We start from the raw sequence: 57,671 nt of genomic DNA, 5'->3' as shown, positions 1-57,671 counted from the left end.
CCGCTTTGCTGGATCGGCGCGCAGCCGGGGGACGTGATGCGCTTTCGCCAGACCCACACCCCCTTGCCGTTGGTGATGTTTGAAGCGCCGTGCCTGATGCGGCAGCGCGCCACGGAGGCGTTGGATCGCGCAGGTATTCCCTGGCGGATTGCCCTGGAGAGCCGCAGCCTGCAAGGCATCTGGGCGGCGGTGTCGGCGGGGCTGGGCGTGACGGTGCGGGCGGATGCCGGATTGCCGGAAAACCTGCACCGGCTGGACGCGGCAACGCTGCCCGCGCTCGGCGATGCCGGGATCACGCTGCATCAGGGCAGCGCCGGGCTGACGGATGCCGCCCTCAGCCTGAAAAAGCAGATCTGCCATGAACTGGCACTGAAGATTAATCCGGCAACGTAAACCGTGCTTAAACAAAAATTTATGCTTTCATATGGTAAAAACGCCGTACTCATCTATAGTGATGAGCACCCCCGTCAATGAGGGATTGTCTGAAAAACAGGCAAGAACAACAGCGTTTGCAAGGATACACGGAATGTTTTACCGGATTGTTACCATCATGATTGCTTGCTCTTTTTCCCTGTGGATTCTTTTTATTTCCCACCCTTCGCAACTCGGTACCTTGTCCCAGCTCGGTATCCGGTTGATCAGCAAGTAGATGTCGGCTGCGTTGCGCAGCCGGACAATTCAGCGTTTCAGCCAGCCTGCCAGTGCCCGCGTCAGCCACGGCATCCAGAAAAACACCACCAGCGCTACCACGGTGGCGTCATTCAACAGGTGGCCGGGCAGGGTACCGGTCAGCGAAGGCACGATCTGATGCCAGAAACGCGGGACCAGTTCGGCTGAGGGGAAAATCACCCCCAGCGTCAGCAGGTACTGTTTCCAACGCGCCGGACGGCGGACGCCCGGTTGCGGCGGGGTAAACCAGAACTGGCTCCCGGCCTGCACCTCAATGCGATCGCCGCCGTCCAGCAGCGACTCGGCATCCGCCAGCAACGATTTCCGTTCGGCGGAGGCTGTCCAACGGGTCAGGTTTTCCAGCGTGTCAAAGCGGATCAACACCGTATAGGTCTGGCCTTCCGCGCCGGGCCGGATGACATTCACCCCGCGATGCCCCTCAAACTGCTCTGCCACCGGCATAATGCGCCGCAACCAGCGTTCATACGCCTCGTGTTGCTGCGGCTGAAGGGTATGGGTAATCACCAGCGTAACCGGTTCTGCATGTGTCATGGCCTGTGTCCCTTATTCTTATCTTACTGGATCGCGATAAGGCGTAATAACGCCGCATGAGAATGACGCACCCAAAAGCCATTGGCGCGGGGCAACCCCTATTTTACGCAGCACGTGTTAAAAAAAATAATGAGTATTATTAACGCTGTTGTTCAAAGGAAAAGAAAAACAGGGCACCGGGTCCGGCAGGTGAGCCAGAAATAAAGGGGGACGTAAACAGAGGAGAGAAAAGGAAAGAACGGGCGGAGGAGAAAAAAGGGTAAAAGAACGGAAACCGCAATGCCGGGTCAGGGCATTGCGGCAGCGCGCCGGTTACGGCATCGGCATTGGCCAGTTTTCCGGGGTGTGGCTCATGATTTCCACAAACAGATCTTTGGCGTGTTGCCCGTACAGCGCCATATCCGCGCTGGTAATGCCTAACAGCCCCATCACAAACCAGCAGGACATGGTAATACCGATGCCGCTGCTCAGAATCGCCAGGCCGTGGCGGCTGGCTTTACGTAACGTAATATTCAGGGTACTGGCAAAAAACATGATAATGGCGCTGAGAATTTCCCAACGCGCCAACACGACGCTGGTGGCAATGGCACTCATGGTTCTGATCCTTAATAACTCGATGCTGACCGCGTGCCGGCGTTATTGGGGTCGCACGTTGCGCGGTGTAAGCACTTAAGACAAATTGCACGAAAGTGTGATAGTGCTCACATTGTATACGGCTTTTTTTCAGCGATCAAAAAATAAACGCTCAGAAAATCAATTACCGGCACAGGCTGCTTAAAAAATGTTTTAAGCAGCCCGCTATTTGTTGAATTCTTGTTTCTAAAGTGTTCACTTTTTATGGCAGGGTTGCCATGATGAAGGGCGATAACGCACAGTGTTCTGATGTTTACCTCACGGGCAGGCCGGATCGTCCGGCCGCCGGCCCCTGAAACGCAAGGAGTCATCATGGCGGATTCTTTAGTGATTTTTTTACACGGCGTCGGCAGCCGCGGCAGCGATCTGTCGGTGCTGGCTTCTTTCTGGCAATCCCGGCTGCCGGGTGCGCGATTTACCGGGCCGGATGCGCCGTTTCCGTTTGATGGGGGCGGGAACGGGTTCCAGTGGTTCAGCCTGAACGGCGTCACGCCGGAAAACCGCCCGGCGCGCATTCAGGCTGCGCGCGAGGCATTCGACAGCACGCTGGCCCGCCTGATTGCGCAGCATAATATGGCCGACCGGCTGGATCGCGTGGCGCTGGTGGGCTTTTCGCAAGGCTCCATCATGGCCCTGGATGCCGTCTTGCGCGGGCGCTGGCCGGTGGCGGCCGTGGTGGCGTTCTCCGGCCGCCTGGCTTCGCCGCCGCCCTACCAACCGGGGCAAAACAGCCGCGTGATGCTGATCCACGGCACGGCCGATGCCGTCATTCCCTATCAGGAGAGCGAAAAGGCGAACCAGGCGCTGCTGGCCGCCGGGGTTGACAGCCAATTGCTGATTGAGCCGGGGCTGGGTCATACCTTGTCTGAAGAGGGCGCAACCCGCGCCGGGGCATTTCTGGTTGAGGCGTTAAAAGGGTAACCCCTTTAATGCATCACCCGCGCCAGCGTAAAACCGTCCCAGCCTTTACTGCCCACGGTTTGCAGGGCAGTGGCGGTCAGGCGCGGTTCATTCGCCATCATGTCGATAAATGTCCGGACGCCCTGCACACGCGGATCGTTACTCTGCGCATCCGTGACTGCACCTTCGCGCACCACGTTGTCACCAATAATCAGGGTGCCCGGCCGTGCCAGCTTCAGGGCCCAGCGCAGGTAATCCGGGTTGTTGGGTTTGTCGGCATCGATAAAGATCAGGTCAAAGGGGGCCTCCCCGGCCAGCATCGGCAACGTGTCCAGCGCCGGGCCGACGTATAGCCGCACCTGCTCCGCCAGCCCGGCCAGCGTGATGTTCTGTTGCGCAATTCCGGCATGGCGCGCATCGGCTTCCAGCGTCACCATTTTTCCACCCGGCGGCAGGGCACGTGCCAGCCACACCGTGCTATAGCCGCCCAGGGTGCCAATTTCCAGAATGCGTGTTGCCTGAGTCATCAGCGCGAATAAGTGCAGCAGTTTGCCCTGGTTAGGGGCCACATCATGTGCCGGCAGCCCGGCCCGGGCATTATTTTCCAGGATCTCCGTCATGACCTCATCGGGTGGGACAAGCTGGCTGACCAGATAATCATCTACCTCTGACCACTTTTGATGCATAACGCCTCCTATAGCGATGCGCCCTGTATGCGCGCTCAACCTGAACGGCACACGCCCCGTGCCAGTTCCCCCTTAAGGGATAGCATAAAATAGCGCCATTGCCGTGCTCACGGTTATCACTGGCCTGCGCTGATGACCTCATTGAGGGAGGCCGGGGCCGGGCCAGGATTCGCTGCTGAAAATCAGAGGTGAGACAGAAAATAAATGATAACGGCGAGGTTGGTTTAAAACGCTGCCATAAATAAAAAATAAGCGCGTCATGGTACGCGGCACTCACTTTATTTCACTTTTTTTAGTGACTTTTTTTATCCTGATATAATAGCCAATATGATGGTTATTCCCGATGCGAAGGCTATAGTTTTTTATAATAATATCAGCGTGGCTAATGGTTATTGCCGTAATCAGGCATTGCCTTATTGAAAATGGATGCCAAAAATAAAGTGCGAATAAGGTGGCAGCAGGAAAGCTGAAGGAAGGTTATCTGAATTGCATGCGCTTTTCCATGTAATCTTAAAGGGGTGACAAACATATGAAATTCAGCAGTAAACAAATCTATTATGAATATATCAACTTTTTGATGCGGGTCGGCTATATCAACGATGAGATCGTACTGGAACTGATGCCGTTGTTAAGCAGTGACAGAATGGCCGATGTGGACAGTTTACTGGAGGATTTGGAGCAGAGTTTTCACAGCCGGCAAAAAGATTACCTGAATAATACCTTCTATAAAGATCTTGAGTCAGGGGAAATTGGCGGGGTATTAGAGGAAAGCAGCCAGAATTACCTCTATGAGTTACTGGTGAAGCACCATAATAAAGAAATAGAGTCCCTGAACCAGACGATTGAAAGCCAGAATGTGCGGCTGGCAAAGAAGCGGATGGATATCCAGCAGCTTACCGATCGCGCCCAATTGCTGGAAAAAGCGGCCCTGCGTTATAAAACCTTGCAGGAGTCGTCAGAAACGTTAGTGATCGAAAATGAGGAGTTGCGCAAAGAGAATAAGGAGCTGAAGGAATTGTCACAGCAAAAAAGAATCGACGGGAAAATTCCCGGCTATGTCAAAGAAGTCAGTGCGAAGCTGGACCTGGATGATAAATCGTTCGCCAGGCTGGCAAATAAATGGTCGGTTGCCGGTTTTACCGCAGCTTCTGCGGCGGTATTTGCCGCCTTTTACACCTTTGCGGAAGGGACCGTATTGCTGGCCAACGCCAAAGTCTATGATGAAATCGCGCTGTTATATGTGTTTTTCCGCGGGGTATTAGGGGTTGGCTTACTCTCCTGGCTGGCGAATGTCTGTTTCAGCACCTCACGCAATTACACCCATGAATCTATCCGGCGTAAGGATCGGCAACATGCGCTGAACTTCGGCCGCCTCTATTTGCAGATTTACGGGGCCAGCGCCCAGAAAGAGGAGATGCTGACGGTGTTCAAGGACTGGAACATGGCGGGCGATTCCTCGTTCTCCAAAGAGGGGGCTGCACCGCCCAGCATGATGGAGATGATCGAAGGGCTGAACAAAATGAGATCCGGGTTAGTGAACAAAGCCAAAGCGGGGGGAAGCGGCAACGGCACCACTGCCCCGCCTCCCACGATACCGCCGGTGCCTTAACGCGCCTCAGGGGGGCTGTTTTGCCGGGAGGGATACTCTCGGCTGAGCGCCTCGCTCAGGTAATCAATAAACACCCGGATTTTCGGCGGCAGGAAACGGGCCGGGTGGTAGAGCAGCCAGGCCCCGCCGGTATAGCGGGTAGTGAACGTCCAGCCCGGCAAAACCTGCACCACGTCACCGTTGGCCAGCGCCTGGCGGGCGGTAAACCACGGCAGGCTGCCGATACCGAGATGGTGGCGTACCGCATCCAGCCGGACTTCGGTGTGGTTGGCGGCATAACGGCCGCGCACCCGCACGCGGCTGGTCTGCGCACCCTGGCGGAACGACCACAGCGCATCGCCTGGGTCTTCCCCTAAACAGAGGCAACTGTGCGCCGCCAAATCACGCGGGTGCTGCGGCACCCCGTGCTCCGCCAGATAGCGGGGCGTGGCACACAGCAGGTGGTCTATGTCCATCAACCGCCGTCCTTTCAGGCCGGGCGGCGGCCGGTCGGTGATACGGATGGCGATGTCTACCTGATCGTCAATCAGATCCATCACGGCATCATTCAGCGCCATCTGGATATCAATCGCCGGGTAGCGCGCCAGAAAGGCAGGCATCAGCGGATGGATGACCACCCGCCCGACCGCTTTCGGCACGCTGATGTGCAATACCCCTTCCGGCTGCGGGTTAAACTGCCCCCCGGCCTCTACCGCCGCCCTGGCGGAGTTCAGCATATCCAGACAGTGGCGATACACCGCCACACCCTCTTCACTCAGGCGCAATTTACGCGTGGTGCGGTGCAGCAGCCGGGTGGCGAGCGCTTTTTCCAGCCGGGTCACGCTGCGGCTGGTGGCAGAGGGCGTCATGCCCAACTGGCGCGCCGCTTCAGAGAAGCTGCCGCAGTCGACCACCCTCACCAGCACGGCCATTTCCGGGAGTAAAGGCAGCAGTTGATCTGTGCGCATCAGGCAAGAATCATTTGTCAGGTGAACGGATTATCACTCTACCATGCAGCACTTATAATAAAAATCCGATGACCAAAGGAGACCACCATGACCATTCGCCTCTATCTGAACAGTGATGCGCTTACCGCTCAAACGCAGGTGCTGCGTTGCGACCCTCTGGAGGAGGGCTATGCGGTGGAGCTGGCGAGCACGCCGTTCCACCCTCAGGGCGGCGGCCAACCGGCAGACAGCGGGACGATAGGCGACGCACAGGTGCTGAACGTGAGTAACGACGGCGAGCGGGTGATTCACCATGTCAGCCGGCCGGTGCCGCTGGGGCCGGTCACGGCAGAGGTGGATGCGGCGCGCCGCGCATTGCATACCCGGCTGCACTCGGCCGGCCATGTGCTGGGGTACCTGGGGGAACAACTGGGCTGGCAGCCGGTAAAAGCCAACCACCGGCCGGGCGAAGCAAAAGTCACCTTTAACGCCGGGCCGGACAGCCGCCAGCCCGAGGCGGAGGCACTGCAACAGGGGTATGCGCAATTGCTGGCTGAACGACTGCCGCGCCGGATTGTGCTGCGTGAGGATGGCCTGCGGGAAGTCAGTTTTGGTGACAAAGTCGCGTATGCCTGCGGCGGCACCCACGTCACCGATACCGGCGAGCTGCCTGCGCTGGCGGCCTTGCAAATCAAGGTGAAGAAAGGGCAGTTACAGATAGGCTACGCGCTAGCTGAAGCGTAATGGCGTCGCTGCCCGGCGGGGGCGGGGAACCTTCAGGCTCCCCGCGCGCCGGGCGGCACAGTCAATTGCCGGAGGATGGCGTGCCTTCAGCCGGTCTGGCGCTGTCAGCCGGTTTGGTACTGTCAGCCGGTATAGTGTTTTCTGCGGGTTTCGTACCCTCCACCGGTTTCGTGCCTTCCGCCTGTTTACGGACCTCCTGCTCGGCATGGCCGGTAAAGCCGGTGTCACCGTGCTGGTGCTCACCACCGCCTTCCACACGCTGAAGCTGGATGACTTTGCCTTTCTCCCACGCATTTGACAGCGGGTCCGGCGGGTTGGTGGGTAAATCGGCACGGTTCTGCTGCCGCTCTTTCGAGTCAATCCCGACCCGCTCGTCGCGGTCTTTCAACAGTTTCTGATCGAGCTGGCCCTCGCCGGTGAAGCCCATCATCAGCGCCGGAATGCCATACGGCAGGTCTTTGTCGCGGTCAGTGTGCCAGGTGTGCCAGGTTTTGCCGTAGGTGTTCACAATCTTGCCCATCAGCACTTTCTCGGCCGCTTCCGGCAGGCCGGGGGCCAGCAGGCTGCCTGATTTCACTTCGTAATGGTGGCTGTGCCACAGCACTTTCTCTTCCGGCGGCAGGGTTTTGTACAGCCGCTCGCTGATGATGTATTCCACCCCCATCAGCTTGGCATCTTTGCCGTTACCGTCATAAATCACCGCCTGCATCACGTCGTCATTTAAAATCGTGACGTAGTGGTGCGCTTCCATCTGGCCGTTTTTGTCACCGTTGTAAAAGTGGAAGCCGTCCAGATAGGCGCTGATGGCATCAATCGGTGCGCGATCCTGCAAGGCCGAGGCCCCGGTTTCCAGCAAGCTGTCTTTGGTGGTTTTTTCCGCGCCCGGCGCTTTTACGTTGCTCGGCGCGGTGGCCTGCGCCAGCGGCGATGCCAGCAGCACCGCGCACAGCGCCGCACTGAACAAGGCGCGGGCAGGGGAGTGGGACGGTTTTTTCAGGGGAATTGACAGGGGAGAGTAATGCATGAATACGCCTTCCTTCGCATAACATCATCACGCGGCACTGCCGCGTACTATGAATAAAAAGCTGACTGGGGTTGAGAAACCCCAGTCAGCTTGCCAGTGAGGTGAGACTGCCGTCAGGGTTCATACGGTGTCATTCAGCCTGATTACGGTGCAGACCACCTTTTCGTCCAGCTTCGGACGCGCGGGCCGGGTCATGTTTGAAATTTCCGCCGCTGCGCTGTCCACCCTTTTTGCCTGCTTCAGATGCTTTTTCTCTGTTTTCCGCAAAATTTCCCGAACCTCCACGATGCTCGGCCATGACACCTCCTATCAACGAGTGAGAATGGGGCTGTGAGCGCCCGGCGGCTGTTATGAAACCAGACGAATGACACCGGATATTGCTCACACCTTGAGCTTAGCCAATCACTTAATATTGACAAGCGAAGCGGCATTAAAAATACCGGCCCCCTTTCGCACCGGGAAAATAACGGCCTTCAGGTCGCAATAAATAAAAGAGGTATAGTGACGGCTCAATATCTTAGGCCGGAGAAACCTGTACCGCGCTTTTTTTCTGTACAGATGGTTGGTTAATAAAGACGCATATTTACGGGATAGGAATCGTCTTAATTACTATTTCAGGCGCTCATTCCAGAGGCGCGGGAAATGTCGCGACGGTTGCGCCGGCCGGGTTTTACGCTATAACTAACAGAGCACTGACGCGTGATGTCCCTCAGGAGATAAAATGTTAAAGCAAATAATTGGGCTATTTTCCAGCCCCGATAATTTTCTGAATATGATTTCAGCCCGTAATCTTGAAGAAGACCTGGACGATAAAGAGCGTATTTTTATCGACGAAGATGGGACGGCATTTGTTAACCCGCGCAGTGAAGAGGTAAAAAAAGATTTTGCGCGCCACGTAGAAGTGATGCGCAATATCTGACCGGCAGCGCATTGCCCGCCGGATGACCTTGCCTGATTAAAAGGCAGTGGTGCCGTCAATCACCGTATGGCAAAGGCCGCCCACCCAGGGTGCGCCGTCAGCATACCGGATCTCCACGCAGCCGTTGCGCTGTTTGCAGGTGCCCTGGCGTACCTGATACCCCTGCCGGAACGCTTCCAGCCCGGCAAAATCCTGCTGCTGCAGCAGCCGCGCCAGGCAGGCATTGGCGCTGCCGGTGACCGGGTCTTCCACCAGCGCGCCCTGTTCCACCAGCAACGCCCGCACTTCCAGGTGCGCCGGGCCGCCTGCCGGGTGCACGCCGTACAGCGCCACGCCGTTGCAGCCGCTCCCGGCCAGCAATGCCGCCAGCGCTGCCACGTCAGCTTTCACCGCCAGCACATCCTCCGCGCTCTCCATTTTCACCACCAGCCAGCGGATGCCCATCGACACCGCCTGCGGCACCGCGCGGTGCGCCACATGGCCGCCCGGCAAGGCCGCAGACACCTGCGCCCGCAGCGGCTCCGGCAGGGGGGCAATCTGCGCCACCGGGGATTTGAACGCCAGCGCCCGCGGGCTTTGCACGGCGACTTCCACCAACCCCACGCCGCACTGTTGCACCAGCTTGCCGTGGCGCGGCGTAACGATCCCCGCTTCCAGCAGCGCATAGGCGGTGCCGAGCGTCGGGTGCCCGGCAAACGGCAATTCGCCGTCCGGGGTAAAAATCCGCACCTGATAATCTGCCGCCGGGTCGGTCGGCGGCAGCGCAAAGGTGGTTTCAGAGAGATTGGTCCAGCGCGCCATGGCGTGCATGTCGGCGGCGCTCAGGCCGTCCGACTCCATGATCACGGCGAGCGGGTTGCCCCGCAGGGGAGTGGAACCGAATACATCGATCTGTTTGAAACGGCGCTGGCGGGTCATCGCAGCTCCTTGGCGTCTGTTGAGGGATCAACAGGTTAGCCGATTTACCGGACGCCAGCCAGCGCCGTGCAGGCTACGGTCAGCGGGTCACGGCCTGCCATTTCCAGTTTTGCACATCCGGCAGATCCTCACCATGCTCCCGCACGTACTGGTAGTGGGCGTCCAGCTTGTCATGCAGCATCTGCACCACGTCACCGGCTCGTTCCGCCAGCCCCGGTACCCGCTCAATGGCGGCCAGCGCCAGGTGGTAGCGATCCATTTCGTTCAGCACCGTCATATCAAACGGCGTGGTAGTGGTGCCTTCCTCCATAAAACCGTGGACGTGGAACTGGCTGTGGTTGGTGCGTTTGTAGATCAGCCGGTGGATCAGGTGCGGATAGCCGTGATAGGCAAAGATCACCGGTTTGCTGCGGGTGAACAGCTGGTCAAAATCGGCGTCACTGCGGCCGTGCGGGTGCTGGTCCGGTGATTGCAGCGCCATCAGATCCACCACATTCACCACGCGGATGCGCAGGGAAGGCAGGTGCTGACGCAGCAACTCCACCGCGGCCAGCGTCTCCATCGTCGGCACATCCCCGGCACAGGCCATCACGATGTCCGGTTCGCTGCCCGCCTCTTCGTTGCCGGCCCACGGCCAGATGCCCAGCCCCGCCTCGCAATGGGCGATGGCCTCATCCATGCTCAGCCACTGCGGCTCCGGCTGTTTACCGGCAATGATCACGTTGATGCGGTCATAGGTTTTCAGGCAGTGATCGCCCACCCATAACAGGGTGTTGGCATCCGGCGGCAGGTAAACGCGCACCACATCCGCTTTCTTGTTGACCACCACATCCACAAAACCGGGGTCCTGATGGCTGTAGCCGTTGTGGTCCTGACGCCAGACGTGGGAAGAGAGCAGGTAGTTAAGGGATGAAACCGGCTTGCGCCACGGCAGGGTACGCGTGACTTTCAGCCACTTCGCGTGCTGGTTGAACATCGAGTCAACGATATGGATGAACGCCTCATAGCAGGAGAACAGCCCGTGGCGGCCGGTCAGCAGGTAGCCTTCCAGCCAGCCCTGGCAAAGGTGCTCACTCAGCACTTCCATTACCCGGCCATCTTTCGCCAGTTGCTCATCGTAAGATTTGATCTCTTCCATCCAGACGCGGTCAGTGGCTTCGAACACGCTGCTTAAGCGGTTGGAGGCGGTTTCATCCGGGCCAAAGATGCGGAAATTCTTCTCCTGCTCGTTCAGCCGGAAAATGTCACGCAGGTATTCGCCAAAAATCGCCGTCGATTGCCCCTGGGTACTGCCGCGCTCACCAATCTCTACGGCATAATCCTGGATCGCCGGCACTTTGAGCGTCTGGCGCAGCAGGCCGCCGTTGGCAAACGGCGTTGCGCCCATGCGTTTTTCACCCTGCGGGGCGAGCTGCCGCAACTCCTCTTTCAGCCGCCCCTGCTCATCAAACAGGTCATCCGGCTGGTAGCTGCGCATCCACTGTTCCAGCAGTTGCCGGTGTTCCTCGTTATCGCGGCAGTTGGCCACCGGCACCTGGTGGGCGCGCCAGAACCCTTCGGTTTTTTTGCCGTCCACCTCTTTCGGGCCGGTCCAGCCTTTCGGGCTGCGGAAAATAACCAGCGGCCAGTGCGGGACTTTCTGCTCCGGGGAACCGTGGCGTGCCTCATGCTGGATATGGCGGATCTGTTCCATCGCCTGGTCCAGCGCGGCGGCGGTTTGCTGGTGCATGTCGGCGGGTTCGTGCCCTTCGACAAAGATCGGCGCGTAGCCATAGCCTTTGAACAGCTGCGCCAGATCCTCATCCGTGCAGCGTGCCAGCAGCGTCGGGTTGGCAATCTTGTAGCCGTTGAGGTGCAGGATCGGCAGCACCGCGCCGTCACGCGCTGGGTTAATGAATTTGTTGGAGTGCCAGCTGGCTGCCAGCGGGCCGGTTTCCGCTTCGCCATCCCCAATCACACAGGCGGCAATCAGGTCAGGGTTGTCAAACACCGCGCCGTAGGCGTGCACCAGCGAGTAACCCAGTTCACCGCCTTCGTGGATTGATCCCGGCGTTTCCGGGGCCGCATGGCTGGGAATGCCGCCGGGAAACGAAAACTGCCGGAACAATTTGCGTATCCCGTCTGCATCCTCGCTGATGTCAGGGTAGATTTCGCTGTAGGTGCCTTCCAGGTAGGTATTCGCCACCATGCCCGGCCCGCCGTGGCCCGGCCCGCAGATGTAAATCATGTTCACATCCTGCTGTTTGATGATGCGGTTCAGGTGGGCGTATAAAAAGTTCAGGCCGGGCGTGGTGCCCCAGTGGCCGAGCAGCCGTGGTTTGATATGTTCAGCGGCCAGCGGCTCACGCAACAGCGGGTTTTCCAGCAGGTAGATCTGGCCGACGGAGAGGTAATTGGCGGCGCGCCAATAGCGATCAATCAGCGATAAAGTCTGGTCGTCCAGTGCGGGCGAGGTGTGTCCCATAGCAAGGTTCCTCCGGTTCAGGCGTGATGAATAAAGCCTAAGTCTAGTGAAAGACGGGGGATTGTGCCTGCCGGGGCGGCAGCGGTGGCAGCAAGCGGTGCCGGAAACACGTCAATCCGGCTGAAAACGATAAGCTATGCTTTACTTAGGTATTTCCTGCGGAGTTGAACCCTGCCCATGATGCGTGCCACTAATCCCTTACCTTCCATTTTCCGCTCGTCGCTTGGCCGTTCAATGGTGATTTTCCTGATCATCATGAGCATTGCGGTGGTGGGCATTAATGGCTGGACGTTGTGGGATTCCTACGACCGTACCCTGCGCGCCACCCACGACCAGGCGAAGAACCTCTCTGTCTCGCTGGCGCGGCAGGCGGAAGACACGTTTTTACAGGTGGAGATTACGCTGACGGATATCGCCCGTGAAATAAGCGGGAAGCCGGTGGCCAGCGACCAGCTTGAGGCGCTGCGCAGCGTGCTGCGCGGGCGGCAGGCGATTCTGCCGCAGTTGCATGGGTTATTTATTTATGATGCCGAGGGCAACTGGCTCGCGACTTCCGGCAATACGATCCCGGTGAACGCCAACAACGCTGACCGGGAATATTTTATCTGGCACCGTACCCATGCAGACCCGGAGATCCATATCGGCAAGGTGATCCGCAGCCGTTCGACCGGCGATCTGGTGATCCCGGTCTCTTTGCGGCTGACCAGCAGAGAGGGCCGCTTTGCCGGCGTGGCGCTGGCAACGGTCAGCATTGACTATTTCCGCCAGCATTACAGCTATTACGTGCTCAGCGAACGCAGCCTGCTGGGGCTGTTTATGGCGGACAGCACCGTGATGTATGTGCGCCCGTTCCCGGATTCGGTGATCAATACCAGCCTCTCCAGCAGCCCGCTGTTTACCCATGCCCTGAAAGCCTCTGCCAGCGGCAGTGGTGCCTGGCGTTCGGCGATGGACAACGAAGTGCGCATCTTTGGCTATGCGCGCCTCAACCGCTACCCGCTGATTGTCGCGGCCGGGTATGACAAGCGTGACATCCAGGCGCAATGGCGGGCGGACAACCTGCTGAGCGTTGTCCTCAGCCTCTCGCTGCTGGCCGCGCTGTTCCTGCTGGGCTTCTTTGTGCTGCGTCAGGTGCGCGTCAGCATGAAGAACCACCTGGAGATGACGCAACTGCGGGACGATCTCACCACCATCAACCATACGCTTCAGGCGCTGGCGCTGGTGGACGGGCTGACAGGGCTGGCCAACCGGCGGCAATTTGATATTTTCCTCGAGCAGAGCCTCCAGCGTTCGGCGCGCAACCAGGAGCCGGTGTCACTTATCATGATGGATATCGACTTTTTCAAACGTTACAACGATGCCTACGGCCACGTCGCCGGGGACGAGTGCCTGAAAAAGGTCGGGGAAGCGTTGCTGCACCTGCCGCACCGGCAGTCTGACCTGATCGCCCGCTATGGCGGCGAGGAGTTCGCGATTGTGCTGCCTTACACCGGCATCAAAGACGCCGCGAAGTTCGCGCAACGCGCCGTGGAGGCTGTCCGGGCGATTGGCCTGCCCCATGCAGAAACCGATGTGCCGGGGAAAATCGTCACCATCAGTGCCGGCAGTTATAGCTGCATCGTTAAAGGAAACGGGCCGGACGCCAGGGCGTTCAAGGAACACGCCGATCAGGCGCTCTACCAGGCCAAACACTCCGGCCGCAACTGCGGGATCAGCACCGAGGGGTGAGGGTGTGCCCCCCGTTTCCGTCCGGCGGACGCCTTAGAACTTTGTGCCTTTTCGCCCCGTCGGGCTGGCGATTGTTGCCATAAACCGTCAGTATGAATGGTTAAGAAAACCGTTGTCCCGTCAATGACGGGTGTAGAGAACCCTGCTGAGGAGACCTTATGGCAATTGAATATGCAACGCTGGCTGGTGGCTGCTTCTGGTGTACCGAGGCGGTATTTAATGATGTGGTCGGGGTGGTCTCGGTAGAGAGCGGCTACACCGGCGGCCAGGTGGCGAACCCGACCTATCGCCAGGTGTGCACCGGTGAAACCGGCCATGCTGAGGCGATCCGCGTCGGTTTTGACCCGGAAAAGATCAGCTACGGCGATATCCTCGACATCAGCTTCGCGACCCATGACCCAACCCAGCTTAACCGACAGGGTAATGACATCGGCACGCAGTACCGCTCGGCCATCTTCCCGGCCACACCGGAACAGCATGAAGAGGCTCAGGCCGCCATTCGCCGTGCGCAGGCTGATAACAGCCAGCCGGTGGTGACCACCATTGAGGCGCTCGGCACCTGGTATCCGGCAGAGGATTACCACCAGAACTACTGGGAAGGCGAAGGCCAGGAGAACCGCTACTGCATGGCCGTGATCCCACCGAAGCTGCAAAAACTGCGCAAAAGCTTTGCCAACCGCACCAAATCTGCGAACAGCTAAGCAGGGCGTCATAAAAAAGCCGGCGATATCAGCCGGCTTTTTTTATGGGTGGAACACCTGTGATCAGAAGTGGGTGTTAAGGCTCATGTAATAGGTGCGGCCCGACTCGTTATACGTGTTCGCCCCGGCACCGTACAGGTAGGAGCTGGTCGTGGCGTTGCCGGTGGTCTGGGCGTTGCCCTGGCGGAAGTGGCGCTTGTCGAACAGGTTGTCGATGCCCAGCGTGACGCTGACATATTTCGTCACGTCATAAGTGCCGCTCATGCCCAGCAGGGAATAGGGGCTGACTTTCCAGGTTTCGCTGCCGGTCACGGCCTCACCCTTGTAGTTGTACTTTTTCGGCGTCTGTGTGCCGTACCAGGTCAGGGTGGTTTGCAGCGAAAGCTGTTGGGTTGCCTGCCAGCTCAGGGTTGAGTTCAGCGTGTACTCCGGGATAATCGACAGCCGATCGCCGGTGGTTTTGTTTTTGCTCTGCAACATGTAGGTCAGGTTGTTATTCCACTGCACCGCGTCGCTGAACGGAATATTGACCGTCCCTTCCAGCCCTTCCACCACGGCTTTCGGCACGTTTTCCCATTTATAGACATCCGTGGCGCCGTTGGTGGAGGTGCTGACCGGCAGGTAGCCGGACTCGATCTTGTTGCGGTAATCATTGCGGAACCAGGTAATGCCCGCCTGATAGCCGTCATGTTTCCATTCCAGCCCGACTTCTTTATTGATGCTGGTTTCAGCCTCCAGATCGCTGTTGCCGACCAGGTAACAGCCGGCGGTGCTGGCCGGGCAGCCCTGGCCGCGGCTGTAGAGCAGGTAGTTGGGGTTGGTCTGGTAAAGGCTTGGCGCTTTATAGGCGCGGGCGATGCCCAGTTTCAACGTGACATCGTCACTTAACCCTTGCGACAGGTTCAGGGACGGGCTCCAGTTGTCGCCTACGATGCTGTGATGGTCAAAACGCAGCGCCGGGGTCAGCATGGTGCTGTCGGTCAGCTCGATATTGTCTTCCGCGAACAGGGAAAAGATCTCCGCAGAGGAGTAAGGGCTGCGGCCGGTGCTGGCGATGCCGTCCACCGCGCCGCCGGAGAGCGCCTGGGTGTTGGAAATATTGTCTTTCATCCGCTGCTGGTTCCACTCTGCGCCGAAGGTCGCGGTCTGGTTAACCCACAATTCGAACGGAATGCTGATTTCACTGTGCAGCAGCACATCATCAAGCTGGATGGAGGAGAAGCCGTCATCCGAGAAGATCCCCTCGGTGCCGCCCGCCAGCCCTTCATTCATGCGGGTGTTGCGGGTGTTCTCATACTGGGCGTAGTTCCTGGTGCTGATGCCGTTGTCCCATGCACCGTTCCACTTCACCGCGAAATTCTGGCGGTAGAGCCGGTTGGTCTCTTTGCCGTAATTTTCATGCACCAGCGCACTGGTATTGGTGTTCTGGGTATCCCCGGCATAGAGGTTGCCCTGGCGGCTGTAGCCTGCCTCAAACTCCAGTGACTGCATCGGGGCGAACGCCCAGTGGATCATGGCGTTGATGTCTTTGTTCACCGAGCCTTCACGACCGGCCGGAACGGAACCGGCGTAACTGCCGGTGCGCAGCGCCTCATGCCCGGCGTTGATGTACTCGGCGTCCGCCTGGGTTTTCGCCAGCCCGCCATACAAACGGAAGGTGACGTCATCCCCCAGCGGGCCGGAGAGGCTGAAGTTGGTGCGTTTGGTTGAGCCTTCCTCATCATGCTGCGGCACATTGAAGTAGGTATTCCAGCTTCCGTGCCATTGCGGCGTATCTTTTTTGGTGATGATGTTAACCACGCCGCCTGCCGCACCGTTGCCGTAGCGGGCAGCAGCCGGGCCGCGGATCACCTCGATATGGTCGATCATTTCCGGCGGCACCCAGTTGCTGTCACCGCGTGTGTCACGCTCACCGCGCCAGCCCAGGCGCACGGAGTTGCGGCTGGTGACCGGCACATCATCAATCAGGATCAGGGTGTTTTCCGGCCCCATGCCGCGGATGTCAATCTGGCGGCTGTTGCCGCGCTGGCCGCTGGTGGAGTTGCCGGTCAGGTTAACGCCCGGCATGGTGCGGATTATCTCGGAAACATCCCGCGCCGGGGGGCGCTTTTTAATCTCATCGGCGGTTATGGTGGAGACGCCCGGCGCTTGCAGTGTCTGCTCGGCGGCGGTCACCAGCATGGTATCGCCGCTGTCACCGGCAGCGACGTCAGCCGCCGCCGCATCGGCCGTGGCTGCCTGGGTGGTGATGTTGTGTTGATCCACTGGCGTACTCTGTTCTGCCGCCTGGGTATTCCCTGCCAGAATTAATGTGCCGATGCCTGCTTTAATCAGCATCGCTAATGGGTAACGCGTCATTATTTTCATTTTGCTGTCCCGGCTGGACCCGTTCCGGCAGCCCTCAGCCGGCGCGGTTCTTAGCGCAATCAATATTTAACCAATTTGTTATTTTCCCTTTCCCCTGGGAACAGGTAACCTCTTGAAAAACCATTGACCCTGATACACCGGGACGCGGTTTTTCACAGGCTGCAACACACTATTTCAAATACAAATAATTATCAATAACATTCTCAAATGAGAATTGTTCATGTTAAGAATATTGACAGGCAGAGGAACCGCAAGAATGAACAACGAACGTTACCTGCAAGCCGTGCATTTCAGTTTCGGCGACTCCCCGGCGATGGCCGACCAGCTTCTGGCGCTGGTGCTGGCAGGGAAAAAGCGTGCCACTTGTGGCGCATTGCAGTCCTATTACGATGACAATGAACCGCTGCCGCAGGCCGGGGCGTTTAATGTGATCGAAGACGGGCGCGGGCGCGCCGCCTGTGCCATCGAAATCAAAGAAGTCTCTATCCTGCGTTACTGCGATGTGCCGGAAGAGTTTGCGCTGGCGGAAGGAGAGGGTACTTTTGAGGAGTGGAAGCGCGAGCACCGGGACTTTTTCACCCGCACCGGTGAATTCAGCGAAGAGATGAAACTGGTCTGCCTGCGGTTTGACGTCGTCGAGGTGTTTGACGCGCCTGCCGCGTAATTATTTGTTTGATAAAGGAGTTATCATGGACGCATTGGTTCCGGTGATCACCACCGATCGCCTGGTATTGCGGGCGCACACACTGGCGGATGCCGCTGAGCAGGCGGAGCTATGGGCAAATGAGAATGTCACCCGGTATATCGGCGGCAACCCCTCCACGACGGAGGAGAGCTGGAGCCGCCTGCTGCGTTATGCCGGGCACTGGCATATGCTGGGGTTTGGGTACTGGGCGGTCGAGGAGCGCAGCAGCGGGCGCTATATCGGCTGTACCGGCTTTGCGGATTACCAGCGGGCATTAACCCGTGACGTCAGCGGCAAAGCGGAAATGGGCTGGACGTTTCTGCCCGCGTTCCACGGAAAAGGGTACGCCACCGAAGCGGTGCAGGCCGCGCAGGCGTGGGCGGCGGGGAATTTGAAAAAGCCCATTTTCTGCATGATCAACCCGGATAACCAGCCGTCGATCCGGCTGGCGTTGAAAGCCGGGTTCCTCCCGGACGGCGAAGACCAGTACCACGGCCGCCCGGTTAACCTCTACGCCTATCGCGCGGCGGGCGTTTAACCCCCGCCAAGGTACGCTTTGCGCACCTCCTGGTTTTGCAGCAATTCACTGCCGCTGCCGGTCAGGCGGATCTGGCCGGTGGCCATCACATAGCCCCGGTCAGAGAGTTTCAGCGCATGGTTGGCGTTCTGTTCCACCAGAAACAGCGTCATGCCGCTTTGGGTCAGTTCCCGCAGGATGGAGAAAATCTGCTTCACCACAATCGGTGCCAGCCCAAGGCTCGGCTCATCCAGCAACAACAGCTTCGGGCGGCTCATCAGGGCGCGGGCAATCGCCAGCATCTGCTGTTCACCGCCGGACAGCGTCATCGCCCGCTGGGCGCGCCGTTCCTCGAGCCGGGGAAACAGTGAGAACATCCGCGCCAGGTCCTCTTTCACATAGCGGTTGCCGATGGGGATAGTGCCCATCAGCAGATTCTCCTCCACGCTCATATCCGGGAAAATGCGCCGTCCCTCCGGGGACTGGGCAATGCCGTTGCTGGCGATAAAATGGGTGGAACGGCGGCTGATCGGTTCGCCGCGATAAAAAATCTCCCCGGCGGCAATCCGGGGCTGACCAAAAATCGACATCAACAGCGTCGATTTGCCTGCGCCGTTCGCCCCAATCAGTGACACTGTCTCGCCCTCCTGCACGGTCAGTGAGACATTTTTCAACGCCTGCACCGGCCCGTAAAACACATCCACATTGCGGAACTCCAGCATCACATCCTTCACGCAGCATCCTCCTCGTCGGTGCCCAGATAGGCGGCGATCACCCGGTCATTGTGCTGGATCTGCTGCGGCGTGCCGCGTGCAATCACGTCGCCGTGGTCAAGCACGATGACGTGGTCGGAAATCTCCATCACCATGCCCATATCATGTTCGATCAGCAAAATAGTCAGGCCGTGTTGCTGGCGCAGAAAGCGGATGATGCGGCTCAGCGCGGCGGTCTCCACCGGGTTCAGCCCGGCGGCCGGTTCATCCAGGCAGAGCATCGACGGCAGGGTGCACATGGCGCGGGCGATCTCCAGCCGCCGTTGCTGGCCATACGAGAGCGTGCCGGCCAGCCGGTTGGCGCAGTCCACCAGATCCACCACCTCCAGCCAGTAAAACGCCTGATCGATCGCGCGGTTTTCGGCATGGCGATAGCCCGGCGTGTTAAGGATGCCCGCCAGCAGGTTGCGGTTAACACGCATGTGCTGCGCCACCAGCAGGTTTTCCACCACCGACAGCTCGCGGAACAGCCGGATGTTCTGGAACGTGCGCGCCAGCCCGGCCCGGTTCACCAGATGGGTGCCGCCAAACATTTTGTACCAGAGGCGGCGGCCCAGCCGGGCAGGGTTAATCAGATCGCCGGGGCGCAGCGCTTCGCCCAGAATCTCGATCACGTCAGTGGCGCGCGCGCCGGTATGCAACCGGATGTGGCCGCCGGTGGCGCGGTAAAAGCCGGTCAGGCAGTTGAACACCGTGGTTTTGCCCGCCCCGTTGGGGCCGATCAGCGCAGTAATCGAACCGCGATCGACATCCAGGCTGACGTCATTCAGCGCTTTAATGCCGCCGAAGTGCATCATCAGGTGTTCCACCTGCAGGATTTTTTCACTCAAGGGGCGACTCCTTTACGCACGGCAAACCCACTGCGGCTGGTGCGCACCAGCCCGCGCGGCCGCCAGATCATCATCAGCACCATCAGCACGCCAAACAACAGCACCCGGTATTCGGCAAAACTGCGTAACAGCTCGGGCGCGACGGTCAGCACAAACGCCGCCAGTACCACGCCGAGTGTCGAGCCCATGCCGCCCAGGACCACAATCGCCAGAATCAGCGCCGACTCAAAGAAGGTGAAGGAGGTCGGGTTCACGAAGCCCTGATAGCTGGCGAAAAACACCCCGGCCAGCCCGGCAGTGGACGCGCCGAGCATAAAGGCGGAGAGCTTCACCAGCACATGGTTCAGGCCCAGCGACCGGCAGGCGATCTCATCCTCACGCAGGGCTTCCCAGGCGCGGCCGATCGGCATCCGGGTCAGCCGGTGTTTGATGTAAAGCACCAGCAGCACTACCAGGCAGAGCACCACATAGATAAAGATGAATTTGAAATTCGGGCTATAGGCAATGCCGAGGAACTCGTGGATCGGCGTGCCGCCTTCCCGCGCGCGGCGGCCGAACTCCAGGCCAAAAAACGTCGGTGCCGGCACGGAAATGCCGTTCGGGCCGCCGGTCACGGCCAGCCAGTTATTCAGCACCAGCCGGATAATCTCACCAAAGCCGAGTGTGACAATCGCCAGGTAGTCGCCATGCATCCGCAATACCGGGAAGCCGAGCAGCGCCCCGGCGCTGGCCGCCAGCAACGCCGCCAGCGGCAGCATCGACCAGAACCCCAGCCCGAGGTGCTGGTAGCCCAGTGCCAGCCCATAGGCGCCAATGGCATAAAAGGCGACGTAGCCGAGGTCAAGCAGCCCGGCCAGCCCGACCACGATGTTCAGCCCCAGCCCCAGTAACACATAAATCAGCCCGAGGATCGCCACCGTGAGCAGGTATTTGGTGGCGACGAACGGAAACAGCGCCGCCAGCAGCACCAGCAGCGGGATGACCCAGCGCAGCCGCGAGCGGTGGCCCACCTGCTGCACATAAACGCCGTGATCCGCGCCTTCAAAGTTTGCCGCCATCCGCCGCCCGCGTTGGCTCTGCCACAGCAGGCTCAGCAGCAGGCGGCCCACCATCACCACCGCGACGATCACCGCCACCCGTTGCGGCTCAGTGTGGTACTGATAGCCGTCCAGCACCACGCCCACCACCGGGCCGAACACCACCAGCGCGATCAGCCCGGCGACCACTGCATCAAGAAGGCTCTGTTTCAGCGTCACGCCTGCGGCGTGTTGTGTCTGCGTCATACCTGCTCCTTACACCTTGGCGACCAGCGGCCGCCCCAGCAGCCCCTGCGGGCGGAAAATCAGGATCACCACCAGCAGCGCGAAGGAGAACACATCCTTGTAATCCGAATTCACCAGCCCGGCGAATTGCGCCTCGGAAATCCCCAACAGCAACCCGCCGAGCATCGCGCCCGGCAGCGAGCCGATGCCGCCCAGCACGGCGGCGGTAAACGCCTTGATGCCGATGATAAAGCCTGCGTAGAAATCAAAGGTGCCGTAGTTCAGCGTGATCAGCACCCCGGCCAGCCCGGCCATCGACGCCCCAATCACAAACACCAGCGAGATCACGCGGTCGGTGTTGATGCCGAGGATTGACGCCATTTTGCGATCCTGCTGGGTGGCACGGCAGATGCGCCCGAGCCGGGTGCACTGGATAATCCAGGTCAATATCCCCATCCCGGCCAGGGACGCCGCCAGGATAAACACTTTGGTGTAGGTCAATTGCACGATGCCGTCACCGAGTTGCAGGCGGATGGCCCCGCTCAGCAGCGTCGGGATGCCCTGCTGGTTCGGCCCCTGGCTGAGCTGGGCGTAGTTTTGCAGGATTAATGACATGCCGATGGCGGAAATCAGCGGCGCGAGGCGGGTGGAGTTGCGCAGCGGCCGGTAGGCAATGCGTTCAATCACCCAGCCATACACGCCGGTGACCGCCAGCGTAAACACCAGTGTGCCGAGCATCAGCAGCGGGAAAGAGTGCAGCCCGAACGAGGAGAGCAGCGCCAGCGCAATGGCGCACAGGTAGGCGGAGATCATATACACCTCGCCGTGGGCGAAGTTAATCATGCCGATAATGCCGTACACCATCGTGTAGCCGATGGCGATCAGCCCATAGACTGCGCCCAGGGTCAGGCCATTCAGCAGCTGTTGCACAAAGATAGCGTCATTCATAGGGAGATTTCCGCGGTTCAGCCAGGCCGCCGGGGCCTGAAAGGCATATGCAGAGGCCCGCCAACCGCGCGGGCCGGGTGGTCAGCATGCAGGATCAGAGCGGGTGGTAGTGGCCCTTGTCATCCCACTGGTACACCACGTAATCCGACACTTTCAGGTCGCCTTTGCTGTCCCAGGATTTTTTGCCCATCACCGTATCGACGCTGTTTTCCTTCAGCCATTCGCTGGCTTTTTCGCTGTCAGTGCTGCCCACCGCTTTGAACGCGGCGGCAATCGCCTGCACCGAGGCGTAGGAATAGAGGGTGTACCCTTCCGGCTCAAAGCCCCCGGCGCGGAATTTCTCAATCACCGCCTTGCCTTCCGGGAGGGTGCGCGGGTCATTGCCGAAGGTCATCAGCACGCCGTTGGTGTATTGCGGGCCACCGGCCGCCGTGACCATCTCTTCCGTGACCACGCAGTCACCGGAGAAGAATTTCGCCTCCACGCCCTGTTCACGCATCTGGCGTACCAGCGGCCCGGCTTCCGGGTGGCAGCCGCCGAAATAGACCACATCCGGTTTCAGCGCGCCGATTTTGGTGACCAGCGCGTTGAAATCTTTCTCCCCGCGTGACAGCCCCTCATACAGCACGGCGTTGGTGCCGTGTGCTTTCAGCGCCGCCCGGGTGGCGTCCGCCAGCCCCTGGCCGTAAGTGTCTTTGTCATGGATAACGACGACTTTGGACGCTTTCAGTTTGTCGAACATATAGTTGGCGGCGACGGCGCCTTGCTGGTCGTCCCGGCCGCACATGCGGAACATGCCGTCCATGCCGCGCTCGGTGATCTGTGGGTTGGTGGAGCCGGGGGTAATGCTGATGATACCGGCCTCGTCATACACTTCAGAGGCGGGCATGGTGGAAGAGGAGCAGAAATGGCCGACCACTGCCGCCACATGGGATTGGTCTACCAGCCGGTTAGCCACCGCCACGGCCTGTTTCGGTTCGCAGGCGTCATCCCCCTGCACCAGCGTGATTTTCTCGCCGTTGATGCCCCCGGCGGCGTTGATGTCCGCCGCAGCCTGCGACGCCCCTTTCCAGTATTGCGCGCCGTAGGTGGCGTTCGGCCCGGAGAATGGCCCGGCCACGCCAATCACAATATCCGCCTGGGCGGTGAAAGCCGCCATGCAACAACCTGAGAGCACAGCCATCAGAGGAAGCTTAATCAGTGTCCTGGACATGGTTGAATTCCTTAGCACTAAAGAGTGAAACGCCTGACTGCGGCGCGGGAGAGTTCAATTGTCAGTTATCACAGCATGACCGCGCGATCCGTGTTGATAGCGCAACGGTGAGTAAGCAAGAACCCCGCCATCTCGCCGTGCTGCCTGAAAATAGTGAGTGGCGGAATGAAGGCGGGGTTATCCCGGCATTGGCCGGGCAGGGACGATCGTCCTGGGGGCAGTAGAGGAAGCGTGATCGCATCCGTCGCGATCCTGCCTGAGTATGAAGCTTCTCAAAGCTAGCCGAGCAGGTGGAAATTTTGCACTAACAAAAAACAAAATCGTGAAGCGGGTTAAGAAATCGCCTTGTTTTGGTGCGTTTTTGTTCACTCACGCACTTTTTCTTCACGCTGTACCGGCAGACGTGTCCTGGTTCAGGTGTGCTGTGTCGCCCGGCAGAAGAAATACCCCCTGCCTGAGGGCATGACGAATGTAAATAAATTTTTCAGTGACGCTGTGCACTATTCTGAAAAAATTACGGGTGTTATTTCTGCAGGTGACTCTTTTAAAAGCCTTTTTCAGTTGCCCCTAAAAAGAAAAGCGCATTTTTGGTTATTAGGATTAAGCTTAAAACCCCTGAAAATAGCCTTTTTGCCTGTCGGACCCGGCATCCTGTACTACAGTTAATTCCTGTGTAGGCAAGATATTCATCTGGTTTTATGAGATAGGCAAAATTTAAATGCTTATTTAAAAGATATGTAAAGCTGAATTGATTATATATCCCCGGTAAAGACCGGGAAATAAAACCAGGCAATATGGCCGGTAGTAAAAGAAAGGGAGTTAATGATGACCAGGAAACCAACACATGCGAAAGAGGAAGCTTCCCAGGAAAGCCGCGAGGTTCAGGAAGCGTTAATTCCCCTTGCGCAAGAACAGGTTGATGTTTCCAAGGAAAAGGTCATCAAAGGCCGTGTAACCGTGACGCGAAAAACGGTACTTCATGAGCAGCCCATTGATGAGCTGCTTCATAAAGAACACGTTGAAGTGCAGCGTATTCCCAAGGGAGAGAGGGTAGACGTTATTCCCGCCATCCGCGAGGAGAATGGGGTCACGATTATTCCGGTGGTTGAAGAGGAGATTGAGGTCATACGTCGCCTGGTTCTCAAGGAGGAGCTTCATATTAAGAAGGTCACTACACAACAGCCGTTTCAGGACAGCGTTACGCTTCGCAGTCAGGAAGTGTCAATTGAGCGGCAGGAAGAGGACAAGAAGTAATTATCTCTTCCTATGAATTCATTATCGCTAACGCACAAGACCAATACTCGCTAACGCAAAAGAGGAAAATATCATGGCACACGAAAAAATCGTTACCTTATTTGATACGACTCAACAAGCCGAGGCAGCGCGTAAAAATCTTATTAAAGCCGGGTTCCCTGATAATGACATCAGCCTGATCACCGGTGAACACCTTAAACATGAAGGGAAAGCCATCCGTCACCCAAGCATCTGGCAGCGCCTGTTCGGTGACACCGTAGAGGATGATTACGCAGAAGTGTATACCCGTGCGATGGATACAGGCGGCGTAATCCTGACCTTGCGTGCTGATGAAGATGACACAGCCCGCGCTATGGCCATCCTTGACCGTCACCAGGCAGTGGATGTGCCGTCCCGCACCGGCGGCGCGGGTGCACTGGGCACCGGTGCTGCGCTGGGGGCTGCTGGCACCACAGGGACTGCCGGCACCACGGACAACCGTGACGCTATCCATACCTCCCTGACGGGGGATGAGTCAGAAGAAGAGATCCTGCGTCTTGCCGAAGAGAACCTGGAAGTCGGTAAGCGCCTGGTGAAAGAGGGGTCAACCCGCGTTCGCCGTTACGTCACCACGGAAGATGTGAAAGCTGAAGTGGCTCTGCATGAGCAACATGCGGACATTTTCCGCCGCGCCGTCGATGAGCCGGCCTACCTGAATGATATCGACTGGTCTGAAAAAGTCGTCGAGGTAACAGAAACCCATGAGCAACCGGTTGTCAATAAAACGGCCAAAATCGTTGAGGAAGTGGTGGTTCGCAAAGACGAAAGCAGCCGAGTCGAAACCATTAACGACACCGTACGACGTCAGAACGTAGAGGTTGAGCACGTTGATGCTGACCGCGACCTGGCAGCCGGCGGCGTTACCGGCACCACCGGTGTAACCGGCTCTACAACGGGGACGGCCGGCACCACGACGGGTGCAGCAGGTACCGCTGGTGTGACCGGCAGCACCACCGGTGCAGCCAAGCCGACCAGCACCACCAGCCCGCTGGGTAATAAAGACCCACTGCTGAATAAAGATCCCCTGGGAAGCAAAAAGCCGCTGGAAAATAATGACCCGCTGGCCAGCCGTGACCCGGTAAGCGATATCACCAAAGGTGCAACGTCCGGGACCACTACCCCAGGCGGTGTCATCAACAACCCGAAAAAATAAGGGTAGTGATATCCACCAATAAGCCTTTCTGTGTCTAAGAATGCGCTTCACGAAAAAGCCACCCGTCGGGGTGGCTTTTTTGTTGCTGAAAAATAGGCGGAACAAGATGGCCTTTATCCGAAAACATCGCTTTCCGCCGCTTTTTACCCTGTCAAAAATTCAGCAACCTTTCAGTGGCATTGATTATTGGTATCACAGTATCGCTGCGCGGACGATCGTGCAGGCTTATACATAAGGTAATAAATTAGCCCGGAAAGTTTTATTTCATGGAAACGTTATCACATCTGACGGTTATTTCATTTGCAGAACAGTAAATGAGCCGGTTTCCCGCGTCTTTGCCGGTGTTTCACCGTGAAAGCCCTTGCGTGTACCTGTGTCAGCCTTATCTTTTTCGCCTTGTGTGCAGATGAAATTGCAGGGCGGCAACCTGATTTTGCCTGTTAATTGCACAAAACCGGTGAAATTTCACTTCATAACCGGTTAAAGCTATTGAAGGGTTAGCTGCTGGTGGCCTGCCCTCCACAAGGGGGTTTTATTAGCATCGTGAAAGTAAATCCGGGCAGGCTCTGAATATAAAAAGGTAAAATAGGAGTGTTCTTGTAGACAAATTACTTGCCAGGGTAAGTTTAATTTCGTTAATTTAGCTCCGTCATCAACGGCCTTCCTCTCGATTTCTTAACCAGGGCAAAGGGTAGAGAGACTTATTAACGGCGCGCTTATTTAACGCCGCACTCTCCCGCACCAAAAGAAATAGATGAACAGCGTCTTTATATAAGACCGATCCCGATGCCGGTGATAATTACCGGCATGATGTCAGGAATGGCTTTACGTTCAGAAGCGGCATAAGCGCAGGCAGGGATGCGCGGTGCCTGTGATTATCCTTTACTGATTACCCACTATAACAGTGTGAATTAAACATCTATTTCTTGGCGAGGAACTCTTATGGATCTGCACACAGCTGCGTCAGCCGACATCTCTCTTTCTGACTCCTACCAGGCTGAGAGTCATTATACGCTCTCCCCTCAGGTCGTGACGCCGGTATTTATCGGCTGCTTTGCCCACAAAGAGGCAAATAGCGGCATGACCCTGACCCGCGTGACCGATTTACAAGATTTCTCGCGCCAGTTTTTAGGTGGCAACAGCAATGACCTGCTTCAGGCAGACATCCGTGACCTGCCGGTGATGGTCTCCGTGAAAGGGTATGAGCAGAGCATTAACTTCATCCTGAACCCGTACAGCCTGTTTATCCAGCAGGCGATCATGAACTGGCAGGACAGCAGCCTGAGCCTGAACTACAGCGAAGATGAGCTGCTGGGCATGGCTGCCGAGGCAGATGCCGCACTGCCGGCTAATGCGGGCTTTATGGCCGAAATGCTGGAGCAGGTGAGCAATGCCTGTCTGACCAGCTACTACGCCGTGCGCCACTATTTCGAAAATGGCGGCACCCCGTGTTACCTGCTCTCTGTGGGCAACCCGGAGCAGGTGGATATTCATGCCGTGACGGAGATGATTGCCTATCAGCCGGAAATCGACCTGACCTGTTCGCTGCTGGACGCGGCTTACGTTCCGGCGTTGCAGGCGGCATTGCCGGTGCAGGCACCGTTGTTCGAAGTGAACCAGACCCAGCACGGCCAGGCGACCCACGCGCAAAGCAAAGATGAGATCTGCCTGTTTGACCCGCGTGATGAGCGCAGCGTAGCACTGTTTATGCTGACCGACGGTGAAAATGACCCGGTGCCGCTGACCCTGGCAGAACTGCGCGCCCAGCAACCGGCGCTGGCCGAGCAGGTACGCAGCCGCCTGAGCGCCGTGTCACTCCCGGTATTGTTGCCGCTGGCCGCTGCGCAAATCGGCAGTTACTGCCAGCTGGCCAATGCCCAGGGCAGCCGCGCCGGGCTGGTCATGAAAGAGATGCCGCTCTCCGGCATCCGCGCCCTGTTTGACCAGCACGGCCTGCCACTGACCATCGCCACCCCTGCTGACGATCTGACTCGCCTGATGGCCGCCGTCCAGCCGCAGGCATCACTCAGCCATTGCGCGGCCTGAGCCTGAACACCGCCCGACAATAGCCATAGTGTTGTTATTGGCATCCGCCCGCCGCCGGGCTTTATTCCCGCGGCGGGCTTTTTATTTTCAACTATCCGACTATTACGTAACCAATTCGTAACAAAAAACTTGAGAACTTAAAACAGAGAGCAGAGAATACCGCGCGTTGTCTTTTCCCGTGGGGGATTTCCCCAGGATAAGGCGGGTTATCAGGCCGGATAACCACTATTTTTCCGGCAACCAGAATGATCTCTCCCGTTATCTCTTCGGTAACGACCAGATAAAGGGCGGTGCGGCCTGCGCGTTACGTTACCGGCACCCCCTGTTGCACGCCCTCGCGCGCCCTGAATGGGCGACAGGCCGCACGGGAGACCTTCAGCGCCCCACTGCCGGGCGCTGGGATGCAGGCACGTTTCCCCGATACACAGCGAAATATCGCCGCGACGTTCCCCTCATTTTTCTGGTTGCCGCCCGGCGACAGCAGTAAAAAGCAGCATAAATTCTGCACAGACACCCACTTAAGCCGCCATTTTGCTGAATACCGGCTAATGTTTTAAGCAGGGCAACGGAATAACGGCACCCAGACTGCCGTCATCGACGCCCGCTGCCGGGAGACTTTTGGTCAACCGGTTTCGTGGTTTCTGTTGCGGTTTGCGCTGATTCCAGCTTGTCGCCGGCAACGAACCGGGCACCTGCCTTGACGCCCCCTGGGGAATCAAGGACAGGCGCGGGGAGGAACGGCCGGAGGGTTCCGGCCGTTTGCAAGAGTTATCTAACAGGTAACTCGATGATACAAAGACACTTTTAAGGTTAATATTATGCAAAGTAAAGCTTCGCTATCACGTACCCTCGTGATACTTACGGCTTTGTTCGCCGCGTTGAGCGGATTGTACTTTTTGATAGGTGGGATATGGCTGGCCACGATTGGTGGCTCTCTTTATTACATTGTTGCCGGTGTGGTTATGCTGGCAATGGCCTGGCTGCTCTATCGCCGTAAGGCCTCAGCCCTGATGCTGTATGCCGTGTTCCTGCTCGGCACACTCATCTGGTCGATCTGGGAAGTCGGTACTGACTTCTGGGCACTGACGCCGCGCCTTGACGTGGTGTTCTTCTTCGGCGTGTGGCTGGTGCTGCCGGTCATCTACCGCTACCTGACGGCCAAAAACGGCACGGCCCGCGGTGCATTAAGCGCCGTGCTGGTTGTCACCGTGCTGGCACTGGCCTGGTCGGTATTTAACGACCCGCAGGAGATCAACGGTACGCTGGACACCGCAAACCAACCGGCCCCGGCTGCTGAGCAAAACAGCTCCGGTATCCCGGCAGGTGACTGGCCGGCGTATGGCCGTACCCAGGGCGGTACCCGTTACTCCCCGCTGAAACAGATCAACGACAAAAACGTCGGTGAGCTGGAAGAAGCCTGGACGTTCCGTACCGGCGACATGAAAGGCCCTAACGACCCAGGTGAAATCACAGACGAAGTGACGCCGATCAAAATCCGCGACACGCTCTACCTGTGTACGCCGCACCAGAAGCTGATTGCCCTGGATGCTGCGTCCGGTAAGCTGAAATGGCAGTTTGATCCGCAGCTGAAAACCAACCCGACCTTCCAGCACGTGACCTGCCGTGGTGTGTCTTACCACGAGGCCCCGGCGGCTGCCCAGACGGCAACCGCAAGCGCTGCACCGGCCCTGTGTGCCCGCCGCATTCTGCTGCCGGTGAACGACGGCCGCCTGTTCGCGCTGGATGCCCAGACCGGTGATCGTTGCCCGGAATTCGGTAACAACGGCGAGCTGAACCTGCAAGCCAACATGCCGTACGCGACCCCAGGTGCTTACGAGCCGACCTCTCCGCCGGTAGTGACCGACCATGTGATCGTGATGGCCGGGGCAGTGACCGACAACTACTCCACCAAACTGCCGTCTGGTGTGATCCGCGGCTTTGACGTGAACAGCGGCAAACTGCTGTGGGCCTTCGATACCGGCGCGGCCGATCCGAATGTCATCCCGGAAGGTGAGCAGCACTATACGCCGAACTCCCCGAACTCCTGGGCACCGGCAGCCTACGATGAGAAACTGGATCTGGTCTACCTGCCGATTGGCGTCGCGACCCCGGACATCTGGGGCGGCAACCGTTCCAAAGAGATGGAGCGTTTTGCAAGCGGTATGCTGGCGCTGAACGCCTCGACCGGTAAACTGGCCTGGTTCTACCAGACTGTGCACCATGACCTGTGGGACATGGACGTGCCGGCTCAGCCAACCCTGGCTGACATCACCAAAGATGGGCAGACCGTTCCGGCCATCTACGTGCCGACCAAAACCGGTAACATCTTTGTGCTGGACCGCCGTAACGGCAAACCTGTCGTCCCGGCTCCGGAAAAACCGGTTCCGCAGGGCGCAGCAGAAGGTGACTGGACGTCCCCGACCCAGCCGTTCTCTGACCTGACTTTCCGTCCGTCCAAAGACCTGAGCGGGAAAGACATGTGGGGTGCCACGATGTATGACCAGCTGGTCTGCCGCGTGATCTTCCACCGTCTGCGTTATGAAGGCATCTTCACCCCGCCGTCTGAGCAGGGCACCCTGGTATTCCCAGGTAACCTGGGCATGTTCGAGTGGGGCGGTATCTCCGTGGATACTGACCGTCAGGTGGCGATTGCCAACCCGATGGCGCTGCCGTTCGTTTCCCGCCTGATCCCGCGTGGCCCGAACAACCCGTCTGAGCCGCCGGAAGGCGCAGGCGGCACCGGGTCTGAAGTTGGTATTCAGCCGCAGTACGGCGTGCCGTTCGGCGTGACCCTGAACCCGTTCCTTTCTCCGTTTGGCCTGCCGTGCAAACAACCGGCCTGGGGTTACATCTCCGCGGTGGATCTGAAAACCCATCAGATCGTCTGGAAGAAACGTGTGGGTACCGTCTATGACAACACCCCGCTGCCGCTGCCGTTCAAAATGGGTATGCCGATGCTGGGCGGCCCGGTTTCTACCGCCGGTAACGTCTTCTTCATGGCCGCGACCGCAGATAACTTCCTGCGTGCGTTCAACATGAGCACCGGTGAAAAACTGTGGCAGGCACGCCTGCCGGCCGGTGGCCAGGCCACCCCGATGACGTATGAAGTCAATGGCAAGCAATACGTAGTGATTGCTGCCGGTGGCCACGGTTCGTTCGGCACCAAGCTGGGCGACTACGTTGTCGCTTACGCCCTGCCGGACAACAAATAACCGATCCTTGTATCAGCCAAAAGCCCCGCATTGCGGGGCTTTTTTTATGCCTCTGCTTTTGCACTGACACCACGGAGGCGGGAGTAACCCCCTAAGGAAATGGCATAGAGAGTAGTGGCAGAGTGCGGAATCACTTCACCGGAGAATCGCTATGCCGCGTCGTCCCGCATTTATACGGCATTGGCAGGAACTGGAAGGGCAAGATGATGGGCACTATCCCGGCAGTGAGGAATGGCCCGGGATTGGCGCGCCGTCAGGGCGGGCACTGGGATTAACGCGGCTGGGCATCCACCATGAGCGGCTATTGCCGGGGCGGCGTACCTCTTATCCTCATGCTGAACGGCATAAAGAGGAATTTGCGTATCCCCCGCCGCAGGTTTTTGGCCCGCATCCAGGGAAACCAGACAAGCGCTGACCTGAAACTCAGCACATAAAAAAGCCGCTTAACGCGGCTTTTTTATTGGCAGAAAAACAGTTAGCAGGCTGGTGTTCTGCCGCAGAGGAGAGCGAACCCGCTCTGACTCTGAAAGCGTTCAAAATGCGAACACAGGTTGCAAGTCCCGCGTGAAGTTTACAAGATAATTGCGTGAGTGTCATGCGGACAATTACGCCAATTTTCAAAAAGCTGGGTGTGTTTTTACAGAAAAAGTAACGCATATCAAGGTATATGCTGATTTCTTAAAAGCAGGCTAAAAAGCATTTCTTCTTGTAGCACGTCGTTGTTATCTTCTCGCCGGGCCTGTTCCACTGGTTTAGCAGCCGGGCACCGTGCTCAGGGAGCAGTGTTGTCCACCTCCGCGACGCAGGCTGCAAGTCCTGCTTGTTTCGGCATCGGTTTCACGGTGGGCCAATGGCGACGCGCGGTCTTTGCGGAGATCGCAGCATGAAAAAATGCATTATCATTCCGATAATGCTTTTTCTTGCCCTGGTAACGCAACAGCCTGAGGGGGAGGGAGGGAACATCTACTCCGCCATGACCACTCAGCGTGTTGTTAATCAGAACAGGTAAAGCTTAAGAAACCGCCGCCTGTATGGGGCGGTTTTTTTTAGCGTCTGGCGGGCGAAAGCACATGGAAGGGCGAGTCATCCAGGCCAACGACATACGCCAGGCGGCGGCTGACAGATAACCCAGCGTTACATCCTTATATGAGTTCCATCATACATTATTCTTAACATGATCTGCCCGGCAATCCGGAAAAACCAATAATGTGTCCTGGATTGTTTTGAAGCGTAATAGCCCAATTACCAACGCCGTGCTTTTACCAGTGTTCCAGCCATCTGGCGATTGCTGCGCGGGCATAGTGAATATCAGGATAAGGGCCTGCCGGATTAAATTGATTTGTCTGCGGATCACCATAAGTTCTGAAAAGATCATCAGTATCGGCAAAAGAAACGGGGCGTAGTAACCTCATTTGTGAGCTTAATACCATTGTATTTTCCCGAGGTATAAGTATGCCTGTATTTATACTTTGGATTCCGGCAGGAAGTAAAATTTTGCCCGCCTGTATAGTTATAACAACATCCTGCAATCACTTCGCAACGTGATTATTTCCGCCTGTGAGAATGGCCTTTTCAGAATACCCTGTGATGGATTGCATGATAGGGTGGTGGGCTTACATCACGTATTTAAGAGGACGGTATGGGACGATTTACTGATAAACGCATATTAATTACCGGCGGCTCCAGCGGCATGGGGTTAGCAGGCGCATTGCGGATTATTCAGGAGGGCGGAAAGGTGGCCCTGACCGGGTTAAATGCGGATCGTCTGGCGGAGGCAAAAGCGCGGCTGCCGGCGGATTGTTTGATCTTATCTAATGACGCAGCTGATGAACACGCCGCAACGGCACTGGCAGAGGCCGTAAAAGGGTGGGGTCAGCTTGACGGCCTGTGGCTCAATGCCGGTTATGCAGAGGTTGGCACGCCTGAAACAGTCACGGCAGACGCTTTTAACGCCATGATGAATGCGAATGTGCGGGGGCCGATGTTGCAACTGGCCGCGTTGTCACCACTGCTTAATCCCGGCGCTGCGGTATTAGTTACAGCATCCTCTTCAGTTTACGAGGGAGCACCCGCGACCAGCCTGTACGCCGCGACCAAAGGCGCAGTAGTGGCGATGGTGCGCAGCTGGGCGTCGGCATTGGCAGAGCGTAATATCCGGGCGAATGTGCTGGTGCCGGGGCCTATAGAGACAAACTTCCGTGACTTTATGCCGGAAGCGGCACGCAGCCAGTTTGAGGAATTCGTGGTCAGCCAGGTGCCGCTGAAACGGGCAGGGCGCGCCGAGGAAGCCGCCGCCGTGGCGTTGTTCCTGTTGTCAGAGGATGCCTCATACGTTACCGGCAGCCAGTATGCGGTGGACGGCGGGTTGGTGCGTCAGTAAGGCAGTGTGTTCCGAAAGCCGGGGGCTTTACACGTGCGAGGGCAGACATGGCCCTGATACAATCCAGGGGCACCTTCAGCGTAGCCGGTGCGGCATGTCCGCGTTGGCTGTTCTTTAAAGCCATGGTTTAAAACACTTCTTTAAAAAACCTGTGTTTTAAAATGTCTTTAAACAGGCTATTGCCCAAACAGCCCCAGGCCTTTACGGCGGATAATCGTGAGCATCCGCAGCGCGGCAACGTCAGGTTCTTTGCTGTCATGTTGCCAGTGTGCAGTGCCTTCAGTGCGTGAAGGGGTGATGAAAACCGGTTCGCGACGGCTGTGTGCTTTTTTGCTTTCCCGTGTTTGAGCTTCCGGTCTGCCTGCTATTGCGGCTTCAGGCACGGTGACTGATTCGTGGCCTGCCTGCGCCCGTTCATCGCGTCTTTTCCATCTGTTCATCATGCTGACTCCGTCATCTGTTCTTCTGCTTTCTTTAAATAGTTCCAACCAAGGTAATTTTCAATCGTTTCTGTTTTTTGACAGCCGCGATGTTTTATCCCCCGGCCTCAATAGCCGCTGAGGGCAGGGGATGACATCAGGAGGTGATTAACGGACGGCCATCACTCTCCAGCGGCAGGCAGGAAGGGTTCGCCCAGGGTCAACATCAGCCGGTTGGCCCACGCAAAGAACGCGGTGGCCTGCACCAGATCGAGCAGTTCCAGCGTATCCAGACCCTGGTCGCGCAACGCCTGGATCTGTTGCCGGCCCGCCACCGGCGGCGTGGCAGAAAGGGCTGCGGCGAAAGTTATCTCCGCCTGCCAGCGCGGCGACTGGCCCCGGCTCAGGCTCTGGCCGGGTGCCACGTCCAGAAGTTGCTGAACCGCCTCCGGCTGCTTCGAGAGTTGCCCGGCCTTGCGCGCATGCACTGAGGCACAATAAATGCAGCCATTGACCTTGCTGGCGACGGTGGCGGCCAGTTCCCGCTCCGCACGCGGCAGCCCGCCGGTGGTATAGAAAATCCCTTTGTCGGTCAGCGTCCGCTGCTCCAGCACCGGCAGGTTGCGGGCGAGCAGGCGGAAGTAGTCGGAGTCCGTATGGCCGAAGCGCGCCAGCGTTGCCTGTTCATCTTCATTGAACTGGGCCAGCGGTTTGGCCGCGATCCAGGGTGTCCAGCCCAGTGCCTGCTGGGTAAAGGCGACCGGGGCCGCTTTGCCGCTGTGGGTCAGCGGCTGGGTGTGCCACTGGCCGGCCGTCGCCACTTGCCCTTGTGATTCACCCTGGCCGTTCAGCAGGCGTAAACCCTCTAACAGACGGCTCTGAAAGCTGACAAACGCCACCAGTTGTGACAACGTCACAATGCCTGCCGGTGTCCAGCCAGCCTGTTGCAATGCCTCCAGATGTGCCGGGGCGGCTGAAACCGGCTGGAAGGTAAGCCGCTCCGCCTGTTCAAGCGCCGTACCGAGGCATTCGCCGGATGGGAGGCTTTTGCTCTGCTGCGCATAATGGTCAGCCAGCGCCGGGGCCTGATGCCAGGTTGCCACCTGGGCGGCTATCACCAGGCGTTCATTCAGAGGGAAATCAGCGGAGCCTTCCCCAAACAGTGCCTGATAACTGCCCTGGGTTGCATGGGTCGCGGCATCCCGCTGTTGGCGCGCCGCCGCCAGGGCGGAGTCAGGGGCGATACCGGCCAGATCATTGAGTAAGTCATAAGGTTGTGTCATGCGGTTATCTCTTTGGCAGAAGTCAGGGAAGAGGGCGACCAGCCCAGGGCCGGGCCAACGTCAGCAGCAAGTAAATCAATCGAACGCAGAATCTCCGCATGGGGCGGGTCAATCGAGTGCACCTGGAAAGAGATGTCCGTGACCCGTTGCAGGCTGCTGTCTTGCAGCAACGAGGCGCACACCGCCTCCGGCGTGCCGAGGTGCACATCAAAGGCGGCGATGTAATCATCCAGCGTGTCGCCGGGGAGCACGTGGCCCAGCGCCCGGTGGTGCGCCGCCTGCGCCTGTAACCCCGGTTGGGCCAGTGCGCGGGCATGGCGGGTGCTTTCGGTCACAAAAGCAGTGCGGGAAGCCAGAATGCGCGGTGCGGTGCCGGGCGGCAGCGCGGCGAGATAGGCATCAATGATCGGGTTCTGGATGGCGTCCAGCGGCAGCCTGGGTTGCCCGGCCGGGCGCGGCTGGGTGCGCGACAGCATCAGGCCGTGCCCGTCGCGGCCCGCCTGCGCGGCGCCTTCCGCTGAAAAGGTAGCGATCCAGACCCGCGAGGCCAGTTGCGGTGCAGGCGGGTAGAGCCGGTTATCCGGGTGGCCGAGCGTCTCGCCGCGCCAGGCACGCAGCAGCGTGTTCAGGTGGTTGGTAAAGGCTTCCCGCCGCTGGTCGCTGGTCAGGCCAAACGGCAGGAACGAGGTAGGGGTACCGCCGGAACCCAGGCCAATCTCCAGCCGTCCGGCCGCCAGTAGATCAAGCACGGCGGCATCTTCCGCCACCCTCAGCGGGTTTTCCATCGGCAAGGTAATAATGGCGGTGCCAAGCCGGATGCGGCTGGTCTGGGCGGCTACAGAGGCGAGGAAAACCAGTGGCGCGGGCAGGCCACCCTCATGTTCATGAAAATGGTGCTGGGCAATCCAGGCGGTATCAAACCCCGCCCGTTCCGCCCGTTGGATCTGCTCAGTCGCCAGCCGGTAGCGTGCCTGGGGCGAGGTTTTATCCAGCAGGCGGGTAAAAAAACCTAACCGTTTATGGCTCATACATACTCCTTAGGGGGAATGCCCAATGCGGGAATGGCATCAATCAGTTCCTGGGTGTAGCTGCTGGAGGGGTGGCTGAACAGCGCTGCCACCGGCCCCTGATCCACCACCTGACCGGCACGCAATACCGTGACGGAGTGCGCGATGCGCCGCACGGTGGCGAGATCGTGTGAAATAAACAGGTACGTCAGCCCCAGTTGCTGCTGGAGTTGCTGAAGCAAGCTGAGGATTTGCGCCTGCACGGTGACATCCAGGGCGGAGGTGGCCTCATCCAGCACCAGAATGGCGGGCCGCAACACCAGCGCCCGCGCAATCGCCACCCGCTGGCGCTGGCCGCCGGATAACGCCCGCGGCTTACGGGCCAGCACCTCAGGCGGCAGCGCCACGCGCGTGGCCACCTCTTCCACCCGCGCCCGGCGTTCGCTTTTGCTCAGCGGCGCAAAGTTCAGCAACGGTTCCTCAATAATCTGGTACAGGCTCTGCGAGGGATCGAGTGAGGCGAAAGGATTCTGGTAAACCAGCTGGATCTTCTGCCTCAACTGCCGCTGCGCCTCCCCGGACAAGCCGGTGGTGTCAATGCCGTCCAGCACTACGCGTCCGCTGTCAGCCGTCTGGAAACCCAGCAGAATACGCGCCAGCGTACTTTTACCGGAACCGGACTCACCCACCAGGGCGTGGGTGGTGCCGCGCGGCACGCTGAAGGAGACATCCCGCAGGGCCTGTAAGGGTTGCGACCCGCGCGGGCCGAGTGAGAAGGCTTTGCTGATCCCTTCTGCCACCAGCGCCGGGGCGGCGAGGGGAGCAGGGCGCGCCGCTACCGGCGGGGCGAGCGCGGAGAGATCCGCAAACAACTGGCGGGTGTAACTGCTGCTGGGGGCGGCAATCACCCTGGCGGTCGGGCCGTGCTCCTGCACCTCGCCGTGGCGGAACACCAGTAACCGGTCGGCGCGCTGGGCCGCCAGCGCCAGATCGTGCGTTACAAACAGTACGGCGGTATCGGACTCGCGGCGCAGGTCGTCAATCAGGTCGAGGATGCGTTTCTGGACGGTGACATCCAGCGCGCTGGTCGGCTCATCGGCGATGATCAGCGCCGGTTGCAGGGCAATCGCCATGGCGATGAGTACCCGCTGTTTCATGCCGCCGGATAACTGGTGCGGATACTGCTGCGCGCGTTGTTCAGGATGGCTTAAGCCCACGCGGGTCAGCAGGGCGATCACCCGCGCATCCCGCGCTTTCCGGCTTAGCCGCTGGTGCAGCGTCAGCACTTCGGCCACCTGGCTGCCAATGGTTTTAATCGGGTTAAGCGAGCTGCCGGGGTCTTGAGGGATCAGGCTGATACGGGCGCCGCGCAGGCTGTCGAGCCGCCGCTGCGACCAGCGGCTGATCTCCACGCCGTTAAACAGGATGCGCCCGGCGTCGCGCTCGCCGTTTTCAGCCAGCAGGCCGATGATCGCCTGCGCGGTGGTGGTTTTACCGGAGCCGGACTCCCCCACCAGCGCCAGCATTTCCCCGGCTTCCAGCGTAAAGGAGACATTATTGACCACCCGCTGCCGGTGGTGGCCGTTGCGGTAGCTCAGCGTCAGATTCTCTAACGCCAGTAAAGGAACAGGGTGAGCGCTCATCGGCGGCCTCCGGAGAATTGGCGGCTGATGCGGTTGGCGGCCAGCACCACGGCCACCACCACCAGCCCGGGGAAGGTGGTCAGCCACCAGGCGGTTGAGATGTAGTTACGCCCTTCGGCAATCAGCAGCCCCCATTCAGGCGTGGGCGGAGGGGTGCCGTAGCCCAGAAAGCTCAGGGTAGAGAGCGCGAGGATCGCACTGCCGAACTGCAACGCCGAGAAGGCGATCACCGACGTCAGGGAATTGGGCAGAATATGCCGCCACAGCACGCGCCAGAAGGTGCCGCCGCTGCCATAGGCCGCCTCCACATAGTCGCTGTGGCGTATGCGCACCACTTCTGCCCGCGCCAGCCGGGCAAAGTTGGCAATGGAGGTGATACCCACCGCCATGGCCGCATTGACCGTGCCGAAGCCCAGTAAAATAATCACGCTCAGCGAGAGCAGCAAACCGGGGATCGACAGCAGCACATCGATCATCCGCATCAGCACGCCCACGGTTTTGCCGCCCACCGCCCCGGCGACTACGCCCACCAGGGTGCCGGCCACCAGCCCGAGTGCCACTGCCGCCAGCGCCCCGGCGAGTGAGTGCGCGGCGCCGTAGACGATGCGCGCATAGAGATCGCGCCCCAGCTGGTCCGTGCCGAGCCAGTGCCCGGCCTGCGGGGCGAGCCGCTGCGCCCCGGCAACGCCCTCGGTGCCGCTGTAGCCGGTAAACAACGCCGGGGCAAGGGCCGCCAGGATCACGGTCAGCATCACCAGCCAGGCCAGCAGCGCGCCGGGTTGCAGCCTGCGGCGCGGGCGGCGTACCGGCGTGGCGGCACGTTCACCGTCGGCGGATTCACTCCCGGCGGCGGAGACAGAGTAGTCGACGAGGCTCATAAGGCGGCTCCTGGGTAAACGTGCAGACGCGGATCAATAAGCGGGGTGAGCAGGTCAACGATCAGGTTAATCGCGACAAACCCCACGGCCGAGATCATCACAATCGCCTGTAATACCGCGACGTCCTGATTGTTTACCGCCTGTTGGGTTAACTGGCCGAGGCCGCTCAGGCCGAACACGGTTTCCGTGATCAGCGCCCCGGCGATCAGTTCCCCCAGCAGCAGGCCCGCCACCGTCAGCGCCGGCAGCAGCGCATTCAGGGCCACATGCCGCCAGAGCACCCCGCTGTAGCGCGCCCCTTTGGCGCGGGCAACGGCGACAAACGGCTGGGTCTGTACGTCGTCAATCGACCGGATCAGGATTTGCGCCAGCGGCGCGGAGATCGGCAGCGCCAGCGTGATGATGGGCAGAATCAGCCCTTCCCACCGGCCGGGGTTGATGATTGGGATCCAGCGCAGCTGAAACGAGAAGATCTGAATCAGCGCGATGCCGAGCCAGAAAGTGGGCACAGAGATAAACAGCGAGGGCAGCGCCTGCAACGCATTTTTCAGCCAGCGCCCGCCCACCAGGTTAGAGACAAACGCCAGCAGTGCGGCCAGCAGCACCGCCAGCGCAAAGCCGGGCAGGGCCAGGCGCAGGGTATCGGGGAAGTTATCAGCAATCAGCTCACTGACCGGCACCCCGGCCTGCACCGAATAGCCTGAATCCCCGTGCAGCATCGCCCACATCGTATGCAAATATTGCTGCCACAGCGGGCTGTCTGCGCCATAGGCCAGCCGCATCTGTGCAATCTGCGCCGGGCTGAGGCCAAGGTCAGGGTTCTGGAATTTAATCAGGATGGCGTCGCCGGGCAGCACCTGCAACAGCACAAAGGAGACGGTAAACGCCGCCCACAGTACCAGCAGGGCCTGTCCGGCGCGCAGCATCAGATAGCGGCTCATCGCCTTACCTCGCGCGTAATGGGGGATTAATGTTTTTCGAGCCAGGCCGCATAGAAACTCGGCCGCCCGACCGCTTCAAACGTCAGCCCTTTCAGCCAGGGCGCCCCGGCAAACACCTGCGGCTCCTCAAAGATCGGGATCACATAGGCGTTATCCAGCAGGTAACGCTGTGCGTCCCCCGCCAGCTGGAGCCGTTTCTGCGGATCCACTTCGGCCGAAATACCTTCCAGCAGCGCATTGAGCCGGTCATCGCGGAAGTTTTTCACCTTGTCGCTGGAACCGCCTTTCTGTAACAGGGCATCACGGTTGGCCGGGTAGAACATGCTTTTAATCACATCCGGATCGGCGCGGCCGACTTCCGATACCGTCAGCGGCGTTTTTGCCGGGTCGAGGCTGTCCAGGGTTTTGCTGCCGGCATCACCGGCCCGCACCGTCAAACTGACGCCGATTTGCTTCCACTGCTGGGCCACCAGTTGCAGCACCTCTTTGTTCTGGGGTTGCGGCAGGGATTCATACACCGTCAGCGCCAGCCGTTGTCCCGCCTTCTGGCGGATGCCGTCACTGCCCGGCAGCCAGCCCGCCTCATCCAGCAGCCGTTTTGACAGCGCCGGGTCATAGGTGAGTTTGTCCGCGAGGTTAACGTAACCGGCGGCGGAGCGGGCAATCACGGAGGTGGCCTGCGGGTAGTTGGCGGAGAAGAGGGTATCGACCACCTGTTTCGCATCGGTGGCGTGCAGCAACGCCTGCCGGACTTTCAGGTCAGCCACCCGGGCGTCGTCCGGGCGCAGGCTGATGCTGTCATTCACGCCCCGCGTTGGCGCGGCATACACCGGGAAGTGTTGTTCGGTGGCCTGTTTTTCGTCATAGGCCTGCACCTGGCGGATGACGTCCGCCTGCCCGGCCAGCAGCGCGCCGATGCGCACGCTGTCTTCCGGCGTCACGATGATGTGGATGCCGTCCAGGTTGGCCGGCCCCTGTTGCGGCGAATTTTTCGGCCCCCAGCGATAATCCTTACGGGCGACCAGATTGACCTCCCGCCCCAGTTTTTCGTCACTGACCACAAACGGCCCGGAGCCGATGATGTGGCGCGCACTGCCCAGCGCATCAAAATTACGCGCCAGCGTGCTCAGGGAGACCAGGCCGGAGCCGATAGTGGCGGTGCCCTGGAGGAAGCCCGGCGACGGTTTTTTGAAGAAGAATTTCACTGTCAGCGGGTTAATCACTTCGCTGTGGTCGTAGTTATTGATCACTTCTGACACCGGCAGGCGGTTCTGTTTGTTGCCCAGCCCGTAGATATCAAAGTTTTTGGCGACAGCGTTGGCATCCAGCGGCGTCCCGTCTGAGAAGGTCACGCCGGGGCGCAGCGTAAAGGTGTATTCGGTTTTGTCGGCGTTGGTGGCCCAGCTTTCGGCAATCCACGGCTCAATCGCCAGCGTCTCCGGGTTCTGCCAGGTCAGTTTGTCAGTGATTTGGTTAAGAATGCCGCCGTTCGGGTAAAAGCCCCCGGCCGGTGGGTAGAGGGTGGTATGCGCCTGTTGTTCAAGGTAAATCAGCGTACCGCCTTTGACCGGCGTATCCGCGGCATAACTGGCGCCCATCCCGGATAACAGGGCGAATGCGGTGCTTAATGCCAGCGTGCGCTGAATAGCATGAAGCCGGAAGGAGGTAAGCATAGTGAATTCCTTTTTTATCATGAACCCTGATGGGCGGTTTCATCATCCAGCCTGATGCCGGGCAGGGTGAACCAAGGAATTCAGCTAAGTAATACTGGAAATGGTATTTGGCAGGGCCGGGGCGGATGAGTGGGCTGGTCAGCTGGCCTGCGCGGTGGTTTGCCCAACGCCCGGGCAGGCGATATCAGCAATAAAAAAGGCGGCGTGAAGACAATAAAAAAATCGCCTATACGCCGCGCCTGTGATGGGCCGCCAGATGGCTGTTTTTAGTTACAACAAACAATATTTTTAAATCTGGAGCCTGTGGCTGACTACTGCGTATCGTTAAAGGCAGGGCAGAAAAACAAAAATCAGGTCTCCCTGCCAGGCGATAGGACGTTTTTGCCGGGCAGGGTATAGGCCGTCAACGCTGCGGGTGGCCTGCCCAGACAGCGGGACGGCGGGTGTGCCATGGGAATGCGCGCTCCAGCTGGCCCGCCAGTCTGAGCAGCCTGTGCTCGCCGTTAAACCCGGCAAAAAATTGCATCCCGATTGGCAGGTTGTGGGCCGGATCACTCCCCAGCGGGACGGACATGGCCGGGGTGCCGCATACGTTCGCTAAAGCGGTAAAAGGCGACTGGGTAAACACATGATGCATCCAGCCGCGGCCGTCCATTTTCTCCTGCTCAAGGTTATAGTGCCCTGATACCGTGGGAAGCGCAGGTAGGGTCGGGGTCAACAGCATGTCGTATTGCTGGAAAAAGCGGCCCATCTTTTGCGTGACGGTGTTGCGCATATGCATTGCGCCGAGGAGGTCGGCGGCAGTGAGCTGGTGGCCGAGCGCCCAGAGCGCCAAATTAGAAGGTTCCAGTGTCTCTGCGTTCGCCGGCCGTTGCATCACTGCCGCCAGCACATCGATCCAGGTGGCGGTATTCGCGGCCCAGAAGCGGGTATTCATCTCGACGAACGCCTCCCAGCTTATGCCGATATCAAGGGTTACCTCCTCAACCCGATGACCCAGCCCGATAAGCCGCTCAACGGTTTCCCCTAACACCTTTGTTACTTCAGGCGAACTCTGACGTTGATTCAGCGGGTGCGCCATGACGGCGATGTTAAGCGGGGCAGGCTCTTCAGCAACGCAGGCGATCAGGCGTTGGGGCAGGGGGGCGATGGTGAAGGGGTCGCCGGCCACATTGCCCTGTACGGCATCCAGCAGCGCAGCGCTGTCCCGGACGGTGCGGCTCACAAAGCCGTGTACCGCCAGACCAGACCAGACTTCATCCACGTCCGCCCCCATGCTGATACGCCCGCGGCTCGGTTTCAGCCCAAAAAGGCCGTTGGCTGAAGCGGGCACACGGATCGAACCGCCGCCGTCAGTGGCATGGGCAGCCGGTACCATGCCTGATGCCACGGCCGCCGCCGAGCCACCGCTTGAGCCTCCGGCGCTGAAATCCTGGTTCCACGGGTTACGCGTCCCGCCATTAAAACGCGGTTCCGTGGTGGTGCTCGCCGCCAGCTCAGGTGTCGTGGTTCGCCCAAGCAACACCATGCCCGCAGCCCGCATTTTTGCCGTGAGATGGGTATCGTGCGGCGACACATAACCCGCCGCCAGCCGGCTGCCCAGCTCGTTCCGGCGGCCCTTAACGGCGATGCCCAAATCCTTCACCAGCATCGGGATGCCCACCAGGTCGCCTCCGGCGTGATGCTGTTCATAGTCCCAGCTTTCAATGACGGCGTTGATCTCACCGTTAACGGCATCGATCGCCGCCAGTGCTGCCTGCTTCACCTCAGCGGCGCTGACCTCTCCCTTGGCAATAAGCCCGGCCAGGCCAACTGCATCGTATGACGTATATTCTGAAAGCTTCATGATGATCCCGATAATAAAAGAGAAACAATGACACTCCATCAGAGTGTATACTGGTTGGTATCATACGATACCGATTAGTATCGTATGATACTATTCAGTATCATTGCAATGAGGAAAATCATGACCAGAAGCAGCCAGCCACGTTTACCACCCCGGGATCGCCTGCTGGAGGCGGCGGAAGCGCTGTTCTATCAGGAGGGAATATTGCGTGTCACGGTGGATGCCATCGCTGAAAAAGCGGAATCAACCAAAATGACACTCTACCGGCATTTTGCGTCGAAAGAGGCGCTGGTACTGGCGTGGATAGAGTTACTGATTGAGGATTACAGCCAGATCTGGGCGCGTCTGGCGGAGAAATACCCGGATAATCCGGCTGCGCAAATCACAGGCTTTGCGCAGTTCATTACCGATAATTTGAGCGAGACATTACATCGCGGTTGTCCGTTCACCAATACCCTGGCGGAGGCGGGTGGGCATTTCCCTGAGGTCAGGGCGCTGATCGTGGCGCACAAGCAGAGGCAATATCAGCGGTTGGCCACACTCTGTGCCCAGGCAGGGGCCGCCGAACCGGAAGCACTGGCGAAAGAGATTACCCTCATTCTGGAAGGTGTTCAGGTGGTGGCCCAGAATGCCGGGTTTGATGGCGTCGCGGACACGGCGCTTGCCCTGATTCAGGCCAGGTTACCGGGGCGGGGTGAACCAAGGCATTCAGCTAAGTAATACTGGAAAGGGTATTTGGCAGGGCCGCCGGGCAGACCGCAGAGACATTCAGTGCGACACGCAGGACGGTTTCCTCAACACAGCGGAGTCCGGGAGAAGAAGGGGCAGTTTTAACGGTTAAGCCTATTATTAAGGAAAACTGCCGGGGAGCGCGGGGAAACGACGTAAGGCACTCTCTGAGCAGCGCGCTTACTCCTGATAACATGAGGTGTCATATGAAAGACGTTTCCGCCGCCGGCAGTGACACGTTATTTCTGCGCTTACAGCAAGAGATAGACTCTTTGCCACCTGCGATACAAGCCAATGCCAAACAACTGCTTAACGATGGCACTAACGGCACCACGTTCTACGCCATCGCCAAAATCCTGGCCGAAAAAGAGGTTAACGATATTACGATAACCTTCTCCAATAATTGGCCGTGGGTATTCAGCAGTGACAGTGCCGTGCAATTTATTGATGAAAACATTTATGGCGATTTCGGCATTATTGCGTCTACGGCGATAGGGACGATGGTGCAACTGACGACCAACATTACGGTCTATCTTGATCCAAATTTTTTGCTGATTTTCTTTTTTGACGCCGCACTCGTACAGCTGGGGAGTTATATCGGGGCGGGGACGACGGAAGGAAACACTGCACTGACCCAGTCATTGATTAGCGGTTCCTGGTCGATACCTAAGACGGATAAGGATGCCTGACTATCCCGACCTTTTAAGTGCGCTTAACGTGCATTATGTTAAATAAGCTGCTGCCTGCACACCTTGGCCTTTCTCCCCCGGCTGCGTTCAAGCAGGCTAATGGTTTTCAAGATATGTTTTCCGCCCCGATGTCTGATGGGTCAGCTATGCTAAGTATTCGTTTTTGCAGGAGAAGCGTGTCCATCCGCCGACACTGCAAAGGAGGTTTACAGGTATAGGGAGATGATGTCAGGTGAAGAACCTTTCTCCGGGAATAAAACACGATATCCATTTGGGGCTGTGCTGCCTGCCGGCGATTGTGCTGATTTTTGTAGCAGGCTACGGCATGAACCTGATGCAGGGAGCCAGCATTATGGCCAGCGGTGCGTTGACGCTGGCGTTCGGGGCCAATAAAACCTGGGAAGGCTCGTCGTTTATGCTGCTGCTGACTACCGCTGCCGGGGTGAGCGTCTCATCATTTTTAGGTTGTCTGGCCGGCGACGTGCTGCCGCTCTATATCGCCGGGGCCGTGCTTTATGCCGGTGCCTACGCAATGCTGGCCGGGATCGGCGGCGGCCTTTGGTGGTCACTGCTGCAATGCGCGATTGCCTACCTGATCTCCGGTTACTTTGCCGGGTCGGTGGGCCATGCGGCATTGCGGGCGGCTCTGGTCGGTGCGGGCGCGCTGTTGCAGGTTCTCTGTGTCTCGTTGCTGTTCAGCCAGATACGCTTCCAGTTCCAGGATTTCACCCGCCTGTCGTGGCGTGTGTTTTTCCGGCAGGCCACGCATAAATACCGGCAGAAAATCCATCTGCAAGGATCGGTGATTTTCGCCATGCTGACCATGTGCCTGGCATTGGTACTGGTAGAAACCTATCAGGTGAAAAACGGCTACTGGGCAGGTATGACAATGCTGCTCTGTTTGCGCAGCCATTTCCGGGAATCGTTGCTGCGCGTACCGGCCAGAATTGCCGGGACACTCTCCGCCAGCCTGGCCGCGCCCTTTCTGCTCGCGCATCTCGACTCGCCCCGTCTGCTGGCGCTGGGGTTTATCGTCTCAGGTTATCTGGCGTTTACCTATTCCTATACCCTGATCACCAAATCCTATTTTGTGTTCACCTTTTTCGTGACGCTGATGGTGATTTGTATGCTGTCACTGTTTGGGGTGGCCCAGGAGAATGTGGCCGTGGAGCGGCTGATCGCCACTGCCCTCGGCGGCGGCTTTGCGTTGCTGGCGATTTTACTGACCTGGCTGTTCACCGAGTTTCATGTCATGAAGAAACTCAGAAGCCATGTGCCGAGGTTCACTTTTTCGCCCCCGGCCATGCGGAAAACACCCCAGAAGCCGCGCTAAAGGCCGGCGGTTATTTGCTCCCGGCGATCAGCACCTCGATGCCCTTCTCCTGTAACTGCGTCACCAGTGCCGGGGCGATGTCGCTGTCTGTGATCAGCACATCCACCGAGGCCAGTTGGCAGACCACGTTAGGGCTTTTGCGCCCGAATTTGGAGGAGTCCACCAACAGCACAATTTTCTGCGCGGCGCGGCACATCGCCTGGCTGACGGCGAACACTTCATTAAAGGTGGTGACGCCCGCAGCGAGATCCACGCCATCGGCCCCGATAAACAGCTTATCGAAACTGAAATGGCTGAATGCCGTTTCCGCCAGGCTGCCGTGGAAAGAGGCGGAGGTTTTGCGGTAGGTGCCGCCCGGCATTAAAATCACCTGATCGTTTTCCAGCTCGACCAGCTCGTTAACGATGCTCAGGCTGTTGGTCATCACCGTAATGTTATTGAAACGCGCCAGGTGCGGCACCATCTGCAATACGGTGCTGCCCGCGTCAAAAATCAGCGAATCCCCTTCGTTAATCAGCCCGGCGGCCAGGGCGGCAATCTGTTTTTTCTTATCAGTGTTAATCAGCGTCTTGCGGTCAATCGGCTGGTCACCTTCATCACGGTTCAGCATTACCCCGCCGTAGGTGCGGATCACCGCCCCTTCCTGCTCCAGAAACGACAGATCCTTACGGATGGTGGTGCCGGTGGTGTTGAAATGGGCGGTTAACGCCTCCACGGTGACGCGGCCTTTTTGCTGAAGGTATTCCAGGATTTGAGCCTGGCGCTGTTTTGGTTTCATAAGGAAGTCCTTTCATCTTTTCAGTGTGTTCCTTTATCATCCCGAACGGCTGAAAACGTGACGCAAAAGGAATAGTCTTTCAAAATGAAAGGTATCATCTCTTATTTGAAATAGCTAACGCCAGCGCATTGCACATTGCCTGATTCTGCGGAAAAAGGGCCGGCGGGTCGATCTGCGCTAACGCCATTCCTGCCAGTTCAGGCAAGGGTTGGGGGGCTGAAAATACTGTCAGCCCTTTCATGGCGAAACTGCCGTTGACCCTATCATCTTCATCCAGGCTGATCGCCACCAGCACCCTGGGTGAAAAGCGCCCGCCGGCCCGGCCGATGCCTACCCTGCCCTGGGCAGCCAATTGGTCAAACGCGCGGTTAAAACGCCGGAGCTGCACCCAGCCGAGAAAAACCTGCCCCAGCCAGGCGACCACCGCCAGTGAAATTAAAAGATTGACTGAATCCATCCGTTACCTCCACGTTGGCCCCGGCCGCCTGCACGGCCGGGGCGGACGATCAGAACATTACCTGCCCGCCGGTGATATTGATGGACTGCCCGGTACAGTAGGAGGCTTTATCGCTGGTGTAGAACAGCAGGACATTGAGCACATCCTGGTAATCACACCCGCGTTTGAGCGGCACCTTGTCCACATAATATTGTTCCACCTGATCCGGTTGCAGGCCGAGTTTGTCGGCATATTGCGGGATCAGCGACTGGAACATCGGCGACTTCAGCAGGTTCCCCAGCATCAGGGAGTGCACGGTAATGCCGTAGTCCGCCAGGTCGAGCGCCAGTGACTGCGTCAGCCCCACGCCGCCGAATTTGGCCGCGCTGTAACCGGCGTTGTGCTTGCTGCCGACCTTGCCGGATTTGGAGTTAATCTGGATGATGCGCCCGGCCACGCCGTCCCGGATCATCAGCTTCGAGAATTCACGCGCGCAGAGGAAATACCCCACCAGATTGACCTGCAACGAGAGGTCAAAATCATTGAGCGCGAATTGCGTGATCGGCGCGGCTCTGGCGATGCCGGCGCTGTAAACCAGCGCGTTAACCTGCCCAAAGTGCCTGTCCACTGCCTCAGCCAGCGCCATCACGCTCTGCTCATCGGTCGCGTCTACCCTGAAGCCTGCCGCGCGGCCCTCGCCGTAACGGCCATTAATCCGGTCTGCTACCTCACGCGCATTGGCGACATTCAGATCGGCCACGGCAACCTTATACCCGGCCTCCGCCAGCCCTTCGCTTAAAAAGGCGCCCAGTGTCTGACCACCCCCGATAACCACTGCAACCTGTTCCATCACTGCTCTCCTAGTCACTGACTACACGGAATGTCTGGCCGGGTATGACCGTCGCGGGCACTTGCCCCGCCACGTGGATCATCCCCGGAAATTCTGCCTGCGCGGCGCCATCAAAGCGCAGGGTGATATGCCCCAGCTCGCGCAGATTCTCTGCGGCCACGTCACCGATGGCCGTCACCGGCCAGCTCTGCTCGCCAATGGAAAGCTGTGCGCCGACGCCAATCTCGCCGGTGTTAATCACCGGGCGGTGAATAAAGCAGTACTCGGCCACCTCCTGCGGTGCGCCCTCGCCAAAGGTGATCAGGAACGCCTCTTCCAATGACGCCTCTGCGCAGGCACCGACGGCAATGAAGGTTGATTCATAAAGGGTTGTCATCATGTTTCCTTGTTATTGGTAAATGAAGCCGGAGACGGCCCACGCCAGCAATACCGCCGGCGCGCCGGTCAGGAAGCGGCCGACCAGCACCGACGGCACGCCAACGCGCACGGTGTCCTGTTTGGCATCTGCCAGCGACAGGCCGACCGGGATGAAATCGCACGACGCCTGGGCGTTAATCGCAAACAGAGCGGGCAGCGCCAGATGGGGCGGGATGGTGCCCTGGGCGATTTGCACGCCGACCAGCACCCCAATCACCTGGGCGATCACTGCGCCGGGGCCAAGGAACGGCGAAAGCAGCGGGAAAGAGCAGATCAGCGCCAGTGTCACCAGCCCGACCGGGCTGTTGGCCAGCGGGGTCAGCCCGTGGGCAATGAAATCCCCGAGGCCGGACGCCATGATGATGCCGATCAGCGCGGAGACGAACGCCATAAACGGCAGGATGGTTTTGAGCACCGTATCAATGGTTTCCCGGCCCGCCTGGAAAAATACTGCCACCACCGAACCCATGCCCATGCCGACTTTCGCCAGCAGGCCGTCGCTCTGTTCGGTGATCTTTTTCGTGGTGTCATACTCTTTATGCGTGCCGCGGTCGGGGTTATGCGTGCCGCGGTCGGGGTTATGCGTGCCGCGGTCAGGATTATGCGTGCCGCGGCCGGAAGCCGCAGCGGCAGCCGGTTGCACCGGGGCCGCTGCGCCCTCTTGCGCCGCGCTTTCGCGGATATCGTCCGGTTTCACGCCGGAGACATAGATGTCTTCAGTAATAAACTGCGCCAGTGGCCCGGATTTGCCGGTCGCATGGATGTTCACGGTGGGAATGCGGCGCTTCGGGTAGAGGCCGCAGCGCAAGGTGCCGCCGCAGTCAATCACCGCCACCCCGATCTCCTCTGCCGCGGGTTCCCCCTCTTTGAAGCCGTCTACCGCCTCCCAACCGGTCAGCGCACGCAGGCGGTCAACAATCGCCGGGCGGGTACCGGCGGTGACATACACAATCTTTTTGCCGGGTGTCACGGTCAGGCAAAGGGGGCCGCCCCAACCGCTCTCACCTTTATGAATCTCAATAACCTTAGCCATACCACCTCCGGGAATTAACGGGAATTACAGGCGCACCTGACGATCCAGCTGGATGCGCATCTTGCGTTCAAACAGTGTGGTGGTGAGGTCAGTGACCCAGCCGCGGAAGAAGTTCATCACCATGCCTACCAGCAGGTAGCTCACGGCCAGCGGCCCAAGCGGCAGATGCAGTGCGGTCAGGCCGTTGGCGATGCCGAGGTAAACAAACAGCTCACCGGGGTTGATGTGGGGAAACAGGCCGTTCATCGAATGGCAGCTATAAGAGGCCGCCGCGTAATAACTTGGTTTGTATTTCTCCGGCATGAATTTGCCGAGGCTGAGCGTCATCGGGTTACAGAACACAAAGGTGCCGATGACCGGCAGGAACAGATACCGTGATACCGGGTTTCCGGCACAGCGTTGCGCCAGCGTCTCAATCCTGCGCTGGCCGACAAACACAATCAGCGCATTCATGATAACCAGCAGGCTTATCAGCAGCGGCAGGATGCCGGTGACCATGCCGACAAACACATCGCCTCCCTTCTGGAACAGGCCGATAAACCACTCGGCGCCCTGGGTAATGCTTTCTATCATTTTTATTCTCCTTCGCGGGGGTAGAGACAGAGAACGTTCTGGCATTCACTGTGATAGAAAAATAGCCGATAACATTTAGTTAAAAAGATAATTGGATCACAAAAAGAAAGATAAAACTTTCAATGTGAAAGATATTGGTGAGTTTATTGCGGGTGAGGGGGTACTTTCCGGGAGTGTAAACGGGAAAAATATCTTTTTATTTGAAAGGAAAAAGCAGGGTTTCTTTGAAAGCTCCGTGTGTTTTTGTCAACGCAGGAGACGATTTTTAAGCAACGCAGGGAGCGCTTTTGCATACCCTGCCCTCTGTTGTCGCTTTACCACTTTCATACCGCATAAAAACGTGCACTTTACCGATGTAATATTCATTTACACCTCAAAAACCAATGCGTATTATTCGCATTCGCTTTATCGCAGGTGGCTGGGGGCCGGCCATGTCTGCGTGACGGCGGAACTTTCACAGGGAATTACTCCAGCAACGTAAGTAAAACAATAATTTATTGAGGAATAAGAAGAATGGTGGCACATCCAGCGGTGACGCGTGCAGGTAATCCGGTTCACGCCCGGTGGGGCAGCAAATGCTTTCCGCTTTCCGTTATCTCCCTGTTGATCTCTGCATCGTTTACGTTTGCGCACGCAGCAGATGACACCCTGGTGGTCACCGCACAGGATGAGAGCGGGAGCAGCACCGGCAGCAGCCAACAGGATTACAGCGTGCCGATCACCAGCGCCGGGACCAAAATGTCGATGGTACCGCGTGATATCCCGCAGTCGGTCAGCATCATCAGCCAGCAACGGATGCAGGACCAGGATTTGCAAACCATCGGTGAGGTGATGACCAACACCACCGGCATCACCGCCAGCAATATTGACTCCGACCGCTCTGATTACTATTCGCGCGGTTTCCTGATCAACAACTACCTGTTTGATGACATCCCGACCACCATCAGTAACCTGTGGAACTTTGGCGACGCCGGTTCAGACACCGCCATCTACCAGCGTATTGAAGTGGTGCGCGGCGCGACCGGCCTGATGACCGGTACCGGCAACCCGTCGGCCGCCATCAATATGGTGCGCAAACATGCTGACAGCCGTGAATTCAAGGGATCGGTCTCCGGCAGCTACGGCAGCTGGGACAAACAGCGCCTGGTCACTGACCTCTCCGCGCCGCTGACGGAGTCCGGCAATGTGCGCGGGCGGGTGATCGCCGGCTATCAGGACAATGACACCTGGCTGGACCGCTACCATACCCGGAAAAAATTCCTGTACGGCACTATAGATGCCGACCTTACCGAGTCCACCACCCTGTCTCTGGGCTATGACTACCAGGAAAGCAAAACCGATGACCCAACCTGGGGCGGCCTGCCGACCTGGTACAGCGACGGCAGCCGCACCCATTATGACCGTGAAACCAACCCGGCACCGGACTGGAGCTACTCCAACCACGAGTCGAAAAAAGTCTTTGCTGACCTGACCCACCGTTTCAGCAACGGCTGGCAGGCGCGCGTGAACGGCACCCATGCGGAAAGTGATTTTGATTCCAAGCTGATGTACGCCTCCGGGTTCCCGGACAAAACCACCGGCAGCGGCGTGAACGCCTACGGCGGCTGGAACAAAGGCAAGCGCAAAGTAGACTCCGTGGACACCTACGCCACCGGGCCGTTTGAGCTGTTTAACCGTACCCATGAGCTGATGGTCGGCGGCAGCTACAGCCGCCAGAACAACCACTACTACAACTCACAGTCGATGCTCAGCGAAGCGGATATCGGCAACTACAACCAGTGGAATGGCTCGGTGGCCGACCCGGTGTGGAGTGACTGGGTTGATTATTCGAACGATACCATCCGGCAGAAATCCCTGTACGCAGCGACCCGCCTGTCGCTGACCGATCCGCTGTCGCTGATCGTGGGCGCACGTTACACCGGCTGGCGTGCCGAAGGCTCGACCGCCACCAGCGACAAGAGTGACGTCACGCCGTATGCCGGGCTGGTGTATGACATCAACGACACCTGGTCCGCCTATGCCAGCTACACCTCGATCTTCCAGCCGCAGACCGTGCGTGACAGCGGCGGCAGCTACCTGGATCCGGTGACAGGCAAAAACTACGAAGCCGGGTTGAAGGCTGACTGGTATAACGGCCGCCTCACTGCCTCCTTTGCGGTGTTCCGCATCGAGCAGGACAACGTGGCGCAAAGCGAAGACACCTACATCCCCGGTACCACCGAAACCGCCTACCGCGCGGTGGACGGCACGGTCAGCAAGGGCGTAGAGTTTGAAGTGAACGGCGCGCTGACAGACCGCTGGCAGATGACGTTCGGCGGCACCCGCTATGTTGCTGAAGACAGCGACAATAACGACATTAACTCGTTCCTGCCGCGCACCTCACTGAAACTCTTTACCCGTTACCAGCTGCCGATGCTGCCGGACCTGACAGTGGGCGGCGGGGTGAACTGGCAGAACCACACCTGGGAAGAGGCGGCCGGCCCGCTGGGCACCCAACGCGCCGATCAGGGCAGCTATGCGCTGGTGAGCCTGTTTGGCCGTTACCAGGTCACGCGCCAGTTCTCTGTGCAGGCCAACGTCAACAACCTGTTTGACAAGACCTATTACGACTACCTGGCCCCATACGCCGTGTATGGCGCCCCGCGCAGCGTTTCTGTGACAGCGAACTATTCGTTCTGATTATGCTGACGCTGAGTTGACCCCGTAAAAAACGCCCTCACATGAGGGCGTTTTGTTATTTATGCTGTACGTAAAGCCTTTTTACGCCATTAACCTCACAAAAAGAAAGGTTTAACGCGGTATAATTGGCCCTCTTTTATAAACGCCATGTTTCTTTCCTGTGTATGCAGGCAAGTAAGCATGGTTGAGAAGAGATGCTATGTACGGACACCCCCTGACGGCCGCCCCGGCGTTTTTCGATCCTGAAAACAGCCTCAATAAGTACCTTCTGAAGATCAACGGCTCAGACGTTATTGCGGATGTGGAATCCTTTACCGGCGATGAAGCCCTGAGTTCACCCTACCGCTATACCATCCGGTTTACCTCCACCGCAAACGATGCGGAAGCCGCCGGCATCCTGCATCAAACTGCGACATTTATCCTTCGTGCTGATAATCCTGCCTGGTCAACCTATTTCCCTGACCGTGATAAATGGGTGACGCTGCGGCAAGTTCCGGGTGTGATTACGTCCCTGGAAAGGCTGAGCTGCAGTGTTGATGAAACGCTGTATGAAGCGATACTTGAACACCCGATGGTGCTGCTCAATACACGCTACCGAAGTGCGGTTTACCAAAATATTTCGGTGCCCAACCTGGTCAAACAGATCCTTAAAGAACACGGTTTTGAAGGGTACGAAATCAATCTCGATGAGTTGTCCTGGTCATACCCATTGCGGGAAATGATTGTGCAGTGGAAAGAAACGGATTTAGCGTTTATCCGGCGGTTGCTGTCTGAAGTGGGTATCTGGTTCCGCTTTGAACTGCACCCCGATCACGACCACATCATGGTGATGATGTTTGGCGACTCGCAGGCGAACTACCTGTTCAATCACAAGATCACCGCCATCAATCCGGCAGGGACAACCGGCGAACGCTATAGCATGTATAAGCTTACGGCTAAGCACACCATTGTGCCTGCTTCTGTGAATGTGAAGAACTATAACTATCGGGCGAGTAAATCAATCACAGTGCTGGATGGCGAGGCGGATTTATCACGCCGGCCTGAATTAACCCACGGCGGCGAATATCACTACGGCGATATTCACCTTACCGAGGGGGACCGCTGGGGTATCGGCCGCGGGCAGGCGGCAGAAACCAGCTGGCATTACGCCAGGATCAGGCATGAATATCTGCTTAACGGAATGACGGTACTGACGTCGATTGCTGACGACCCGGCCATCGTGCCGGGAACCGAGTTGCGTATTATGGGTGACATCCCTGATGCATTTAAGGAAGGGATGGTGGTGACCCGCCTGCACGCCAGTGGTTCACGGGCCAGCAGCTTTCAGAGTGAACTGACCGGCATTCCTTACAGTGACATCGTCTGTTTCCGGCCTGAAAGGCTGCCGCGCCCGGTGATAGCAGGCACGATCCCGGCGCGGGTATCCGGGAGCAGAATGAATGACCCCCTCGCCCGCATCGATAAACAGGGGCGCTACCGGGTACGGTTCGATTTTGATCTGGCTGAATGGGAAAAAGGGCGTGAGAGTATGCCCGTCAGGCTGGGGCGGCTCTATGCCGGTGACACCTACGGTATCCATTTCCCGCTTTCAGATAACACGGAAGTGGGTATTGCCTTTGAAAACGGCGACCCGGAACGCCCTTTTATCGCCCATGCCTTTCATGATGAATTGAATCCCGATCCCGTCACCGGCTACAACAGTACGCGCAATGTCATCAGGACGTCGCGCAATAACAAATTACGCATGGAGGACAAGCAAGGCCAGGAGCACATCAAGCTCGCGACGGAGTACGGTAAATCGCAGCTGAATATCGGGCATCTGGTTGATTCCGCCGGTAAGCCACGCGGTGAAGGGGTGGAATTACGCACGGACAAGCAGGCGGCACTGCGTGCAGCGGAAGGTTTCCATATTACGACCGAAGCACAAATGAAAGCGAACGGCCTCCAGAACGGGATGGCCGCCACCATTGCGCAGCTTGAATCCGCCTTACAACTGGCCAGGTCACTCGCGGCCAGTGCCGCCATCGCGGATACGCCGGCTGCCGATCTGTCTGCTGTCACTGAACTTCGCCAACAGGTGGCGCAGCCGCAACAACCCACGTTATCTCTGCATGGTGAAGCGGGTGTTGCCGTCACTTCCCCCGAATGCCTGATGCTTCATGCCGGGCAGGATCTGGCATCAACCGCTAAACGGAATATGACGGTGAATGCGTTCAGACGCATGACGTTCGCCGCAGGTGAGCTGTTTTCGGTGTTTGTGCGTAAGGCGGGGATGGTTTTCACCGCCGCGAAAGGTGCCATCAGATTGACGGCCCAACAGGGGGAGATTACCGCCGTCGCGAGCCAGGATATCAGCCTGACGAGTTCGCAGGGGCGTATCATCCTGAATGCCCAAAAAGAATTATTGCTGATGTGCGCCGGGGCCGGCATTCGCCTGAAGCACGGCGAAATTGAGGTGATTGCGCCCAGCGGTATCCGTTTTAAAACGCCTGACGTCGCTTACCTGCCAAAAGCCAGCCTTGAGGGGCTAACCCCCTCCTTTAAAAACGGGGAACTTGTCCGCCAGTTCCGGCTCCACGCGCCCAATGATCCAGAGCATATCCTCAGGCAACAACGCTTTCGGTTATACCGGAATGGCGAGGTGCTGGACGGGATCACAGATGACAACGGCGAGTCCCCGTTACTGAACAGTACCGAACTGGATACCTGGTCACTGGAAATGTTGCACGACACTGACTCCCCGGAGGGAACCGCATGAGTGATCAACCGAAAGCACAAGACGTCAACCCTTTTGATGACCCCCCGAACAGCGGGATCCCCAAAGCAACGGCGTTCATACCCCGCATTATCTGGCAAGCCGCTGTATCGGCGTGCCGGTGAGTGCAGGTAAAAAAAGCTATACCACCGATTGCCCGGTTCAGCGCCCCATGCCCGGTATCGTGATTCTGGTGCATGGCGTGAATGACGTGGGGGAAGCGTACCAGAATCAGGAACGCGGCATTATCGAAGGGCTGAAAAAGCGGCTTGGGCGCGACGATCTGTGGCCGCACACATGGGAGGAGAAAACCTTCCGGGTGCGCAATGCGTCAGGGGAGATGGAAGAGTGCGCCGACCCGCAGAAAAAGCAAAGGGTCTGTTCAGACATCGCCCGTTCGCCAATTATTCCCTTTTACTGGGGCTATCGCCCGGTTGACTATGAGGTCTGGGACGACGATCAACGTCAATACCGTGAAGCGATGGGCCGCAGCCGCCGCAGCCCGGAAACGCCCCTGCCCTATGATGCCTACCGTGAGAATGACAAGGCGGTACTGCGCAAATTCGGCGCGAAATATCCGATGGATTGCTTTCATAACACGCTGGATCCCAGCGGTGTATGGGGTGGCGGCACCTTTGCCAATGCCACCACCGCGATCCCCGATATGCTGGGGCCGGGCGCGGGCGGCCTCTCGTTAGGCGTTGTCGGGTTCCTCAGCCGCGCCGAACTGTTTAACGGCGGGGATTTTACCCATCCGGTCTATAAAAACCCCCACCGGATTTACCAATTTTATGCGGCGCAACGGCTGGCGAACCTGATTCTGACTATCCGGCGAAATCTCCCGACAAAAAAAGACACGATCAATATCGTGGCGCACAGCCAGGGAACCCTTATCACCATGCTGGCAAATATGCTGGTAAAGGCGGAAGGGCTTGAACCGGCTGACTGCGTGATCCTCAATCACTCCCCCTATTCGCTGGAAAACCGCTGGCTGGAGAACAGCCAGACGGGCCACCACCAGACGGATGCCGCCCGGCAACAGACCTTTGAGAATTTTTGCCGCCTGATGGCCACCAACGCCCGGTTTAGCGAAGGGGGCGACGGCCTGCTGAGTGAGGAAGACCAGCAGAAACTCCTGGAGACTATGGCGCTCCCGCGCCGGGAGTTTAATAACAGCTGGTACAGCAACCCGTTACATCAGCGCAATAACTTTGGCAAGGTTTACAACTACTTCTGCCCGGACGACGGCACGGTGTCTTTGCTGCCGGTGCAGGGGATCGGCTGGCGTGGTATTCCGCAGAAGATGGCGAAAAACATCCCCAACCTGAAGCAGCGGGTCTTTCACCAGAACAGCAGCGTCGGCCTGCCGCCGGACGGCAAACCCTTCAGGAAGCCCGCCACCGGTAAGGGCGACTTTGAATACTCATCACTGACAAATGCCCGCTGGGAGTTCAGCGATGTGATCCCGAATGGGGAAGCGTTGCCGGAGCCGTTTATTTTTACCCTGATGGGGCAGCTTAATCCGCTCGATGAGAATGCAGATAAAGACAAGGCTTACAGAGCACCGGTAGACGGCAATGACGAGCTGGTAGCGTATAACGCCAGGGCGGGGGCGGCGGGCAATGCGGAACACACGAAAGAAGAGACTTTTCCCTGCCCGCCCTATACGCCTTTTAAAGAGTTACAGCCCGGCCATCTGCTGACGAAAAGGGAAATTGATATCCTGAAATACTGGCGCGAGAGAGATATTGTCAGCGGCAAGGTGGTCAGTGTGAACGGCGCCAACAAAAACATTGTTGTTCGCCGCCGCCTGACCGAGGCGGAACTCCACGAGCTGTACAGTAAATCGGATGACATCATGTTCAGCCAGCACTCCTCTATCGTGATGTCTGCGAAAGTCCCGGAACTGGCGATGGCCTATGATCTGGCGATCGGCCCCTGCAAATCTTTCGATGTGGATCATGGTCATTTCTGGCAGCGCTTGCTGAGACTGGCCGACTGGCGTGATAGGTGGTCTGAAGATACTCAGGCATTCACCTATAACCAAACGGGTGTTTTGCCTGGGCCCGAAACCAAAAAATATATGAATAAACCTGATTTAATTCTCCCGACCGGTGAGTTTGGCGTAGTGAATCAGTTTATGAATGCCACCCGTGTTATCCCGGCCCGTTACCCGGAAATTCACAATACCGAAGTAGCCAACCTTCAGTGGCCGATGCCGCCGGTGGAAGATTATGACCGCGTACCGGCCTACCCGAAAAGGAAAGTAATATGAAGGTAAAAGGAATGGCCCTGGTGATGCTGACCAGCTTGTTCGCCGTATCAGCTTGTACGCGTCCGCAAACACCACCGACGCAGGTGATCTATCGCTTCGATGACCACCGATACCTTGAGTTGAAAGGGTGGTATTGCGAAGGCGCACTCTATTACGTGGATCCGGTTCGGGGTATTCACTCTGAGGTGGCGAGTCAGTTTTACCGGGCGTATAGCAAGAAATATGTCCACCCCTCCGAGCGCTATATTGCCGTTCCTTGGTGGGATTCCACGGCATTTACCG

The 57,671-nt window shown here is 58.3% G+C and carries 50 protein-coding genes and 3 pseudogenes (1 of these 53 running past the window's edge); 23 read left to right on the top strand and 30 right to left on the bottom strand.

What is annotated here, in order from left to right; genetic code table 11:
• Positions 1 to 393: the final stretch of a LysR substrate-binding domain-containing protein gene (locus JK232_RS06350; RefSeq protein WP_101835473.1), read on the top strand. Its footprint begins 501 nt before the window's first position; only the last 393 of its 894 coding nucleotides appear in the window; its start codon lies off the left edge, out of view; its stop codon occupies positions 391 to 393.
• 285 nt (positions 394 to 678) lie between these two features.
• Here the strand turns inward: JK232_RS06350 and JK232_RS06345 are convergent, their stop codons facing one another.
• The 3 genes from JK232_RS06345 to JK232_RS06335 all read right to left on the bottom strand — a co-directional run bounded on the left by JK232_RS06345 (position 679) and on the right by JK232_RS06335 (position 2,168).
• Positions 679 to 1,221 carry an antibiotic biosynthesis monooxygenase gene (locus JK232_RS06345; protein WP_101835471.1) on the bottom strand — a complete coding sequence of 181 codons (543 nt, stop codon included), beginning with the start codon at positions 1,219 to 1,221 and terminating at the stop codon, positions 679 to 681.
• A 312-nt stretch (positions 1,222 to 1,533) separates the two neighbouring features.
• Positions 1,534 to 1,815 (bottom strand): YjcB family protein, encoded by a 282-nt coding sequence (locus tag JK232_RS06340; protein ID WP_072928299.1) that lies wholly within the window; start codon positions 1,813 to 1,815, stop codon positions 1,534 to 1,536.
• A 107-nt stretch (positions 1,816 to 1,922) separates the two neighbouring features.
• Complete coding sequence (locus tag JK232_RS06335; protein WP_139300285.1) at positions 1,923 to 2,168, bottom strand: hypothetical protein; 246 nt, start codon at positions 2,166 to 2,168, stop codon at positions 1,923 to 1,925.
• Here JK232_RS06335 and JK232_RS06330 point away from each other — a divergent pair.
• Complete coding sequence (locus JK232_RS06330; protein ID WP_072928300.1) at positions 2,167 to 2,775, top strand: alpha/beta hydrolase; 609 nt, start codon at positions 2,167 to 2,169, stop codon at positions 2,773 to 2,775. The two genes, JK232_RS06335 and JK232_RS06330, sit on opposite strands and share 2 nt — an antisense overlap.
• A gap of 5 nt (positions 2,776 to 2,780) precedes the next feature.
• Here the strand turns inward: JK232_RS06330 and JK232_RS06325 are convergent, their stop codons facing one another.
• The gene (locus JK232_RS06325; protein ID WP_072928301.1) at positions 2,781 to 3,440 is read right to left on the bottom strand and encodes an O-methyltransferase; all 660 of its coding nucleotides are present in this window, start codon (positions 3,438 to 3,440) and stop codon (positions 2,781 to 2,783) included.
• 529 nt (positions 3,441 to 3,969) lie between these two features.
• Here JK232_RS06325 and JK232_RS06320 point away from each other — a divergent pair.
• Entirely contained in the window at positions 3,970 to 5,049 is a 1,080-nt protein-coding gene (locus tag JK232_RS06320) for a hypothetical protein (RefSeq protein ID WP_101835469.1), read from the top strand.
• Here JK232_RS06320 and JK232_RS06315 read toward each other — a convergent pair.
• A complete protein-coding gene (locus JK232_RS06315; protein WP_101828047.1) occupies positions 5,046 to 5,996 on the bottom strand; it encodes a LysR family transcriptional regulator in 951 nt (316 codons plus the stop codon). The two genes, JK232_RS06320 and JK232_RS06315, sit on opposite strands and share 4 nt — an antisense overlap.
• An 87-nt stretch (positions 5,997 to 6,083) precedes the next feature.
• On the opposite strand from JK232_RS06315, the gene JK232_RS06310 reads away from it, so the two are divergent.
• Positions 6,084 to 6,719, top strand: coding sequence for an alanyl-tRNA editing protein (locus JK232_RS06310; RefSeq protein WP_072928304.1), 636 nt, complete (start codon positions 6,084 to 6,086; stop codon positions 6,717 to 6,719).
• A gap of 196 nt (positions 6,720 to 6,915) precedes the next feature.
• On the opposite strand, the pseudogene JK232_RS06305 reads toward JK232_RS06310, so the two are convergent.
• Positions 6,916 to 7,743 (bottom strand): annotated as a pseudogene (locus JK232_RS06305) (OBAP family protein); the annotation flags it as partial.
• A 130-nt stretch (positions 7,744 to 7,873) separates the two neighbouring features.
• Entirely contained in the window at positions 7,874 to 8,041 is a 168-nt protein-coding gene (locus JK232_RS06300) for a con-10 family general stress protein (RefSeq protein ID WP_072928305.1), read from the bottom strand.
• Positions 8,042 to 8,464: 423 nt separating this feature from the next.
• On the opposite strand from JK232_RS06300, the gene JK232_RS06295 reads away from it, so the two are divergent.
• Positions 8,465 to 8,662, top strand: coding sequence for a hypothetical protein (locus tag JK232_RS06295; RefSeq protein WP_072928306.1), 198 nt, complete (start codon positions 8,465 to 8,467; stop codon positions 8,660 to 8,662).
• A 36-nt stretch (positions 8,663 to 8,698) separates the two neighbouring features.
• On the opposite strand, the gene JK232_RS06290 is transcribed toward JK232_RS06295, so the two are convergent.
• Together JK232_RS06290 and JK232_RS06285 are read right to left on the bottom strand one after the other, a co-directional pair.
• Positions 8,699 to 9,580 carry a PhzF family phenazine biosynthesis protein gene (locus tag JK232_RS06290; protein WP_212588948.1) on the bottom strand — a complete coding sequence of 294 codons (882 nt, stop codon included), beginning with the start codon at positions 9,578 to 9,580 and terminating at the stop codon, positions 8,699 to 8,701.
• A 79-nt stretch (positions 9,581 to 9,659) separates the two neighbouring features.
• On the bottom strand, positions 9,660 to 12,044 hold the full coding sequence (locus JK232_RS06285) for a phosphoketolase family protein (RefSeq protein ID WP_101835463.1): 2,385 nt from the start codon (positions 12,042 to 12,044) through the stop codon (positions 9,660 to 9,662).
• A gap of 177 nt (positions 12,045 to 12,221) precedes the next feature.
• Between JK232_RS06285 and JK232_RS06280 the strand changes: the two genes are divergently transcribed.
• Both JK232_RS06280 and msrA read left to right on the top strand, forming a co-directional pair.
• Entirely contained in the window at positions 12,222 to 13,772 is a 1,551-nt protein-coding gene (locus tag JK232_RS06280) for a GGDEF domain-containing protein (protein ID WP_338086298.1), read from the top strand.
• Positions 13,773 to 13,930: 158 nt separating this feature from the next.
• The gene (msrA, locus tag JK232_RS06275; protein WP_101828053.1) at positions 13,931 to 14,473 is read left to right on the top strand and encodes a peptide-methionine (S)-S-oxide reductase MsrA; all 543 of its coding nucleotides are present in this window, start codon (positions 13,931 to 13,933) and stop codon (positions 14,471 to 14,473) included.
• Between the two features lie 63 nt (positions 14,474 to 14,536).
• On the opposite strand, the gene JK232_RS06270 is transcribed toward msrA, so the two are convergent.
• Positions 14,537 to 16,831, bottom strand: a complete 2,295-nt coding sequence (locus JK232_RS06270; RefSeq protein ID WP_476739372.1) for a TonB-dependent siderophore receptor — start codon at positions 16,829 to 16,831, stop codon at positions 14,537 to 14,539.
• Between the two features lie 265 nt (positions 16,832 to 17,096).
• On the opposite strand from JK232_RS06270, the gene JK232_RS06265 reads away from it, so the two are divergent.
• Positions 17,097 to 17,504, top strand: a complete 408-nt coding sequence (locus tag JK232_RS06265) for an ASCH domain-containing protein (RefSeq protein ID WP_101828055.1) — start codon at positions 17,097 to 17,099, stop codon at positions 17,502 to 17,504.
• A gap of 25 nt (positions 17,505 to 17,529) precedes the next feature.
• Positions 17,530 to 18,063, top strand: a complete 534-nt coding sequence (locus JK232_RS06260) for a GNAT family N-acetyltransferase (protein WP_101835457.1) — start codon at positions 17,530 to 17,532, stop codon at positions 18,061 to 18,063.
• On the opposite strand, the gene JK232_RS06255 is transcribed toward JK232_RS06260, so the two are convergent.
• The 5 genes from JK232_RS06255 to JK232_RS06235 form a co-directional block, all read right to left on the bottom strand.
• Entirely contained in the window at positions 18,060 to 18,776 is a 717-nt protein-coding gene (locus JK232_RS06255) for an ABC transporter ATP-binding protein (RefSeq protein ID WP_072927938.1), read from the bottom strand. The two genes, JK232_RS06260 and JK232_RS06255, sit on opposite strands and share 4 nt — an antisense overlap.
• Positions 18,773 to 19,612 (bottom strand): ABC transporter ATP-binding protein, encoded by an 840-nt coding sequence (locus JK232_RS06250; protein WP_394854019.1) that lies wholly within the window; start codon positions 19,610 to 19,612, stop codon positions 18,773 to 18,775. The genes JK232_RS06255 and JK232_RS06250 overlap by 4 nt, the downstream gene beginning before the upstream one ends.
• 29 nt (positions 19,613 to 19,641) lie before the next feature.
• Positions 19,642 to 20,928: a high-affinity branched-chain amino acid ABC transporter permease LivM gene (gene livM, locus JK232_RS06245; RefSeq protein ID WP_072927941.1), complete on the bottom strand. Its 1,287-nt coding sequence runs from the start codon at positions 20,926 to 20,928 to the stop codon at positions 19,642 to 19,644.
• 9 nt (positions 20,929 to 20,937) lie between these two features.
• Complete coding sequence (locus JK232_RS06240) at positions 20,938 to 21,855, bottom strand: ABC transporter permease subunit (protein WP_072927943.1); 918 nt, start codon at positions 21,853 to 21,855, stop codon at positions 20,938 to 20,940.
• Between the two features lie 94 nt (positions 21,856 to 21,949).
• Complete coding sequence (locus JK232_RS06235) at positions 21,950 to 23,068, bottom strand: branched-chain amino acid ABC transporter substrate-binding protein (RefSeq protein ID WP_101828057.1); 1,119 nt, start codon at positions 23,066 to 23,068, stop codon at positions 21,950 to 21,952.
• Between the two features lie 792 nt (positions 23,069 to 23,860).
• Here JK232_RS06235 and JK232_RS23005 point away from each other — a divergent pair.
• From JK232_RS23005 to JK232_RS22820, 5 genes and pseudogenes are all read left to right on the top strand, one after another.
• Entirely contained in the window at positions 23,861 to 24,322 is a 462-nt protein-coding gene (locus JK232_RS23005) for a YsnF/AvaK domain-containing protein (protein WP_277621917.1), read from the top strand.
• Positions 24,323 to 24,395: 73 nt separating this feature from the next.
• The gene (locus tag JK232_RS06225; protein WP_212588947.1) at positions 24,396 to 25,514 is read left to right on the top strand and encodes a YsnF/AvaK domain-containing protein; all 1,119 of its coding nucleotides are present in this window, start codon (positions 24,396 to 24,398) and stop codon (positions 25,512 to 25,514) included.
• Between the two features lie 942 nt (positions 25,515 to 26,456).
• Positions 26,457 to 27,560 (top strand): hypothetical protein, encoded by a 1,104-nt coding sequence (locus JK232_RS06220; protein ID WP_072927953.1) that lies wholly within the window; start codon positions 26,457 to 26,459, stop codon positions 27,558 to 27,560.
• Between the two features lie 818 nt (positions 27,561 to 28,378).
• Positions 28,379 to 30,772 carry a glucose/quinate/shikimate family membrane-bound PQQ-dependent dehydrogenase gene (locus JK232_RS06215; protein ID WP_072927954.1) on the top strand — a complete coding sequence of 798 codons (2,394 nt, stop codon included), beginning with the start codon at positions 28,379 to 28,381 and terminating at the stop codon, positions 30,770 to 30,772.
• Between the two features lie 151 nt (positions 30,773 to 30,923).
• A pseudogene (locus JK232_RS22820) lies at positions 30,924 to 31,136 on the top strand (cupin domain-containing protein); the annotation flags it as partial.
• Between the two features lie 811 nt (positions 31,137 to 31,947).
• On the opposite strand, the pseudogene JK232_RS06210 reads toward JK232_RS22820, so the two are convergent.
• Positions 31,948 to 32,202 (bottom strand): annotated as a pseudogene (locus tag JK232_RS06210) (GNAT family N-acetyltransferase); the annotation flags it as partial.
• A 209-nt stretch (positions 32,203 to 32,411) separates the two neighbouring features.
• Between JK232_RS06210 and JK232_RS06205 the strand changes: the two are divergent.
• Positions 32,412 to 33,152, top strand: a complete 741-nt coding sequence (locus tag JK232_RS06205) for an SDR family oxidoreductase (RefSeq protein ID WP_212588945.1) — start codon at positions 32,412 to 32,414, stop codon at positions 33,150 to 33,152.
• A gap of 176 nt (positions 33,153 to 33,328) precedes the next feature.
• Here the strand turns inward: JK232_RS06205 and JK232_RS06200 are convergent, their stop codons facing one another.
• From JK232_RS06200 to JK232_RS06165, 8 genes are all read right to left on the bottom strand, one after another.
• Positions 33,329 to 33,640: a hypothetical protein gene (locus tag JK232_RS06200; protein ID WP_146000862.1), complete on the bottom strand. Its 312-nt coding sequence runs from the start codon at positions 33,638 to 33,640 to the stop codon at positions 33,329 to 33,331.
• Positions 33,641 to 33,753: 113 nt separating this feature from the next.
• Complete coding sequence (locus JK232_RS06195; protein WP_212588944.1) at positions 33,754 to 34,854, bottom strand: alkylhydroperoxidase domain protein; 1,101 nt, start codon at positions 34,852 to 34,854, stop codon at positions 33,754 to 33,756.
• A complete protein-coding gene (locus JK232_RS06190) occupies positions 34,851 to 35,882 on the bottom strand; it encodes a putative FMN-dependent luciferase-like monooxygenase (protein WP_212588943.1) in 1,032 nt (343 codons plus the stop codon). The genes JK232_RS06195 and JK232_RS06190 overlap by 4 nt, the downstream gene beginning before the upstream one ends.
• Entirely contained in the window at positions 35,879 to 37,504 is a 1,626-nt protein-coding gene (locus JK232_RS06185; RefSeq protein WP_101854658.1) for a dipeptide ABC transporter ATP-binding protein, read from the bottom strand. Before JK232_RS06185 ends, JK232_RS06190 begins: the two co-directional genes overlap by 4 nt.
• Positions 37,501 to 38,382: an ABC transporter permease gene (locus tag JK232_RS06180; RefSeq protein WP_212588942.1), complete on the bottom strand. Its 882-nt coding sequence runs from the start codon at positions 38,380 to 38,382 to the stop codon at positions 37,501 to 37,503. The genes JK232_RS06185 and JK232_RS06180 overlap by 4 nt, the downstream gene beginning before the upstream one ends.
• On the bottom strand, positions 38,379 to 39,323 hold the full coding sequence (locus JK232_RS06175) for an ABC transporter permease (RefSeq protein WP_101858102.1): 945 nt from the start codon (positions 39,321 to 39,323) through the stop codon (positions 38,379 to 38,381). Before JK232_RS06175 ends, JK232_RS06180 begins: the two co-directional genes overlap by 4 nt.
• 26 nt (positions 39,324 to 39,349) lie before the next feature.
• Positions 39,350 to 40,996: a TIGR04028 family ABC transporter substrate-binding protein gene (locus JK232_RS06170; protein ID WP_212588941.1), complete on the bottom strand. Its 1,647-nt coding sequence runs from the start codon at positions 40,994 to 40,996 to the stop codon at positions 39,350 to 39,352.
• A gap of 403 nt (positions 40,997 to 41,399) precedes the next feature.
• Entirely contained in the window at positions 41,400 to 42,842 is a 1,443-nt protein-coding gene (locus JK232_RS06165; RefSeq protein ID WP_212588940.1) for an amidase, read from the bottom strand.
• Positions 42,843 to 42,962: 120 nt separating this feature from the next.
• Between JK232_RS06165 and JK232_RS06160 the strand changes: the two genes are divergently transcribed.
• From JK232_RS06160 to JK232_RS23000, 3 genes are all read left to right on the top strand, one after another.
• Positions 42,963 to 43,562, top strand: coding sequence for a TetR/AcrR family transcriptional regulator (locus JK232_RS06160; protein ID WP_101835428.1), 600 nt, complete (start codon positions 42,963 to 42,965; stop codon positions 43,560 to 43,562).
• Positions 43,563 to 43,777: 215 nt separating this feature from the next.
• Positions 43,778 to 44,260 carry a hypothetical protein gene (locus tag JK232_RS06155; RefSeq protein WP_212588939.1) on the top strand — a complete coding sequence of 161 codons (483 nt, stop codon included), beginning with the start codon at positions 43,778 to 43,780 and terminating at the stop codon, positions 44,258 to 44,260.
• 232 nt (positions 44,261 to 44,492) lie between these two features.
• Complete coding sequence (locus JK232_RS23000; RefSeq protein WP_101858106.1) at positions 44,493 to 45,593, top strand: FUSC family protein; 1,101 nt, start codon at positions 44,493 to 44,495, stop codon at positions 45,591 to 45,593.
• A 10-nt stretch (positions 45,594 to 45,603) separates the two neighbouring features.
• Here JK232_RS23000 and srlR read toward each other — a convergent pair whose 3' ends face one another.
• The 6 genes from srlR to srlA all read right to left on the bottom strand — a co-directional run bounded on the left by srlR (position 45,604) and on the right by srlA (position 49,680).
• Positions 45,604 to 46,371, bottom strand: coding sequence for a glucitol operon DNA-binding transcriptional repressor SrlR (srlR, locus tag JK232_RS06145; RefSeq protein ID WP_072927977.1), 768 nt, complete (start codon positions 46,369 to 46,371; stop codon positions 45,604 to 45,606).
• A 94-nt stretch (positions 46,372 to 46,465) separates the two neighbouring features.
• The gene (gene gutM / locus JK232_RS06140; protein ID WP_101835422.1) at positions 46,466 to 46,828 is read right to left on the bottom strand and encodes a transcriptional regulator GutM; all 363 of its coding nucleotides are present in this window, start codon (positions 46,826 to 46,828) and stop codon (positions 46,466 to 46,468) included.
• Between the two features lie 49 nt (positions 46,829 to 46,877).
• Positions 46,878 to 47,657, bottom strand: a complete 780-nt coding sequence (gene srlD / locus JK232_RS06135; RefSeq protein ID WP_101828068.1) for a sorbitol-6-phosphate dehydrogenase — start codon at positions 47,655 to 47,657, stop codon at positions 46,878 to 46,880.
• Between the two features lie 10 nt (positions 47,658 to 47,667).
• The gene (locus tag JK232_RS06130) at positions 47,668 to 48,033 is read right to left on the bottom strand and encodes a PTS glucitol/sorbitol transporter subunit IIA (protein WP_072927981.1); all 366 of its coding nucleotides are present in this window, start codon (positions 48,031 to 48,033) and stop codon (positions 47,668 to 47,670) included.
• 12 nt (positions 48,034 to 48,045) lie between these two features.
• Positions 48,046 to 49,107, bottom strand: coding sequence for a PTS glucitol/sorbitol transporter subunit IIB (srlE, locus tag JK232_RS06125; RefSeq protein ID WP_212588938.1), 1,062 nt, complete (start codon positions 49,105 to 49,107; stop codon positions 48,046 to 48,048).
• 24 nt (positions 49,108 to 49,131) lie between these two features.
• Positions 49,132 to 49,680, bottom strand: coding sequence for a PTS glucitol/sorbitol transporter subunit IIC (gene srlA, locus JK232_RS06120; protein WP_072927984.1), 549 nt, complete (start codon positions 49,678 to 49,680; stop codon positions 49,132 to 49,134).
• Between the two features lie 91 nt (positions 49,681 to 49,771).
• Between srlA and JK232_RS06115 the strand changes: the two genes are divergently transcribed.
• The 5 genes from JK232_RS06115 to JK232_RS06095 all read left to right on the top strand — a co-directional run.
• The gene (locus JK232_RS06115; RefSeq protein WP_146000863.1) at positions 49,772 to 50,161 is read left to right on the top strand and encodes a hypothetical protein; all 390 of its coding nucleotides are present in this window, start codon (positions 49,772 to 49,774) and stop codon (positions 50,159 to 50,161) included.
• 32 nt (positions 50,162 to 50,193) lie between these two features.
• A complete protein-coding gene (fhuE, locus tag JK232_RS06110; protein ID WP_212588937.1) occupies positions 50,194 to 52,359 on the top strand; it encodes a ferric-rhodotorulic acid/ferric-coprogen receptor FhuE in 2,166 nt (721 codons plus the stop codon).
• 199 nt (positions 52,360 to 52,558) lie between these two features.
• Complete coding sequence (locus tag JK232_RS06105) at positions 52,559 to 55,117, top strand: type VI secretion system Vgr family protein (protein ID WP_072927988.1); 2,559 nt, start codon at positions 52,559 to 52,561, stop codon at positions 55,115 to 55,117.
• A 118-nt stretch (positions 55,118 to 55,235) separates the two neighbouring features.
• Positions 55,236 to 57,389, top strand: coding sequence for a T6SS effector phospholipase Tle3 domain-containing protein (locus JK232_RS06100; protein WP_338086297.1), 2,154 nt, complete (start codon positions 55,236 to 55,238; stop codon positions 57,387 to 57,389).
• A gap of 11 nt (positions 57,390 to 57,400) precedes the next feature.
• Positions 57,401 to 57,671: T6SS immunity protein Tli3 family protein (locus JK232_RS06095; RefSeq protein WP_420847731.1), on the top strand; the 271-nt coding region annotated here is incomplete at its 3' end.

Source organism: Nissabacter archeti (genome assembly GCF_018257325.1).
GTDB classification, from domain to species: Bacteria; Pseudomonadota; Gammaproteobacteria; order Enterobacterales; family Enterobacteriaceae; genus Chimaeribacter; species Chimaeribacter arupi.
Note: the sequence above shows the minus strand (reverse complement) of the source record. Positions and strands in the feature narration are given on the sequence as shown.

Excerpts from the sequence above, each read along its gene's own strand:
- JK232_RS06345 (WP_101835471.1), bottom strand. The coding sequence starts at position 1,221 with ATGACACATGCAGAACCGGTTACGCTGGTGATTACCCATACCCTTCAG.
- JK232_RS06340 (WP_072928299.1), bottom strand. The coding sequence starts at position 1,815 with ATGAGTGCCATTGCCACCAGCGTCGTGTTGGCGCGTTGGGAAATTCTC.
- JK232_RS06330 (WP_072928300.1), top strand. The coding sequence starts at position 2,167 with ATGGCGGATTCTTTAGTGATTTTTTTACACGGCGTCGGCAGCCGCGGC.
- JK232_RS06335 (WP_139300285.1), bottom strand. The coding sequence starts at position 2,168 with ATGATGACTCCTTGCGTTTCAGGGGCCGGCGGCCGGACGATCCGGCCT.
- JK232_RS06325 (WP_072928301.1), bottom strand. The coding sequence starts at position 3,440 with ATGCATCAAAAGTGGTCAGAGGTAGATGATTATCTGGTCAGCCAGCTT.
- JK232_RS06320 (WP_101835469.1), top strand. The coding sequence starts at position 3,970 with ATGAAATTCAGCAGTAAACAAATCTATTATGAATATATCAACTTTTTG.
- JK232_RS06315 (WP_101828047.1), bottom strand. The coding sequence starts at position 5,996 with ATGCGCACAGATCAACTGCTGCCTTTACTCCCGGAAATGGCCGTGCTG.
- JK232_RS06310 (WP_072928304.1), top strand. The coding sequence starts at position 6,084 with ATGACCATTCGCCTCTATCTGAACAGTGATGCGCTTACCGCTCAAACG.
- JK232_RS06300 (WP_072928305.1), bottom strand. The coding sequence starts at position 8,041 with ATGGCCGAGCATCGTGGAGGTTCGGGAAATTTTGCGGAAAACAGAGAA.
- JK232_RS06295 (WP_072928306.1), top strand. The coding sequence starts at position 8,465 with ATGTTAAAGCAAATAATTGGGCTATTTTCCAGCCCCGATAATTTTCTG.
- JK232_RS06290 (WP_212588948.1), bottom strand. The coding sequence starts at position 9,580 with ATGACCCGCCAGCGCCGTTTCAAACAGATCGATGTATTCGGTTCCACT.
- JK232_RS06285 (WP_101835463.1), bottom strand. The coding sequence starts at position 12,044 with ATGGGACACACCTCGCCCGCACTGGACGACCAGACTTTATCGCTGATT.
- JK232_RS06280 (WP_338086298.1), top strand. The coding sequence starts at position 12,222 with ATGATGCGTGCCACTAATCCCTTACCTTCCATTTTCCGCTCGTCGCTT.
- msrA (WP_101828053.1), top strand. The coding sequence starts at position 13,931 with ATGGCAATTGAATATGCAACGCTGGCTGGTGGCTGCTTCTGGTGTACC.
- JK232_RS06270 (WP_476739372.1), bottom strand. The coding sequence starts at position 16,831 with ATGACGCGTTACCCATTAGCGATGCTGATTAAAGCAGGCATCGGCACA.
- JK232_RS06265 (WP_101828055.1), top strand. The coding sequence starts at position 17,097 with ATGAACAACGAACGTTACCTGCAAGCCGTGCATTTCAGTTTCGGCGAC.
- JK232_RS06260 (WP_101835457.1), top strand. The coding sequence starts at position 17,530 with ATGGACGCATTGGTTCCGGTGATCACCACCGATCGCCTGGTATTGCGG.
- JK232_RS06250 (WP_394854019.1), bottom strand. The coding sequence starts at position 19,612 with ATGATGCACTTCGGCGGCATTAAAGCGCTGAATGACGTCAGCCTGGAT.
- livM (WP_072927941.1), bottom strand. The coding sequence starts at position 20,928 with ATGACGCAGACACAACACGCCGCAGGCGTGACGCTGAAACAGAGCCTT.
- JK232_RS06240 (WP_072927943.1), bottom strand. The coding sequence starts at position 21,855 with ATGAATGACGCTATCTTTGTGCAACAGCTGCTGAATGGCCTGACCCTG.
- JK232_RS06235 (WP_101828057.1), bottom strand. The coding sequence starts at position 23,068 with ATGTCCAGGACACTGATTAAGCTTCCTCTGATGGCTGTGCTCTCAGGT.
- JK232_RS06225 (WP_212588947.1), top strand. The coding sequence starts at position 24,396 with ATGGCACACGAAAAAATCGTTACCTTATTTGATACGACTCAACAAGCC.
- JK232_RS06220 (WP_072927953.1), top strand. The coding sequence starts at position 26,457 with ATGGATCTGCACACAGCTGCGTCAGCCGACATCTCTCTTTCTGACTCC.
- JK232_RS06215 (WP_072927954.1), top strand. The coding sequence starts at position 28,379 with ATGCAAAGTAAAGCTTCGCTATCACGTACCCTCGTGATACTTACGGCT.
- JK232_RS06205 (WP_212588945.1), top strand. The coding sequence starts at position 32,412 with ATGGGACGATTTACTGATAAACGCATATTAATTACCGGCGGCTCCAGC.
- JK232_RS06195 (WP_212588944.1), bottom strand. The coding sequence starts at position 34,854 with ATGACACAACCTTATGACTTACTCAATGATCTGGCCGGTATCGCCCCT.
- JK232_RS06190 (WP_212588943.1), bottom strand. The coding sequence starts at position 35,882 with ATGAGCCATAAACGGTTAGGTTTTTTTACCCGCCTGCTGGATAAAACC.
- JK232_RS06185 (WP_101854658.1), bottom strand. The coding sequence starts at position 37,504 with ATGAGCGCTCACCCTGTTCCTTTACTGGCGTTAGAGAATCTGACGCTG.
- JK232_RS06180 (WP_212588942.1), bottom strand. The coding sequence starts at position 38,382 with ATGAGCCTCGTCGACTACTCTGTCTCCGCCGCCGGGAGTGAATCCGCC.
- JK232_RS06175 (WP_101858102.1), bottom strand. The coding sequence starts at position 39,323 with ATGAGCCGCTATCTGATGCTGCGCGCCGGACAGGCCCTGCTGGTACTG.
- JK232_RS06170 (WP_212588941.1), bottom strand. The coding sequence starts at position 40,996 with ATGCTTACCTCCTTCCGGCTTCATGCTATTCAGCGCACGCTGGCATTA.
- JK232_RS06165 (WP_212588940.1), bottom strand. The coding sequence starts at position 42,842 with ATGAAGCTTTCAGAATATACGTCATACGATGCAGTTGGCCTGGCCGGG.
- JK232_RS06160 (WP_101835428.1), top strand. The coding sequence starts at position 42,963 with ATGACCAGAAGCAGCCAGCCACGTTTACCACCCCGGGATCGCCTGCTG.
- JK232_RS06155 (WP_212588939.1), top strand. The coding sequence starts at position 43,778 with ATGAAAGACGTTTCCGCCGCCGGCAGTGACACGTTATTTCTGCGCTTA.
- srlR (WP_072927977.1), bottom strand. The coding sequence starts at position 46,371 with ATGAAACCAAAACAGCGCCAGGCTCAAATCCTGGAATACCTTCAGCAA.
- gutM (WP_101835422.1), bottom strand. The coding sequence starts at position 46,828 with ATGGATTCAGTCAATCTTTTAATTTCACTGGCGGTGGTCGCCTGGCTG.
- srlD (WP_101828068.1), bottom strand. The coding sequence starts at position 47,657 with ATGGAACAGGTTGCAGTGGTTATCGGGGGTGGTCAGACACTGGGCGCC.
- JK232_RS06130 (WP_072927981.1), bottom strand. The coding sequence starts at position 48,033 with ATGACAACCCTTTATGAATCAACCTTCATTGCCGTCGGTGCCTGCGCA.
- srlE (WP_212588938.1), bottom strand. The coding sequence starts at position 49,107 with ATGGCTAAGGTTATTGAGATTCATAAAGGTGAGAGCGGTTGGGGCGGC.
- srlA (WP_072927984.1), bottom strand. The coding sequence starts at position 49,680 with ATGATAGAAAGCATTACCCAGGGCGCCGAGTGGTTTATCGGCCTGTTC.
- fhuE (WP_212588937.1), top strand. The coding sequence starts at position 50,194 with ATGGTGGCACATCCAGCGGTGACGCGTGCAGGTAATCCGGTTCACGCC.
- JK232_RS06105 (WP_072927988.1), top strand. The coding sequence starts at position 52,559 with ATGTACGGACACCCCCTGACGGCCGCCCCGGCGTTTTTCGATCCTGAA.